The 57671-nt window shown below is 46.3% G+C and carries 40 protein-coding genes and 3 pseudogenes (2 of these 43 cut by a window edge); 19 read left to right on the forward strand and 24 right to left on the reverse strand.

Annotated elements, in window-relative coordinates; genetic code table 11:
* The 3 genes from tuaE to IEX81_RS11810 form a co-directional block, all read right to left on the reverse strand.
* Window positions 1-1020, reverse strand: partial view of a teichuronic acid biosynthesis protein TuaE gene (gene tuaE / locus IEX81_RS11800; RefSeq protein WP_188803561.1) — the 5' portion only. Its footprint begins 471 nt before the window's first position; only the first 1020 of its 1491 coding nucleotides appear in the window; it begins with the start codon at window positions 1018-1020; the stop codon falls past the left edge of the window.
* Between the two features lie 177 nt (window positions 1021-1197).
* Complete coding sequence (locus IEX81_RS11805; RefSeq protein WP_188803563.1) at window positions 1198-2133, reverse strand: NAD-dependent epimerase/dehydratase family protein; 936 nt, start codon at window positions 2131-2133, stop codon at window positions 1198-1200.
* A gap of 192 nt (window positions 2134-2325) precedes the next feature.
* Window positions 2326-2943, reverse strand: coding sequence for a sugar transferase (locus IEX81_RS11810; RefSeq protein WP_373292375.1), 618 nt, complete (start codon window positions 2941-2943; stop codon window positions 2326-2328).
* Between the two features lie 333 nt (window positions 2944-3276).
* On the opposite strand from IEX81_RS11810, the gene IEX81_RS11815 reads away from it, so the two are divergent.
* Together IEX81_RS11815 and IEX81_RS11820 are read left to right on the forward strand one after the other, a co-directional pair.
* Window positions 3277-4695, forward strand: coding sequence for a lipopolysaccharide biosynthesis protein (locus IEX81_RS11815; protein WP_188803567.1), 1419 nt, complete (start codon window positions 3277-3279; stop codon window positions 4693-4695).
* A gap of 86 nt (window positions 4696-4781) precedes the next feature.
* Window positions 4782-5975: a glycosyltransferase family 4 protein gene (locus tag IEX81_RS11820; RefSeq protein WP_188803569.1), complete on the forward strand. Its 1194-nt coding sequence runs from the start codon at window positions 4782-4784 to the stop codon at window positions 5973-5975.
* A gap of 14 nt (window positions 5976-5989) precedes the next feature.
* Here IEX81_RS11820 and IEX81_RS11825 read toward each other — a convergent pair whose 3' ends face one another.
* The 4 genes from IEX81_RS11825 to IEX81_RS11840 form a co-directional block, all read right to left on the reverse strand.
* The gene (locus tag IEX81_RS11825) at window positions 5990-7228 is read right to left on the reverse strand and encodes a glycosyltransferase (protein ID WP_188803571.1); all 1239 of its coding nucleotides are present in this window, start codon (window positions 7226-7228) and stop codon (window positions 5990-5992) included.
* Window positions 7229-7355: 127 nt separating this feature from the next.
* Window positions 7356-7628, reverse strand: coding sequence for a hypothetical protein (locus tag IEX81_RS11830; protein WP_188803573.1), 273 nt, complete (start codon window positions 7626-7628; stop codon window positions 7356-7358).
* A 101-nt stretch (window positions 7629-7729) separates the two neighbouring features.
* Window positions 7730-9133: a sensor histidine kinase gene (locus IEX81_RS11835; RefSeq protein ID WP_188803575.1), complete on the reverse strand. Its 1404-nt coding sequence runs from the start codon at window positions 9131-9133 to the stop codon at window positions 7730-7732.
* Window positions 9130-9828 carry a response regulator transcription factor gene (locus tag IEX81_RS11840; RefSeq protein ID WP_188803645.1) on the reverse strand — a complete coding sequence of 233 codons (699 nt, stop codon included), beginning with the start codon at window positions 9826-9828 and terminating at the stop codon, window positions 9130-9132. Before IEX81_RS11840 ends, IEX81_RS11835 begins: the two co-directional genes overlap by 4 nt.
* A gap of 860 nt (window positions 9829-10688) precedes the next feature.
* Here IEX81_RS11840 and IEX81_RS11845 point away from each other — a divergent pair.
* The 8 genes and pseudogenes from IEX81_RS11845 (at window position 10689) to IEX81_RS16880 (ending at window position 21154) form a co-directional block, all read left to right on the forward strand.
* Window positions 10689-11876, forward strand: coding sequence for a serine hydrolase domain-containing protein (locus tag IEX81_RS11845; RefSeq protein ID WP_188803577.1), 1188 nt, complete (start codon window positions 10689-10691; stop codon window positions 11874-11876).
* Between the two features lie 47 nt (window positions 11877-11923).
* A complete protein-coding gene (locus IEX81_RS11850) occupies window positions 11924-12070 on the forward strand; it encodes a teichoic acid D-Ala incorporation-associated protein DltX (protein WP_188803579.1) in 147 nt (48 codons plus the stop codon).
* A gap of 14 nt (window positions 12071-12084) precedes the next feature.
* Window positions 12085-13599, forward strand: a complete 1515-nt coding sequence (gene dltA / locus IEX81_RS11855) for a D-alanine--poly(phosphoribitol) ligase subunit DltA (protein WP_188803582.1) — start codon at window positions 12085-12087, stop codon at window positions 13597-13599.
* Window positions 13596-14765: a D-alanyl-lipoteichoic acid biosynthesis protein DltB gene (gene dltB, locus IEX81_RS11860; RefSeq protein WP_188803584.1), complete on the forward strand. Its 1170-nt coding sequence runs from the start codon at window positions 13596-13598 to the stop codon at window positions 14763-14765. Before dltA ends, dltB begins: the two co-directional genes overlap by 4 nt.
* A gap of 27 nt (window positions 14766-14792) precedes the next feature.
* The gene (gene dltC / locus IEX81_RS11865) at window positions 14793-15044 is read left to right on the forward strand and encodes a D-alanine--poly(phosphoribitol) ligase subunit DltC (RefSeq protein ID WP_188803586.1); all 252 of its coding nucleotides are present in this window, start codon (window positions 14793-14795) and stop codon (window positions 15042-15044) included.
* Window positions 15041-16231, forward strand: a complete 1191-nt coding sequence (dltD, locus tag IEX81_RS11870; RefSeq protein WP_188803588.1) for a D-alanyl-lipoteichoic acid biosynthesis protein DltD — start codon at window positions 15041-15043, stop codon at window positions 16229-16231. The genes dltC and dltD overlap by 4 nt, the downstream gene beginning before the upstream one ends.
* 207 nt (window positions 16232-16438) lie before the next feature.
* Window positions 16439-19927 (forward strand): annotated as a pseudogene (locus IEX81_RS11875) (CDP-glycerol glycerophosphotransferase family protein); the annotation flags it as partial.
* A gap of 75 nt (window positions 19928-20002) precedes the next feature.
* Complete coding sequence (locus tag IEX81_RS16880; RefSeq protein WP_373292377.1) at window positions 20003-21154, forward strand: CDP-glycerol glycerophosphotransferase family protein; 1152 nt, start codon at window positions 20003-20005, stop codon at window positions 21152-21154.
* A gap of 43 nt (window positions 21155-21197) precedes the next feature.
* On the opposite strand, the gene IEX81_RS11880 is transcribed toward IEX81_RS16880, so the two are convergent.
* The 7 genes from IEX81_RS11880 to IEX81_RS11910 form a co-directional block, all read right to left on the reverse strand.
* Window positions 21198-21377, reverse strand: coding sequence for a hypothetical protein (locus IEX81_RS11880; protein ID WP_188803593.1), 180 nt, complete (start codon window positions 21375-21377; stop codon window positions 21198-21200).
* A gap of 262 nt (window positions 21378-21639) precedes the next feature.
* On the reverse strand, window positions 21640-22458 hold the full coding sequence (locus IEX81_RS11885) for a metallophosphoesterase family protein (RefSeq protein ID WP_188803594.1): 819 nt from the start codon (window positions 22456-22458) through the stop codon (window positions 21640-21642).
* 83 nt (window positions 22459-22541) lie between these two features.
* Complete coding sequence (locus tag IEX81_RS11890; RefSeq protein ID WP_188803597.1) at window positions 22542-23633, reverse strand: ABC transporter ATP-binding protein; 1092 nt, start codon at window positions 23631-23633, stop codon at window positions 22542-22544.
* Between the two features lie 17 nt (window positions 23634-23650).
* Entirely contained in the window at window positions 23651-24481 is an 831-nt protein-coding gene (locus tag IEX81_RS11895; RefSeq protein ID WP_188803599.1) for a carbohydrate ABC transporter permease, read from the reverse strand.
* Window positions 24468-25367, reverse strand: coding sequence for a carbohydrate ABC transporter permease (locus IEX81_RS11900; RefSeq protein WP_229727592.1), 900 nt, complete (start codon window positions 25365-25367; stop codon window positions 24468-24470). The genes IEX81_RS11895 and IEX81_RS11900 overlap by 14 nt, the downstream gene beginning before the upstream one ends.
* A gap of 98 nt (window positions 25368-25465) precedes the next feature.
* Window positions 25466-26782 carry an ABC transporter substrate-binding protein gene (locus IEX81_RS11905; protein WP_229727593.1) on the reverse strand — a complete coding sequence of 439 codons (1317 nt, stop codon included), beginning with the start codon at window positions 26780-26782 and terminating at the stop codon, window positions 25466-25468.
* A gap of 150 nt (window positions 26783-26932) precedes the next feature.
* Window positions 26933-27565: a Crp/Fnr family transcriptional regulator gene (locus tag IEX81_RS11910; protein WP_188803603.1), complete on the reverse strand. Its 633-nt coding sequence runs from the start codon at window positions 27563-27565 to the stop codon at window positions 26933-26935.
* A gap of 607 nt (window positions 27566-28172) precedes the next feature.
* On the opposite strand from IEX81_RS11910, the gene IEX81_RS11915 reads away from it, so the two are divergent.
* The 3 genes from IEX81_RS11915 (at window position 28173) to IEX81_RS11925 (ending at window position 32511) form a co-directional block, all read left to right on the forward strand.
* The gene (locus tag IEX81_RS11915) at window positions 28173-29174 is read left to right on the forward strand and encodes a glycoside hydrolase domain-containing protein (protein ID WP_188803605.1); all 1002 of its coding nucleotides are present in this window, start codon (window positions 28173-28175) and stop codon (window positions 29172-29174) included.
* 338 nt (window positions 29175-29512) lie between these two features.
* Window positions 29513-31087 carry a glycosyltransferase family 2 protein gene (locus tag IEX81_RS11920; RefSeq protein ID WP_188803607.1) on the forward strand — a complete coding sequence of 525 codons (1575 nt, stop codon included), beginning with the start codon at window positions 29513-29515 and terminating at the stop codon, window positions 31085-31087.
* A gap of 413 nt (window positions 31088-31500) precedes the next feature.
* Window positions 31501-32511: an LCP family protein gene (locus IEX81_RS11925; protein ID WP_188803609.1), complete on the forward strand. Its 1011-nt coding sequence runs from the start codon at window positions 31501-31503 to the stop codon at window positions 32509-32511.
* Window positions 32512-33364: 853 nt separating this feature from the next.
* On the opposite strand, the gene IEX81_RS11930 is transcribed toward IEX81_RS11925, so the two are convergent.
* The 7 genes and pseudogenes from IEX81_RS11930 to IEX81_RS11960 form a co-directional block, all read right to left on the reverse strand.
* Window positions 33365-34792 carry an APC family permease gene (locus IEX81_RS11930; protein WP_188803611.1) on the reverse strand — a complete coding sequence of 476 codons (1428 nt, stop codon included), beginning with the start codon at window positions 34790-34792 and terminating at the stop codon, window positions 33365-33367.
* A gap of 124 nt (window positions 34793-34916) precedes the next feature.
* Window positions 34917-36239, reverse strand: a complete 1323-nt coding sequence (gene gabT, locus IEX81_RS11935) for a 4-aminobutyrate--2-oxoglutarate transaminase (RefSeq protein ID WP_188803613.1) — start codon at window positions 36237-36239, stop codon at window positions 34917-34919.
* A 105-nt stretch (window positions 36240-36344) separates the two neighbouring features.
* Window positions 36345-37817, reverse strand: coding sequence for an aldehyde dehydrogenase family protein (locus IEX81_RS11940; RefSeq protein ID WP_188803649.1), 1473 nt, complete (start codon window positions 37815-37817; stop codon window positions 36345-36347).
* Between the two features lie 185 nt (window positions 37818-38002).
* Window positions 38003-39367, reverse strand: a complete 1365-nt coding sequence (locus IEX81_RS11945; protein ID WP_188803615.1) for a putrescine aminotransferase — start codon at window positions 39365-39367, stop codon at window positions 38003-38005.
* A gap of 466 nt (window positions 39368-39833) precedes the next feature.
* The gene (locus tag IEX81_RS11950) at window positions 39834-41918 is read right to left on the reverse strand and encodes a sigma 54-interacting transcriptional regulator (RefSeq protein WP_188803617.1); all 2085 of its coding nucleotides are present in this window, start codon (window positions 41916-41918) and stop codon (window positions 39834-39836) included.
* Between the two features lie 246 nt (window positions 41919-42164).
* Window positions 42165-43352: a branched-chain amino acid ABC transporter substrate-binding protein gene (locus IEX81_RS11955; RefSeq protein ID WP_188803619.1), complete on the reverse strand. Its 1188-nt coding sequence runs from the start codon at window positions 43350-43352 to the stop codon at window positions 42165-42167.
* Between the two features lie 289 nt (window positions 43353-43641).
* A pseudogene (locus IEX81_RS11960) lies at window positions 43642-44810 on the reverse strand (NAD(P)/FAD-dependent oxidoreductase).
* A gap of 415 nt (window positions 44811-45225) precedes the next feature.
* Between IEX81_RS11960 and IEX81_RS11965 the strand changes: the two are divergent.
* The gene (locus IEX81_RS11965; protein ID WP_188803621.1) at window positions 45226-46419 is read left to right on the forward strand and encodes a sugar diacid recognition domain-containing protein; all 1194 of its coding nucleotides are present in this window, start codon (window positions 45226-45228) and stop codon (window positions 46417-46419) included.
* 309 nt (window positions 46420-46728) lie between these two features.
* Here IEX81_RS11965 and IEX81_RS11970 read toward each other — a convergent pair whose 3' ends face one another.
* Window positions 46729-48216: an aldehyde dehydrogenase family protein gene (locus tag IEX81_RS11970; RefSeq protein WP_188803651.1), complete on the reverse strand. Its 1488-nt coding sequence runs from the start codon at window positions 48214-48216 to the stop codon at window positions 46729-46731.
* Window positions 48217-49132: 916 nt separating this feature from the next.
* On the opposite strand from IEX81_RS11970, the gene IEX81_RS11975 reads away from it, so the two are divergent.
* Complete coding sequence (locus IEX81_RS11975) at window positions 49133-50107, forward strand: ornithine cyclodeaminase family protein (protein WP_188803622.1); 975 nt, start codon at window positions 49133-49135, stop codon at window positions 50105-50107.
* 192 nt (window positions 50108-50299) lie between these two features.
* Here the strand turns inward: IEX81_RS11975 and IEX81_RS11980 are convergent.
* Together IEX81_RS11980 and IEX81_RS11985 are read right to left on the reverse strand one after the other, a co-directional pair.
* Window positions 50300-51330: pseudogene (locus IEX81_RS11980) on the reverse strand (C40 family peptidase).
* A 55-nt stretch (window positions 51331-51385) separates the two neighbouring features.
* Complete coding sequence (locus tag IEX81_RS11985; protein ID WP_229727596.1) at window positions 51386-53317, reverse strand: N-acetylmuramoyl-L-alanine amidase; 1932 nt, start codon at window positions 53315-53317, stop codon at window positions 51386-51388.
* A gap of 644 nt (window positions 53318-53961) precedes the next feature.
* Between IEX81_RS11985 and IEX81_RS11990 the strand changes: the two genes are divergently transcribed.
* The 4 genes from IEX81_RS11990 to IEX81_RS12005 all read left to right on the forward strand — a co-directional run.
* Window positions 53962-54708: a sensor histidine kinase gene (locus tag IEX81_RS11990; RefSeq protein ID WP_188803626.1), complete on the forward strand. Its 747-nt coding sequence runs from the start codon at window positions 53962-53964 to the stop codon at window positions 54706-54708.
* Window positions 54705-55418 (forward strand): response regulator transcription factor, encoded by a 714-nt coding sequence (locus IEX81_RS11995; protein WP_188803629.1) that lies wholly within the window; start codon window positions 54705-54707, stop codon window positions 55416-55418. The genes IEX81_RS11990 and IEX81_RS11995 overlap by 4 nt, the downstream gene beginning before the upstream one ends.
* The gene (locus IEX81_RS12000) at window positions 55411-56790 is read left to right on the forward strand and encodes a hypothetical protein (protein WP_188803631.1); all 1380 of its coding nucleotides are present in this window, start codon (window positions 55411-55413) and stop codon (window positions 56788-56790) included. Before IEX81_RS11995 ends, IEX81_RS12000 begins: the two co-directional genes overlap by 8 nt.
* An 88-nt stretch (window positions 56791-56878) precedes the next feature.
* Window positions 56879-57671 carry the 5' portion of an acetamidase/formamidase family protein gene (locus IEX81_RS12005; protein ID WP_188803633.1) on the forward strand. 110 nt of this gene lie beyond the right edge of the window, so the window shows 793 of its 903 coding nt (coding positions 1-793); it begins with the start codon at window positions 56879-56881; its stop codon lies off the right edge, out of view.

A 57671-nucleotide genomic window follows, 5' to 3' on the forward strand; every position in this document is an offset into this window, starting at 1 on the left:
TGACGACAGCGTTTCATTGACTGAATAACTCGCCGTACTAAAAAACAGCCCGGCCGACTTCGCGATCAGACTTTTTGAAAAAACGATCAGGCCAATCAGGATCGCCGCCGAGCCTGTGACGGCAGCGGCTTTCTTCGCCCATGAAGGAAGAAGGAGAAACAGATAAAAGGCTCCGCCGACCGCAAGCCCGATGATACCCGCCCTTGATTGCGTGACCACAATAATGAAAAGCGAAAGTCCCGCGAGCAGCAGCGCAGCAGTCTGCCGCATTGAGTTCAGGCTGTTTCTGGCCGCGGACAGATAAAAGAAGAAAGAAATACTTAAAAAAGTAGCGAAGTCGTTCTGATTGGTAAACACGGCGGTTGGATAAGCAGTTTTATAGAAAGGGGCTCCATAGAGCGTCGATGTTGGCATCTGAATATGGCCGAAATAATTGATCAGTCCGAGGGCAAGAAGACCCGCTGTCATGACCATCCAAATGGTATAAAAGACGAGCAGCCTGCTGATTCGTGTGAACGTAAAAACCGCAAGGAAGACAAACGTCATACCGACGCCCATAAGAAAGAGATACTTGATTCCGTCAAGAACAGATTTTGACCAAATTAATGAAGCCCCTCCATAAGCCATCCAGAAAAGCAGAAAGAGCAGAATCCCCTTTACCCGGATTTGCTTCCAGTCGGCAGACAAGCCACTGTGCTTCACTACGTAAGTTAAAAAAACAACCAGTGCCACAAGAAGCAAGAGCCGATACACAAACAATGAAAAGAAACCGAAATGGATACTCAAAAACGACTGATTAAAGAATGTCGTGATCAGCAGCAAGTACATGACACTTTGAAGCAATTGTTCGTTTCCGACGGATGATTTGAGATAGAGACTTGAAATGATAAAGGCCCAAATCCATATAAAGAAAAAGAAGAGCTGCATTGGTTCTGATCCAAGCGAACCAATGAAAATAATGCCCGCTAACAGGATAGCCAGTATACCTGTTACCTGTTTCACTGCACGGTTGCTGTCCATTCAGTTTTGCTCCCTGTTTCATTACGTTTTTAAGATGAATAAATAAGCGCAGTGAGCGTTCCGGATAACGCCCTTAAGGCACCGCGTGAAAAAACAATCCGCAAGCATCGGAAGATTCGGCAAAGCTATTTTTAAACGTCCGATCGTTTTCAGAGTCGTGCGGTTGCTATTTTTCATTTATTTGATGAGTTTGGCCGCACGGTTTGAGAAATGAAGCGTTTCCTGCAACCCTGTGAAAAGATCGGTCACAGGTTCCCAGCCAAGAAGTTTTTTCGCCTCGTTGTTCGAAAGCGTACTTTCCCGAATATCACCGGGACGCGCCTCTCTGTAAATCGCGTTCATGTTTGAATCAGAAATGCTCCTCAGCATTCGGAACAATTGATTAATTGTGACCGATGCACCGGAAGAGACATTGACACATATATTTTTTTCAGTCTGGAGACCTTTCACGACAGCCGACGCAATGTCCCTGACAAAAATAAAGTCCCTCGTCTGCTTTCCGTCGCCAAAAATAAAAGGAGGCATATCCCGGCTCAGGCGATCTGAGAAAATCGACACGACTCCGCCTTCCCCTTTGGCATCCTGTCTTGGACCGTAGACGTTGCTGAATCGCAGTATGGTGTAAGGCAGTCCGAATAACTTATAGAATGTCTTCAGGTAGTGCTCAACAGTCAGTTTCGTCAAGCCATAAGGAGACTCGGGGTGGGTCGGGTGTCCGGGTGTCACCGGCAGCGAAAGCGGGTTTCCATAGACCGCCGCGGAGGAGGCAAAGACGATTTTCCCGACCGATGACCGGACAGCAGCACGCATCACATGAAGAGAGCCTCTTACGTTGACTTGTTCATCGAACAGAGGATCGCGCACGGATTGTGCGACACTGATCTGGGCCGCGAGATGTATGATCGAGTCCGGATGAAGAGAGAGAATCAAATCCCCCACATGGGGGTCCGTCACATCGAAGTCATATACATCGACAGGCAAGCCGGCAATATTTTTGCGGTGGCCCGTAGAAAAGTTGTCGATAACCGCAACTTTGTAATCATGGCGGAGCAGTTCCTCGACAACATGCGATCCAATAAATCCAGCTCCCCCTGTCACAACCACTCTTTTCATGAGAAACCCTCCTAAGTCCTTGATGTTTTTTCTTCAGTCGCGGAAGGAGCCTACCCTTGCACGCATCACATGAAAAAAATGATACCCGTGCCGATTACCTGCACGCGCAGCCTGACGGAAATTATGCCTCTGGGCGGCCTCTCATACATACATGTCCATTTTCTATTCGTTCCATACTTCGGCGCGTATTTTTTAACGGGCACCTTCGCCCGTAATCAGGACTTTGATCGTTTTTAATAGGATTCTGAATTCAAGAGCGGGTGACATATTGTGAATGTATTTCAGATCATAACGGAGTTTTTCTCTCGGCGAGATATTGTAGCCGCCATTTACCTGCGCAAGCCCTGTCAATCCCGGTTTAACCGCCAGGCGGCGCGCAAATCCACGGATTTCGCGATTGAATTGCGCCGTAAACACCGGTCTTTCCGGTCTCGGGCCGATGATGGACATGTCCCCTTTCAGTACGGTCAGGAGCTGAGGCAACTCGTCAATTCTTGTTCTCCGAATCACGGCCCCCACCCTTGTCACACGTGGGTCGTGTTCCGCCGCCCATTGTGCCCCATTTTTTTCCGCATCTTTTCGCATGGAACGAAGTTTGATAAGGTTGAAACATTTCCCGTCCTTCCCCACTCTTTGCTGAACGTAAAATGGAGATCCGGGTGTTTCAAGCATAATTAAAACCGAAAAAACACAAATTACGGGCGCTGCAAAAATTAATCCAACCGTTGCTGTCACGAGATCAAATCCTCTTTTTATATAGAGGTAAGATTTGATTGGCCTTGGCAGTGATACCCGAAGAGAACTGTCAATTGAATAGTCACTGTAAAGATTAATTTCTTTTTCAGCATTCACAACAAAACCACCTCGCCGAACCCTTCATGATTTGGGATGCCAGCCTACATTTGAATTATAGTTATATTATGTGTTGCGGATATCAAGTTTAAATGAAGATAACGTAAAAATTGTTGAGAATAGTGAGAATATCTTGATATGAAAACTTTAAAGCGGTATGTTTGTGCTGATATCGAACATCGCTTTACAGCATTCCTGAACGCTCCTGGTTATAAGAACCGGATCGTCCCGGCATACTGAGAATGAATTTTACGGAAGGAAGCAATAGACTTAATTCTATTGTTCAATAGGATGAGAGCTTTTATACAAAAATTTATCGGGTTTTCGGTCGGTCCTCTGGTCGGCGCCTTTCTTTCATTTATTACAATTCCTGTGACCACATATTTTATCAGTCCGGATGAATACGGCAAAGCGAGCATGTTCATGCTTTTCCAGATAATCTTCGCCACCTTCTTATTTCTTGGAGTCGATCAGGCTTACACAAGGGAATACCATGCTGCCGAAAATAAGCTGAACTTGTTTCAGAATGCTCTCTTGCTGCCGCTGATTTTAGCGCTTTTCACTCTGCTCCTGACTCTCGCTCTGCCGGCTGAGGTATCCAGGCTGTTATTCGGCAGTACGGGTGACTTGATCCCGGCCGTTTTATTCGGCGTCATGATCATTTTTATGGTGATCGAACGGTTTATCCTGCTTTCCATCCGGATGCAGGAAAAAGCGCTGGAGTATTCTCTGCTCAACATTTTTGTCAAATTCGCCGTTCTTGTGCTGACCTTGTTTTTTGTTTTTTTTATCAGGCGCGACTTTCTGGCGGTTGTTTACTCCGCCGTTTTCGGCCAGATTCTCGGCGATATGTATTTGCTGCTGCGATACAGAAGCCTTTTTAACCTGAAACATTTTTCACTGGATACCGGCTTGTTAAAAGGGATGATTGCGTTCGGACTGCCGATCGTCGTCGCCACTTCGCTGTCCAGCCTGCTGAATTCGCTGGACCGGCTGTCCTTGCGCACATGGAGCAATTTTTATCAGATCGGTATTTTTACCGCCACGTTGAAAATTGCCGCCGCCTTGTCCATTGTCCAGACCAGTTTCACAAGTTTCTGGGTGCCGACGGCTTATCGCTGGTACGCTGAAGGAAAAAACATCCGGTATTTTAAAATCGTCAGCGATTCGATTCTGCTTGGCATGTCCGTGCTTGCCGCCGGCATTTTAATTTTCAAAGATCTGATCGTTCTGCTGTTATCCCCAGGATATGCGGACTCCCGTTATATCATTGGTTTCCTGTGCCTGCAGCCGATTATCTATACGGTCAGCGAAACGACATGCCTGGGCATCGTCTTTTCGAAAAAAAGTTATTTAAGCATATGGGTCGGCCTCATCGCCCTCGTTCCTAATATCCTTATCAATGTCCTTCTCGTTCCAAAATTCGGAGCAACCGGAGCCGCAATGGCCACGTCCATTTCCTACGTCTTCTTTTTCGTGGCGCGAACCGTCTTCTCGGGAGCGAATGGAATGAGGTTCCCTGTCTTGAAGCACCATGCCGTCTTCCTTATCCTGATCGCCGGCGCTTTTCTGAACCTCCTCCGCATCAGAGGAATGTTTGTCGTTAATATCGCCTTGCTGGTCGTCATTATAGGCATTCAGTACACAACAATGAAACAAATATGGATCCTTTTCAGGGAACGAAGCGCCCTAGAACTGGAAAAGTCCTGATGTCAGGCCGCCGGAAAATACCCACTTCCACTCGGCCACCGGCGAGCGGACTGCACGGAAATTTATTTGCCAAGCGAGGATCAAAGATGAAAGCAGCCATTCTATGTACAGAAAAGAAACCGGTTCCTGCGGTTCACGGCGGAGCCGTAGAAACGCTGGTCGATTTGCTTTTAGAAAACAACGAGGTCCTCAGGCTGGCCGATCTGGATGTCTATTCTATAGCCGACGATGCAGCCGCCCGGAGGAGCAGCCGGTTTAAAAACACGAGCTTTCATTTCATCAACAGCCGTTCAGCTTTTAATTCATCCTTTAATTTGCTGAACCGGATTTTTCATAAATGCCGTCTCCATCTCTATCTGAATGTCTATCTTAACCGCGCTGTTAAAGAATTAAAGAAACATAACTACGACTGGATTATTGTCGAAAACAGGCCACTGTATATCCGGGTATTAAGAAAGCATCTGGGTGAAAACGCCCGTATCGCGCTTCATCTGCACAATGATTTTCTCAGCAAAGAAAACTATTACGCAAAAAGCGTGATCCGCAGCAGCGACAAGGTTCTGGCGGTCAGCGGCTATATCAATAAACGGGTGAAAGAGGCCGCCGCATCCGAACGGGATCAAAAGAAAGCTGCCATGCTCTGCAACCGGATCGATGTCCGGATGTTCAGGGTAAATCAGGAATCCCTTCAGGAAAATATTCTGAGAAAAAAATTCCACCTTGCACCGGATACTAAGATCATCCTGTATTTTGGCAGAATCAGGAAACAAAAGGGCGTTCTGGAGCTCATCCTAGCGTATGAAAAAGCGCTGAAAAAAGATTCGTCACTTCGCCTGATCCTGATCGGTGAGAGTGACAAAGAAGATTATATGAAGAAAATAGAGGACGCAATGCGCAGGCTGCCGCCGGATTGCGTTCAAGTCATCGGCTATGTGAATCACGGGGAACTGCCCGGGTATCTCGCCGGAGCGGATCTGATCGCACTGCCGTCCGTCTGGCGGGAACCGTTCGGTCTTACTGTTGTTGAATCCATGGCGATGGCTAAGCCTGTGATTTCAACGGATTCAGGGGCTATTCCCGAGCTGCTGGGGGACGGCTGCGGTCTCCTGATCGGGAATGGTTCCCGGCTGATCGATCATCTGTCGGATGCTCTCGTCATGTTAGCCGCAGATCCGGAGCTGAGAGAGAAACTGGGGTTAAATGCCCGAAAAAAGGCAGTGGCATCGTATAACTCGGAAAGTTACTTGTCCGATCTGATCGAGAAACTGGAAACACCCTGACTCGTATTCTAAGATCAAATTCCGGAAAGCTGCTTCTCAAAGATACGGATCAAACGGGCGTTCAGCCGTTCAATATTGAACTGACCGACCACCGTCAGCCGCGCATGTTCCGCTGCTTCGATCTGCTTTTCCGGCGACGACAGGATCTCTCTGACCGTCTTTGCAAGGCCCGCTGCATCTTTTTCTTCAACGAGAAAACCATTGATCCGGTCGTGAATCAGCTCCGGTATTCCGCTATGGCGGGTTGACACGACAATCTTCCCCATCGCCATCGCTTCCATCAGCTGGACCGGGATTCCTTCCATGTCACCGTCACCAGCCGTCACACTCGGCACAAGAACGATCTGTGCCCCTTTCATAACACGGATCAGTTCATCCTGCGTTTTCCACCCCAAAAGATGAACATGATCTGATAATTGCTGTTCAGCAATGATCCGGCGCAGCCTATCTTCAAGAGGTCCGCCGCCGATAATCGAGTAACGGACCGGAAATCCCTGCCTGATCAGACTGCCAACCGCCTGAATCCCGTACTCAAGCCCTTTTTTTTCAACAAAACGCGCTGCTGATATAATGCTGAGTTGTTCGGCGGGCCGAATGGGGGAATATTCGAATTTTTTAACATCAATCCCCATGTGATGAACCAGGATCCTTTCCGGTCTTGCTCCAAGTTCGATGCACCTTTCAGCCCAGAAACGGCTGATCGGCAGCAAGGTGCAATCCGAACGGAACAGCTCCCCGTAAGCGTTCTTTCCTTTCTGCTTCACGAACCGCAGCATATCGTAACCGTGAAAGGCGGCAAACAGTTTTCCCTTGAGCAGTCCGAGCGCGATGCATTTCTGTGCCAGAATCCCGTTCGGTCCGAAATGCGCCAATATGATTTCCCTGTCCGACAAATTAATCCGATTCAGTGTTCGAATCAGGAGAATCAGGTTGGGATAACGAATCAGATCACGGAAAGAAGCTCTGCCACCAATATAATTTTTTCGGAAGAAGCGGGCGGCCGTATGAACACACAGGCCGATCAGGAAATCGATCCCTTTGTTCAGTCTGCGGTCGCTCCCGCCCATGCCATAGTATACCACCCGATCCATCAGGCGATAACGAGTGACATCGTCATGCAACCTGCCGCCGGTCTCCCCCTTTTTTGCAAGAATCTTCACATCATGTCCCGCGTCAATCAAACCTGTAATCTGATTAAGGATAAAAGTTTGGGAAAGTTTGGGAAATTCCCCGACAAAAAATAAAATATTCATGGCACACTTCCTCAGTTCATCCAGCCTTGGTCTCTTGAAAAAACGTTCGTTCTTTTCCGGGGTGCACTGTGATTTATAGTTGCCAATAACAGCAGTTATGATAATTGCGCCTCTCTACAAAGAGGTTTCACTGTTCTTTGTCTTTTTCGTCCCTCGTCACACGACGAATGTAATATATCAGATCTCTCGTGTCTCCGGAAAAATTTTTTTCACGAAAAAAGGCGCGCATATCATTTTCCGGAAGTTCATCGTAGTCGACCAGCTCAAGATTATGCCTGAGCGAGTAGGATCGGATCGCGTTCAGAATAGTCGTGGCTTCAATAATATTTTTGGGAAGCGTGATATCGACAGGCAGTGTTCGCTTTCCGTCGTATTCTACAAACAAGGCGTATCGATGCATGCGGAACTCCTCCTTTTAACCGGATTATCGGCCTATTATGACAGTTTTGCCCGATGAAAGGCGGATTATGTCATCCGGACACTTCCGCCGATCAGACCGTATTATATTTTTTTCTCTGCCGCTTCTCCGGCTTCCGGCTGTTTCAGGAACCGGACAATAAACTCACTTCCGGAAGGATCCATATCCTGGACCCATATTTTGCCGTTCTCAATTTCGACAAGCTGTCTGACAATGGCCAGTCCCAGTCCTGATCCGCCGTTTTCACTTGATCTTGCCTTGTCCAGCCGATAAAAACGGTTAAAGATTTTTTCCTTTTCGTCATCGGGAATCCGGCTTCCTGAATTCTGCACACGAATGTAGGCATAATTCCGGTCGCTGTTGATGATTATTTTGATCCACCCGCCGGCGGGCGTATACTTGCGCGCATTACCGAGAAGGGAAACGATTACTTGATGCACGTAATCTTCGTTGGCCAGCGCATAAACGTTATCAGCAATATCGACGGATAATGTCTGATCGACTTCAGGCGCATAATCGGCGATCACATTGCCCGCGATCATCGACAGGTTGACTGGAAACAGCGTCTTTGCTTTCCGGTCCAGCCGTGCAATCATTAAAAGCTGATCGATTAATCTCTGCATGCGCCTGGATTCATGATCGACGAAATGAATCGACTGGCGGATAACTTCCGGATGGTTTGTTCCATGGCGCTGAATCAATCCGACGTGGCCGCGGATAGCGGCAAGAGGTGTCCGCAATTCATGCGAGGCGTCGGAGACAAAACGCTTCTCCCGCTCGATCTGCTGCTCCAGCTGGTCCATCAGCTGATTAAACGAAACCGCCAGATCCCGGACTTCTTTCGGATGGGCGGGCGGCGGAACACGCTGCTCCAGATTTTTTGTCCGGGTAACGCGGTTGATGAACATCGTCACATCCATCAGCGGCCTGCTCAGTCTCCGCGAGATATGGTAAATAGCGATCGAACCGAACAGAATACCAATGGCCGTACAGATGATCAGAACCTTTACCATCGTTTTTATAAAATGGCGAATGCTGATCATCTGAACAAACATGTCAAAGGTGTAGCCACCGTGCAAAGCCGAATGATGGTAAATGGGAATCAGCCTGTTATTAATAAAAATCGATGAAATCAGTGAAAGCCTGATCAGGTACTTATTATTATCGACAATCCCTTCACTGCCTTTAGAGTAAATGATCTTTCCGTCCGGAGTCTTAATGCGCACATAAAATTCGGGGTGCTGAGTGTAGAGCAAACCAATCGCTTCATTCCAGTCCGGATTTTTCTTTTGCGATGTTGCGATCAGCTGATGCTCAACATAGCCGACTTCCTGCCGTGTCCCCTGATACAGCTGATAGCTGACTACCATCAGGACGGACGTACCGATAAACAGCACCGTCATTAAGAGAATCAGAATGAACCAGAAATTCATCTGGAACAGCATCGTATTATTCTTCTTTTTAAGTGCCCTTATCCAGGCCTTCATCCTTCCACCCTCAGCGTATAACCGATGCCGCGGATTGTCTGAATCAGCTTAACCTGCTGGTCCTGATCGATCTTATGGCGCAAATAACGAATATAGACATCGACGATATTGGTCTGTCCCATGTAGTCAAACCCCCAGACCTGAGAGAGAAGTTCATCGCGCGTCATCGCTTTACCCTCGTTTTTCATTAGAACCGCAAGCAGGTCAAACTCACGCTGGGTCAGATTGAACGTCTGGCCGCCGCGTTTCACCGTCCTCTTTTCAATATCCAGAGTCAGATCCTGTATCCTGTAGACATGATGCTCCGAAGCGCTCGTATAGCTGTTTCGGCGGCGAATGGCAACGCGCACCCTCGCCAGAAGTTCCTCGATCTCAAATGGTTTGGTAATATAGTCGTCCGCACCGCCGTCAAGGCCGGCGACCTTGTCTCCGACATAGTCCCGCGCTGTCATTATGATAATCGGAACGAGACTTTTTTTCCGGATACGGCGGCACACTTCGAGTCCGTTCAGTTTCGGCAGCATCCAGTCAAGCAGCACGAGGTCCCATTTTTCTTCATCCTTGAAAAACATGTCCAATGCCTGTTCCCCGTCGAAAGCTTCTTCAACTTGATAGTTCTCAAAGCCCAGTTCGGTCGAAACGAACGAGACAACACTTTTTTCATCATCAACAAGCAGAATGTGTATTTTTTCCATCATTTAACGTTTCTCTTTTCACCGTTTGTGTAAGCTTGGCCGGCCACCCGTTTTAAATATTATATAGATAAATCCTTGCGGAGTAATCAGGCACACATGAGAATTTGGTGAGAAAATTTCATCAATAGCCCTTCCTGAATAATTTTAAATCCGTTTAACGGGAGAAAATTTGTATTTGAAAGGGTAGGGCTCATCACTGGATCGGACCGTTTCAATTGATTTTTCCTCTTTTGAGGTATCAAATGGCGCGGGTGGAAATATCCTGTATGAAAGAACTTAGACAAAAAGAACGTCGCTTTTTAAACTGAGGAAACAAGCCTTTTGGACAAGGGCCGGTTTCCATCAGGGCATGGACCGCACAAGAGCTTTTTCCGGCCCCCACCGCGGGAACAATCAGAACGAAATAATGTGTACGGATTATTTCAATTTTGTAATAAACGGATTCAATAGACATTGGAATAAACCGAACGTTATCGGATAATAGAAAGAGTACTGATGATACACGTGCTAAAGCCCGTCTCAAAAAGACTATGGTTTGACGAACGTCACAACTCTACTTGGGAGTGATACATCTCCCCTCGTTATTTTAAATTAGTTTCATTAAAATTTCATTAAAAATTCATCCTGAATTTGTTATTATACGACATAATAAGTATAGTAATGAGGGTGGTCCCCATTAGTATCATCATGTCCGTAGTGATTCTCCGAAACTGACGCTACGGAGATCAGGGGTAGAAGTCTTGGCGCCTTTCATCAGGGACCGGTTCATTCCGAACGGGAAGGAACAGAATGCGGGAAAATATCCCGTTTTTCTCCCCTACCCTTTTCCAAAATTTAAACTTTGAAAGGACATCGGAATTATGAAAAAAAAGACTCATTTTTGGATGAGCCTTGTTTTCAGCTTGTCACTGCTTTTCTGCACGATCGCAGCCGGTGTGATCTTCCTGCTGCAAAACGGGCACAAACATGCCGTTGTTTCTTCCCGCGGGATCGTTGGCGCGGCGACAGCGAAAGCACGCACAATTCAGCAGGATACTGATCTTGATACAAAAAATGCGGCTTTAGTCAAACAAATCAACCTGAAAAAATCAGAAATCGATCAATATTTAAGCCACTCCGGTTTTTCCGGAACCGCGGTGGTGGTCAGCCATGGATACGTTGTGCTGAACAAGGGCTACGGGTACAGCAATCTCCTGGTCCACAGACCGAACCAGCCCGAAACGGAATACTATATCGGCTCAATCACTAAGTCGGTTACGGCGGTCGCTTTCATGCAGATGAAAGAACGCGGACTGATTTCTTTTGACACACCCGTTTCACAATTTTATCCGGATTTCCCTCACGGCAGATCCATTTCTATGCTGGATCTCCTGTGCCATGTGTCGGGACTGCGCACGGCGCCCGAAACCTTAAAATCCTTAACCCGAGATGAACTGGTCCAGAAAATAGCCAACTATAACATCCGCCTCTCTTCCCTGCCGGGAACCAGCTGGGCCTACATGGATGCTAATTACGCTATGGTCGCCGCTATTCTTGACAAGATCAGCCAGAGCACGTACGGTGAGACCTTGCATCAGTACATTCAGCAAAATATTTTCGACAGAGCGGGTCTGCAGCAGTCAGGGTTCGGAGACAGCATGGCTCAGTCTTCGCACCCATCCACCGGCTACGGAAATCTTAACGAACCGAGAATGGTGCCTTCCTTCTCCCAGTTGTTAGGGTGCGGCGATGTGTATATGTCTGCCTGGGATTTGTATCAGTTCGATCGTGCACTCGCTGACGGAACGCTCGTATCGGCCGCAAGTTATAATACCATTTTCACCAACCATTTCGGCGGGGTCCATTACAGCCTCGGCTGGTACATCAACCGGGGCGGGTGGGGGAAAGATACCTACTCCAGCCACGGTGTTCTCGGAGGATGGAACAGCGGCAATGCTTTTTCCATGGATCGTCAGAATTACGTCGTGCTGCTCGCGAACTCATCGCGGTCGTCGGGCATAATCGCTCCCGCCAACGAGACCATTTTCAATATACTCGCCGGAGGGTAATCCCGGAGCAATCAAATCACGGCGCGTGTGAAAAGGGGGGAATGATGTTGGATCGTCTGAAACAGTGGTATCATCATCCGGTCGTTCAGTGGGCTGCTCTGACCTGTTACTACACGGCTATTCTGCTTGGATTGATTTTGATATACGGTTTTACAGCAGCACATACCGGAACTTTTATTTATAACGAATTCTGAGGAGTGACTCCGTTATGAGCATTTTGACATTGATTGAAAGGTGGGCCGACGCTTCGCCGGATCGGATCTGTTACGTATGGAGGGACAACCGCCTGACGTATGGACAACTGAAAAAGAGATCCGACGCGGTCTCTCATTGGATCGACAGAGCCAGCGAACGCAATGCGGCACCCGTTTTGGTTCACGGACACATGCACCCGAACATGCTGATTCTCTTTCTGGCATGTCTTAAATCTGGTCATGCCTATATTCCGATTGACCTCTCCATACCTTCCGAGCGGATTTCGATGATTGCCGAAGATTCCGGTGCCCGGCTCATTTTCAGTGAACAGACCGCCCTGCTGCCGGCCCTTTCTCAGAAAATCATCGGTCCGGATCAACTGAGCAGCATTCTTGAGGTTGATCATGCGCTTGAAGCAGCAGGAGCCTGTGAGGCAAAGGCAGACGACATCTTTTATATGATCTACACGTCAGGAAGTACAGGCCGGCCCAAGGGCGTCCAGATCCCGCATGAGTCGCTTTCAAGCTTTGTCTCATGGGTAAACAGCGATTTCGGTCTGGGCGACCGTCAGATTTTCCTGAATCAGGCTCCCTATTCATTCGACCTTTCCATCATGTCTCTCTATCCGTGCATGACAACGGGCGGAACCTTATGGACGGTGGACAAAGACATGATCGCGAGGCCTGCCGATTTACTGGATTCACTGGCAGCGTCTGGTGTCAATGTCTGGACATCAACGCCGTCCTTTGCGGAAATGTGCCTGATGATGCCTTCTTTTTCAGAAAAAACACTGCCTGCCCTGCATACTTTTCTTTTCTGCGGCGAGACGCTTCCTGTGTATGTGGCCAAAAGCCTGCATGAGCGCTTTCCAAGGGCAAGAATCATCAATACTTACGGACCGACGGAAGCAACGGTTGCCGTAAGCAGTGTGCAAATCGGCGAGGACTTGATCGCGGACGGACAGCCCTTCCCGGTCGGCCGATGCAAACCGGACTGCCGGATTTTGATACTTGACCCGGACGGAGAGCCGGTTCCCGAAGGCGAGAAAGGTGAAATTGTGATCTGCGGGCCAAGCGTTGGAAAGGGCTATCTAAACGAACCGGAAAAAACGAAGGCGGCTTTCAGCGAGATCAACGGTCAGCGCGCCTACCATACCAAGGATCTCGGCTTGATAAAAGAAGGATTGCTCTACTATCACGGCCGTATGGACAGCCAGATTAAGCTTCACGGATTCAGAATGGAGCTGGGAGAAATTGAGCACGTGCTTTCCTCATGCCGTTATGTAAAACAGGCAGTAGTTATTCCCGTACAGAAAGGGGAAGGTTACGACCACCTGATCGGTATTGTCGTTCCCGAAGACCATCCCTTTGAAAAAAGCTACCAGCTTTCCTCCGCCATCCGGAAAGAGCTGAGCCTGTATCTTCCCGGTTATATGCTGCCAAGAAAATTTATCTATCAATCTTCTTTTCCGATGACGGCAAATGGAAAAATTGATCGAAAAGTTCTGCTGAAAGAGGCCGCCCAATGATTTCTTTTATTCCTTACGCTTCATTTCGCTTTTTTATCGTTACGGGCATTCTTCTTCTTCCGGTCATCATTGCGGGACTCAGCGGAAAACGGATAACCCTATATAACGATCTTGTCGCGATCGTCATGGTCTTTCTGATTTTTTACGGCCAACCGGCGCAGTTTGTCTCAATTATCGCTTTTATTATCTGGCAGGCCGTGGTCGTGAAAAGTTATTTCGAACTAAAAAAAAGAAACAATCGTTCCGTCTATTTTTATACCGCAGTTATTCTGGCGATCATTCCGCTGTTTTTTGTTAAACTTTCGGCGGATGTTCCTGTGCTCGGTTTTCTCGGCTTTCTTGGTATCTCTTACGTTTCGTTCCGGTCGGTCGAAGTTATTATGGATTTGCGCGATGGCCTGATCAACGAGATCCCTCTGAACCATTTTCTCAGGTTTACGCTTTTCTTCCCGACGATTTCGTCGGGTCCGATCGACCGTTATCGCCGGTTTGAATCGGATCTGAAACAAGTCCCGTCGGGGAAAGAATACAAAGAACTCCTTTACCTGGGTATCAATAAAATTTTCCAGGGGTTTCTCTATAAATACATTATCGCCTATCTTGTGCATCAATACTGGATGAGTTCGCCGGCACTGGCATCGAATAGTTTTTTCAGTATCTGGATGTATATGTACGCATACAGCATGTACCTGTTCTTTGATTTTGCCGGATACAGTCAGTTTGCCATCGGATTCAGCTATATAATGGGCATCCGGACTCCGGAGAATTTCAACAAACCGTTTCTCAGCCGCAATATCAAAGATTTCTGGAATCGGTGGCACATGTCACTGTCCTTCTGGTTCCGAGATTTCATCTACATGCGTTTCGTGTACCTGATGATCAAGAAAAAGTGGATAAAAGACCGTTATCTGATTTCCGACATCGGTCTCGCGCTCAACTTCCTGGTCATGGGATTCTGGCACGGTTTCCTGCTGCAATATATCATCTATGGCATCTATCATGCCGTCGCCTTTATCTCATTTAACCGATTTGAGCATTTCAATAAGAAGCACCACATCTGGCCGAAAAACAATAAATGGATCCACGCATTGTCTGTGCTGATCACGTTTCACGTCATCTGTTTCAGCTTCCTGATTTTTTCCGGAAGGCTCAATTTCCTTTGGTAATCAAAACATAACGGGAGAGTGTTTGATATGGTTGAAATAACAGAAGCTTTTAAGAATGAAGTTCTGGATGTTCTGGCGGAAATCTGTGAATCCGATGAAGTGAAAGACGAACCGGATATCCGGCTTTTTGAAGAAGGACTAATGGATTCATTTGCTACGATCTCTCTGCTTGTTGAGGTGGAAAACCGGCTGAATATCAAGGTTCCGGTTTCAGATTTTGATCGCAGTCAATGGGCGACACCGAATATGATCATCGAGAGGCTGGCTGAGAGAAAATGAAGGCGCCGCGATTCGGCCCGATGATACTGGCCGTTATTCTTGTCTGCGCGCTGGTGTTCACCCCACCGAGTGTGAAAAGCCTGACCATCAGCCCGAATGACGTGTATAATGCGTCCTCGACCCTTGATCCGACTATTTTTCAAGGCATTCTCATGCAGCAGAAAATGCTGAAGGACAAACAATACTTGCCGATATACGGTTCATCTGAGCTGCACAGACTTGATATCTATCATCCGACAAATTATTTCAAGATGAATCCAGACGGCTTTACGCCTTTTCTAATCGGCAGGGCAGGTATGTACTCGCTCGTCCATTTTTTGAATTTGGCTGCCAGCGCCGACTCGCTTAAGAACCGGAAGATCGTTATCATTCTGTCTCCGGAATGGTTTTCAAAGAAAGGGCTTAGTGACAGTTACTTCGCCGGCAACTTTTCAGAGGAACAGATGTATCAGTTTATTTTCAGCAACAACATCGATCCGAAACTGAAACAGAAAGCGGCTAGACGGTTCCTGCAGTTTGGATTTATCCGGCAGAACGGCGCCATTGCAAAATTGCTTGAGGGTATCGCCTACCCGAACAAAACATCCGGATTGTCAACGTTTGTCGATTCGCTTCAGGGACATATGAATAGCCAGATGCTGACGCTGTACGACGCGATCAGGATGCATATGGTAAAACCTAATTACTACCCAAGCCAGTATCAGAGTCCTGATCCAAAATTAAAAGGGAAAAACTGGAGCCAGCTGAAGCTCATGGCCAAAAAGGACGTTGAATCCTACACCAATTCCAACCGGTTTCACATAGACAACGCCCTCTATTTGAAAAGCATTAAGAACAAGCTGACGCATTTTAAAAACTACAGTGCCGGCCAGAGTTTCAATAAATCACCGGAATATGGAGATCTGCAGCTCGTTCTCGATCTGCTGAAAGAAAAACACGCCAAGGCGCTGTTCGTTTCCGTTCCCTTTAACGGACTTTGGTATAACTACGCTGGCGTATCAAAGCAGAAACGTGAAGTCTGCTACCGGAACATTGCCCGTGAGATCCGTGGCAACGGATTCCAGCTCGCCGATTTCACGCGTTTTGACACCAAACCTTATTTTCTTGAGGATACGATGCATATTGGTCCGGAAGGCTGGGTCTATATCGATCAGGCTATTAAAGCCTTTTATGATCAAAAAACATGACTTGAGACACCATAACTGGCCGGCTTGAACTGAAATTAAATGTTTATAGCCAAGGTTTTCCTACAGGCCATTGCAAAATACGGTCCCATTTTTTATGAGTGGGATCCTTTTTCTGTACAGACACCATAGCAGCGTCGTATTAAAAAAAATGAAACAGGTAAAATAGATTCGGATGAAAAGAATGCTCTACCGTTAGGAGAATTCGGAATGGTTTATAAAGTCAGTGTGATTGTTCCCGGATATAATGTATCCTCATACATCAGACAATGTTTGGACTCGCTGGTTCGCCAGAGTCTGCAAAATATACAGGTCATCATGATCAACGACGGTTCCACCGACACGGAAACCGGCCGGATTATGGATGAGTATGCCGCGGCTCACAAACATTTTGAAGTCATTCATCAAAAGAACATGGGGCTGGGTGCGGCGAGAAACAGAGGCGTAAGAGCCGCAAGCGGAGAATACATTGCGTTTGTCGACAGCGACGATTATGTTGACGGTCAGGCCTATGAAAAAATGTATGCAATGGCGGAACAGACGCATTCCGATATTGTCTGCGGCGGTGTCAATCGATTTAAGTCAAACGCTAATCGGAAATCGTTTCTTCACCAAATAGCGATTACCGACACACGCAAAAAGACTCACATTACGGAGTGTCCGGAATTGCTTTATGACACGACCGTTTGGAACAAGCTTTATAAGAAATCCTTTTGGGACGGCTGCGGGCTCTCCTTCCCTGAACATATGCTTTACGAAGATATTCCCGTGACCATCCCGGCACACTTTCTGGCCAAATCCGTCGATATAATCGAAGATACCGTTTATTACTGGCGGATCAGAGAGGGAAAAGACCGGTCCATTACGCAAAAAAGGGATGACATTCATAATTTTGAGGATCGGCTCAAAGCTTTGCACAAGCTCGATACATTTTTAGAAGAGCGCAGAATTCCTCAGAAAATAATTGAAACCAATCATTTGAAATATCTGACGGTTGATTTTTACAATTACTTGAATGATTTAAAATTCGTCGACTCTCTGTACATCAGCAAATTTCAAAAGCTTGTATCCCGTGAACTTTCAAAAATCGATCCGGAACTGTTCGGGCGGATTCCCGCAAAAATAGCACTCGCTTACCGGCTGCTGCTGCAAAACAAAATGGAGGACGTTTTGAAAGTCATTCAAGTGGACAGAAAACACGACCTTAATTTCAAACCTTATCGGAGACAGGGACACTGGTATAAGAAATTCACTGTTACCGACTTTACGCAGAAGCATCCGGTTTGTATCGATCGATCATTAAACGCGGTCTCACGCATTCATCGGATCCTTTGGAACAGGAACGGAGAACTCGAGATATCCGGACACGCCTATATTGAAGGCATTGATTCGAAAAAAAAGTCAAGTGTCCGGATGGCCGCCCGTCTCGTCAATATCGGCAATGGCCGGGAGATTGCCCTTCCCGTGCAGTTGTTCAGGAACCGGTCCATTACGAGAAAATGGGGCACGGCTAAGGTTATAAGACTTAATCCGCTTTCAAGAGTCTATAATTATGACTGGTCTTATTTTTCAATCAAGGCAAAGGGCAGCCAGGCACTGAAAATGCTTAATGAAGGCCGCTGGACTGTTTTTCTGGACGTGATGGTCCGGGGCCTGAAGAAAACGGTGCGCCTTGGCGCCCCTCTCAGAGGAAGCAATCTGGCCAATTATCGCCTGATCAACGATACCGCTTTTAACGTAAAATACAATGGCAGCTGGCAGCTCGCTATTGATGTTTACCGGCCAGACGTTGTGATCGACCATGCGGCTGCCCGCGAGGACCGGATAATAATCGGCGCACGGATAAACAGGGCCATTTCAGACTTGTGCCTCTCCTCCTATAATCGGAGAACCGGAAAACAATCAACATTTACACTGAAAAGCACGGATTCAGGAGAGAACCGGCTTCTTCTGACGGTTCCCGGAGATATTCCCGGCAGTACGGATTTTAAAGAGACAGGCTGGAGCATCGGTTACCGCCTTCCCGGTGAATGTATGCCGCGTCCCGCAGACGGGCAACTGGCCAATAAAGTCACCATCGTCCAGATCCGGCAACGTGATATCTGGGTTGAAAATGTGAACGGCCGAGTTTCGATTTTTGCTTCGGCATACCGCCATCCGGTTCTCAGCGATCTGAAATTTACGGACGGCTCGATGATGCTCCGATTGACTTTGCCGCGCCAATGCGTTCCGGAATGGGACACTATTAAAAAGCGGCAGATTTTGTTCGAATCGGCAAATAACGACGCTCCTCCTGTTTCCTTTGACCTGGATTCCATCCGCTCTCCTTACTCGGTGGAAGATGACTCGATTAAGCTGGATTGTTTTGATGAAAACGGGGATTTCAGATGGTATACATCCGGAAAATGGAACGTTTTTATTGTCGAAACCGGTAAAGGCCCTTCTGGCAAACCACGCGTGCGGAAGGTCCCGGTGATCCTGTCCGGACCATTATCCAAAGCGTCCGGTGTATGTTACGCTTATCAGAAGATCCGCTTCCGCTCCTTGAGCGACAGGCACCGTTCCCTCAGCTTTCGGACCGAGATTCACCGCGGCTTTGCGGACCGCACGCCAAGACGCAGAAAAATCATCCAGTGGTATTTGTACCCTTTGATGCGGCTGCTGCCGATCAAGAAAAATACCGTCATTTTCGAAAGCTTCTGGGGGAAGGCCTTCAACGATAATCCAAGGGCCATCTACGAATACATGGAACGAACATACGGCGAAAAATATCATTACATCTGGTTTATGGACAACGAGTATGTGCCGGCGGGCGGCCGTGCGAAAACTGTGCGAAAATACAGCCTGCCCTATTTTTACTATCTCGCGAGAGGAAAATATTTTGTCGCCAATGCGACCTTCCCTGACTTTTACATCAAACGTCACGGTCAGATCGAGATGCAGACGCTGCACGGAACATTCATGAAAACGATGGGCCTTGACGAAACCGTCACGTTCAATACGAAAGACAAACAGGACCGCCTGCTGAGACGGACCGGCCGCTGGGATTATCTGATCTCACCCAGTCCATATATGACATCAGTTTCAAAAAAGGCCTATTTGTTCAATCGCCGGATCATCGAGTGCGGATTTCCGAGAAACGATTCACTCTACCAGAGAAACAACAGTGACGCCATTAAAAAGAAGCTGCATTTGCCATTGGATAAAAAGATCGTGATGTATGCCCCTACTTTCCGGAACACCAAAACATTCGATCTGCATCTTGATCTTGCAAAGCTTCAGAAACGGCTCGCCCCGGACTATATTTTTTTACTGCGCCTGCACTACTTTGTGGCCGGCCGTATCGATACCGAGCCATATCACGGGTTTGTTTTTGATGTGTCCTCCTATCCGGAAATACAGGATCTTTACATGATTTCGGATCTGATGATTACCGATTACTCTTCCGTCATGTTTGACTACGCGCATCTAAAACGGCCGATGCTGTTCTTTGCCTATGATCTGGATGAGTACCGAAATAAAATGCGCGGAATCTATCTGGATTACGAAGAAACGGTCCCCGGCCCGATTGTGTCCACAACGGAAGACGTGATCAATGAGATTCTTGAGCTGCCCGGTTCGACACAATACCGGCAAAAATACGACGCGTTTCATGCCAAATTCTGCACTTTTGGACGGGGGGATTCTGCGGGACGGGCAGTCGAGTGCTTGCTTAATCCCGATGTTGAATTACAGCCTGGCGAACACTACTATAGAAATCTTTGGAAACGCAAGATGCATCAATTATACCCGGTTGTATTCCGGCGCGCCGGCAAACTGCCGCGAAAAAAGACGGTGTTTTTCGAAAGCTTTTTCGGGCAGCAATTTTCGGACAACCCAAGAGCGATTTATGAATACATGAAAGAAAACCTTCCGGACTATCGTCTCGTCTGGAACGTGAAAAAAGGCTATGAAGAGGTATTCAGAAAAGAAAAAGTGCCGTACGTCATCAAATATTCTTACAAGGGGCTCTGGCAGTGGGCCCGGGCAAAATACTGGGTAACGAACAGCCGGTGGCCGCTCTGGCTGCCGAAGCCAAAGAATACGGTTTATGTGCAGACCTGGCACGGCACGCCTCTTAAAACCCTCGGAGCGGACATGGAACTCATGACGATGCCGGGAATGACCCTTGAGAGATATCGCAAAGAGTTTACCGAGGAGACAAGAAAATGGGACTACTGCGTCGCACCAAACGACTATTCATCAAAAATATTCCAAAGAGCCTTTGAGCTGCAGGGAAAGATGATCCATTCGGGTTATCCGAGAAACGACCTGCTCTATCAGAAAAACAGCGCCTCGGAGATTATGAAAATCAAGAAAAAACTAGGCATCCCCCCGGATAAAAAAGTGATTTTGTACGCGCCGACCTGGCGCGACAACGAGTACGCCAAAATCGATCACTACACATTTGATGTGAAAATGGACCTCGCTTTGATGAAGGAGAAATTCGGCGAAAGCGCCGTCCTGCTCATGCGCATGCACTACCTGATTGCTGAAAAAATGGACCTGGGCGGGCATGAAGGCTTCGCTAAAGATGTTTCCGGCTATGAAGATATCCGCGAACTATTGCTGATAGCCGACTGCCTGATCACCGACTATTCATCGGTTTTCTTTGATTACGCAAACTTAAAACGCCCGATTGTCTTTTTCGCATATGACCTGGATGACTACGCTAATGAGATCCGCGGTTTCTATTTCAACTTCGAGAAAGAAGCGCCCGGACCGATCGTCAAGGACATGGAGCATCTGCTGCCTGCAGTATATGACGCCCTGAACAATCCGTCTCCCGATCCTTATCCTGACTTCTATAACAAATTCTGCGGATGGGAAGACGGGCATTCGTCTGAAAGAGTGGTCAGGACATTTTTGAAGAAAAACCTAGAATAGACGTTTCAGCGGATCATCTGCGAAAAAACTTTTCTTTTCAAAATTAGTTATCCTGTCCCATTTTTTTCTTGAGCAGCAACTGATTTTTTCTGTGAAAGTCTTTCATGATTGACGGGAATTTATAGCCGTCAATCAGATGATCAATGGCGCTCTGATCGTTTTCTTTAATCAGTTTTCGCATGGAATACAGGTAAGTCAATGAGTCGGATTGTCTTTTTTTCATTTCTTTTTTGTCTGTCGCACAATTCCCGTGGCCCGGTATCAAAAGTAATAAAAAATACAGAAGATATTTCAAGAGACGGCGGATGGAAAAACTGCACAAAATGATTAGTCCGTAAAAATTAACAGTCAACTCAATCAAGTGTTAAAAAAAATCCCAACAGAGTTTTTCTCTCAAGGGATTCTTTTTATAAATTTTTTCTACTGCGAACCAAACATCTTCTAGTAAATAGAAAACAAAATTCAACCGTTTACTGATCAGGCATTCAGGATTCATCGACCGGCAATTCATATTTCACTTCCCGATTCCCAGGTAACGACAATTGCTGAACCATAACTTGCCGGTCACTTACCCTGACGATGCTGTACGTACTGTCGTCCATGAATTTATGAAGCCGCGGATTGGAACAATCGATTCCGTAAGAAGCTGAGCTTATGACCGAATTCAAAATACCTGAAGTTTCATAAGTCGCATTAAAATGAATATGTCCGCTCAGAATCGCGAGCACATCTTTTCCTGTCATTGCATCAAGCAGTTCATTCGTATTTTGAAGAATGCTGTAAGCCATAAAATCTAAAGGCGCAGAAAATAATGGGTGATGAATAACGATCAGCGTGCCTTGCGGCTGCGGTATCTCCAGTTCATTTTTCAGCCAGTCCAGCTGTGCTGAAGAGACGACACCCTCTTCGTGTTCGCCATTTTTACTATCGAGAACGATCAGTCTCAAACCACTGACGTTTGCCGTATAGTAATATTCGCCATTTTTGTCCTCTTCGTTTTTGTACCCTTTCCAGAACGCCTCTCTGTTATCATGATTGCCGAGGCAAACAAAAAAGGGAACGCCGAGTTCCTGTTCTTTCTTGTTAATGATTCTCCTTAAGTTTCGATAGTCCTCCTCGTCCCCTTCATGAATCAGATCGCCGCTGATGATAAAAAAATCCGGGTGCAGGTCCTGTTTCTTGATATCTTCGAAAAGGGCCATAAATTTAGCTGATCTGTCGATGCCCATTCCGTAAATATTTTTATTTGAAGACGGATTCATATGAATGTCAGATAGATGGATGAATGTGGTTGTCTTTTCCATGGTTTTCTTCCCTATTTTATAATTTTGGCAAAAAAATTTTTTAATCATGTTTTTAACGAGACAGCAGACTCTCTGAAACGTTGTTATTCATCGGGATAGCCAATTGTCCGGGTTGTCGTTCTATCGAATAAATACATTTTTTTCTGGTCGATGGAAAAGAAAATTTCCTCTCCCTCTTTCCAATCACGGTGATCACTGATCGCTGTGATTTCTGCGCCTTCAAAAGTAAAAATGACGCCCAATTGGTTCCCGTATTCCTCAATACGGCTGACGGTGCCATTCAAACTGTTCTCTTTCTCCGTTCTTGATATTTGTACATGCTCGGGACGTATTCCTAAAATCAAATCAGGCTGCTTTGCTTGATGAATCAGCCTGACCCATCCCTCTGCCGCCGGGATCGATGCCTCCTTAAAAATCAAGAATCCGTCTTTAAACTGCACGCCCAGAATGTTCGTTGAAGGCGTTCCGATAAACTTGGCTACAAATACGTTTGAAGGGCGATTGTACGTATTGTACGGAGTATCCAGCATTTGCAGTGTGCCTTTATCCATCAAAGCGATCCGGTCCCCCAGAGTCATGGCTTCTATCTGATCATGAGTCACATAAATGAAAGTCTGATGATAAAGCTGGTGAATTTTCAATAATTCTTTTCGGGCGCCGATTCTCATTTGCGCGTCCAGATTGGAGAGCGGTTCATCCAATAAGAAAATGTCACTTTGCTTCGCGATGGAACGCGCGAGAGCGACACGCTGCCTCTGGCCGCCGGATAAATCCCTTGGATAGCGCTGCTCCAGTCCATCCAGGTGTAAAATGGAAATGACCTTCTTCAGTCTGCGCTGGATTTCCTCATGGTTGATTTTATTGACTCTCAGTCCGTAGGAAATATTCTTTGCGACAGTCATATGAGGATAAAGCGCGTAGTCCTGAAAAACCATGGAAACATTACGTTTCCCCGCGGCAATGTCATTCATTCTCTTGTTGTCTACATACAAGTTGCCGGAACTAATCGTTTCCAGACCGGCGATCATGCGCAGCGTGGTCGATTTGCCGCAACCCGACGGCCCGAGCAGTACTAGTCGTTCGCCTTTCCTTACCGACAGATTCAAATCTTTAATGACCGGGCTGTTCCCGTAGTTTTTACATATATTGTTCAGCCTGATGTACGGTTGTTCCATCGAATCTGATCCCCTTGTCATTTAATGCCGGATTGGCTGAATGTATTGAGAATGTACTTTTGAAAGAACAGATACAAAATAAGCGGAATAATCATCGTAACCATCGATATCGCCATTGCCAGAGGAAAACTGGTTCCCCCTTCTGAGCTGATAAACATTTGGAGCACGAGCGGAAGCGTGAAATTGATTCTGTCCTTCAGGATCAGCGTCGGCCAAACATACTCATTCCACGAATTGATAAAGAACATAATCCCGCTTGAAACAATAGCAGGTTTAGTCAGGGGAAAGACAATATCCCTGAGTATGCCCAGCGTACCGACGTTATCCAACTTTGAAACTTCAATGAGCGATTTCGGAATGGTCTTCATCGTTTGCGTGATTATGAATATGCCTGTGGCATCACAGAGTTGGGGCAAGATCACACCATAAATATTATTCAATAAACCAATCTTTGAGATGATCAGATAGTTCGGAATCATCATAACGGTAAAGGGAACAAATATCGTTGCCACAAACAGGAAGTAGAGCAGTTTTTCCCCCCTGAACTTAAAAAAGGTAAAAGCGTATGCCGCAAAATAACTGGTTGCCAGTTTAAAAAGCGTGACGATCGTAGCAGTAATAAAGGTGTTCAAGATAATTTGGAACAAAGGAAGAGTGGTAAAAATCGTCACGTAATTACTGAAAGTCGGATTCCCCGGAATCAGACTCAGCATATTGTTATAAGATTCACTCAGACTCTTGAACGAGTTTGAAATGGCGAATAACAATGGAAACAGCATCATTATCGAGAAGAGAAGCAGAAGGATGTGCCAAAAAAGACGGCCATTAATGAATTTATTTACTGGCATAGTACACCCTCTTCTCCACAAATTTAAATTCCAGAAATAACAAGAGAACGAACAATAATAGCGTCATCGTTGACAGAGCGGCCGACTGGCCCGTTTTGTAAAGCACAAACGCGTCCTGATAAGAGTGGTAAATCAAATTTGAACTGGCGTAATTCGGACCGCCCTGAGTGATGACACTGACCGGTGTAAACACATATTGCAGCCCCTGGACAATCGTCATAATAAAAACATAGATACCTGTCGCGCTGCTCATCGGCAAGACAATCTGAAAAAAGATTTTGTGAAGCGGGATATTATCCAGCCTGGCAGCTTCAATCACACCGCGCGGAACATTAGAAACACCGGCTAATAGTACAATGAAATTGTATCCGAATACTTTCCATGAAGTGATCAGACTCAGGACGACAATTACTAATCCATTTGTGTTGCTCCAAAACGGCAGAGAGATACCCAGCATTTTGAAGAGAACAGCAACCGGTCCCGATACAGGATTTAAGATCCAGACATACAGCATCGAGCCGACAACAAGCGAAATGATGCTGGGCAGGAAGATAACTTTTTTATAGAAATTTTTTCCTTTCGTGATGACATACTCAAGAATAAAAGAGAGCACGTAAGGAAGAAAACAGTTCAGCATCAGCAAGATCACAATGTAGGCAAAGGTGTTGATCAGGATTTTATAAGTGTTCGGATCCTGAAAGAGCGCCACGTAGTTTCCAAACCCGACAAACTCTTTATCCGGAGAAATTAAATTCCAATTTAAGAAACTGAGATAGATGGTGTAAATTCCGGGCCATATAAGGAATAGAGAAAAAATCACCAGTGAAGGCACGATAAACAGATAGGCGATGATCTGATTTTTATGAATCAATAATGCTTTTCCCAAAAAGTCACCTTCTTACCAGAATAATCATAGATGAAGTGCACAGCTTTTTATTAAACAAAACCTGTGCACGACCATAGATCACTGATTTAGTTTTTCATCTATTTCTGTAACTGGTTGATTTGCTGCTGAGCATCTTTCAGTGCACTGGCAACAGACGCCTGACCGCCCAGAATTTTATCCCGTGTGTCGATCATCGTCTGTTCCGCCTGCAAACCTGAATTTCCAGGGAACGAAGTCCACGGAACCGCCTTTCCCATTTGAACGAGTGCGGAATTGATCATCGGATTTTTGGCCACAAAATCTTTTAACCCGTCTTTTGCAGTCGCAACATCTTTGCGAGGCGGAACATAGCCTGTAGCTTCCGTCCATGTTGCCATAGATTTGACACCGTAAAGAAACTTTTCAAATTCCCATGCGGCTTTCTGCTGCGCTTCGGTCTGGGCCGTGATCGCAAGGAACGATCCTCCTGCCGGAACTTTCGGCTGCTTTCCTACAAACGGTGGAGACGGAATCGATGAAACATTGAATTTCGCGCCTTTTTCAATATTGCTCATCTGAGCTACCGTTGTATACAGCATGCCGACGTTACCATTAATAAAGGCGGTGACTCCCTGGTCCCACGGAACATGCAAGGCCGATTTATCTTTCAGGACCATATCGGCGTATAACTGATAGGCCTGTACGCCTTCTGGAGAATCGAAAGCGGCCTTCCCATGATCAATGATTTTCGCGCCATTGCTCAGCATCAATGCCTGCTGAGCCCAAGTGTCCCCGGGTTCCTGCATATAAAAACCGTATTTTTGTGTTTTGTCTTTTATTGTTTTGGCGAACTGCTGAACGTCCTGCCAGGTTTTCGGTCCGTCCTGGCTTAACCCGGCTTGCTTCAAAATATCTTTATTTAAATATAAAATGGGTGTGCTCAGTGAATAGGGAATGCCGGCCTGTTTCCCTTTACTTGTTTTCGCAAGATCCAGCACATTGGGCAAAAAGTTGTCTTTCAAGAAACTTTTGCTCGTAGGGTCATACTTTTGGATCGCTTCATTCGGATCGAGATAACTGAAATTATTTGAGAAGTAATCCAGATAGGCCCAACCTATCTGAACGAGCGCCGGCGTTTTTCCCGCCGCTTTTTCAGCCTGCAGATTCTGCATCAATCCTTTATACATATCAGGATTAAACTTAGCAACAACTTTTACATCCTTGCTTTGAGCATTGAATTCTTTCACCAGCTCGTCCACGGCCTGTCCGCCCTGTGTCTGAGCATTGACGTGCCAATATTCGATGACGGTTTTCTGACCGCTTGAAGCGGTGTTCGCACCTGATCCATTACTTGAAGCACAGCCTGAAAGAGCGAAAATCAGAGCGCCGATAATCAGCAAACAGAGCAAACCAGACATTTTTGATTTTGCTTTCATCATTAACTCTCCTTATTTTTTTATGAATGCCATTCAAGCAAAAATGGTGACCTTTGCCTTTGCTGCCAAATTGAATGATTGTAAAGAGATTGATCAGAATGCACGGCCAAAAATGATTTGCGGAACACTACTCCGCTCAATTTCCTCCCTTTATATGTATTCAATCAGGTGATCGGGCCGAATAACGGTCAGGCTGTCCCGGGTGTAGCAGATAATGCCGCGTGCGCGCCATTCATTAAATATCTCGGAAATGGACTGCCTGCTGCACCCGACAATATTCGATAGCTCTTCATGGGTCAGCAGGTGCCGCGCTGACCATCGGCCTTCCGGATCCTCCCTGCACAGCTGATTAATCAGCCAGGCAAGCCTTGCAGAAACGGATTTAGAAACGAGCTGTTCCACCATGTGTTCCTGCTGCATCAGCCGGCTTGTCAAGGTCCGCAGGACTTCCCCGCCTATTACCGGATCGGACTGAATGCTTTCCTGAATAATCAACGAAGAAAGAGTCCAGATCCTGCTGTTGCGTAAACATTGAGCAAAGCAAGGATGATTTTCTCCGAGAACAATTTCAGCCATGCCGAAATATTCACCGGTTTTCCTGATGAAGAATGTCACATCCTGACCTGTGCTGGTCAGCTGACAAATTTTCAGCAAACCATCCTCAATGAGATAAGCAACTGTGGCAGAATCTCCCTTGCTGAAAACCATCGCGTTCTTTTTAAACTCATGCAGCGTCCCAAAGTCCTTAAATAATCCAAGTAATGCGCTCTTCTCGTTAACCATGGTGGAAATGCCTCCCGGTTTTATGGATTCTGAGTTAAGAAAAACAGCACCAGATTCGAAAGATCTTCTTTTCAGAGAGAGGCAAACTTGGATTTTGGAGATCCCGATCCCAATGAAAAGTATAGCGCCCGGTTTTTCTCAACTCTGTCGTTTACACGACAATTTACAGAATATTTATGTTTCTATTACATTAAGACAACCATTTTTACACCAACCAACAAACTATTGACTTGATCCGTGTTCAAGAGATGGCCGCGACTTTCCCTTTCCTGATATAGTCGAGCTGGGTTCATCCCACTAACTATTTTAAAGTTGCTGGTTATACGGTAAATTAACGGGATATCAATTTTTTGTAAATGGAAAAAACTGTCCGCTAATCCCTAAGATTTTACCCCTGGCCGTAAAGTGACCGAAGAAATAAAGTCCTGTTACAAGTCTTTGAATGATTCCGCTCACCGGCTAATATCCGATCTTTCTATCTATAAAGTGAATGCCGCAGCCGTTCCTCTCTCCGACACTTATTTTGACTCTCCTGCTCCAATCCTTCTCTACAAGAGCCCTCTTCATTTTCATGACCTCACATCAAAATTCAAAGGAGTGTTTATCTATGAAAGCAATTGATTGTGCCACAAAACTTAATGAAAGCATGGTTGAGAATTTGAAACGGGCCGGAGTCAAAGCTGCGGGCCGCTATCTTGGCGACGCCGGTTCATGGAAAGCCATGAGTCCTGCCGAAGCGAATATCATTCTCAAGGCCGGGCTTTCCATTTTCAGCATATGGGAAACCAACCCGACAAACCCGGCTTATTTTTCTGCACAGCAGGGGCAGAATGACGCCGCGGCGGCAAGCCGTTATGCGCGGTCAGTCGGCCAGCCGCAGGGGACTCCGATTTATTTCACCGTCGATTACGATGCCGGTACAGGTGATCTGGGACCCATTACTGCTTACTTTCGTGCCATCAAAGCCGCACAGACCGGATATGCTGTCGGTGCCTATGGATCTTTCCGGATTATCGAGGAACTCGGACGGTCAGGCATGGCGGACTGTTTCTATCAGACTTATGCGTGGTCAGCCGGTAAACTATCAGCGTACGCCCACCTATACCAATTTCAGAATGACCGGACCATCGCCGGTATTCGCGTTGATCTCGACAGCATAATCAAGACCGGAGGAACTTGGGGAAAAACCGGAACGCAGCCAGCAGTTGGCGGCAATGCTGCTCCGAACCGGCCAATTCCCCAAAAACCCGCTGACTATACCATCAAATCAGGGGATACATTGAGTGAAATCGGCGTCCGTTTCGGTCTGGATTATCACCAGATCAAAAAGTGGAACGGACTGACTTCTGATACGATCTACCCGGGACAGAAACTAAAGCTGTACCAGCCTTCCGGTTTAGCAAACGCAAACCCCATCCCCTATCCGGGCCGGCTGATCCGGCGAGGCAGTACGGGCAAAAATGTCGCCCTCATACAAAAAGCCGTCGGAGCGCTGGCAGACGGAATCTTCGGACCAAAAACGGAAGCAGCGGTTAAAACCTATCAGTTCAGCCATGGCCTGGTATCCGACGGCATCGTCGGACCAAAGACATGGAGCGCCCTGTTTTAATTCAGAAAAGATGGATCAATCGATTATGGTTTGAATGCTCGAATTTTTTCGCAATAGCATTTTATTAGTAAAAGAAGGAGTTTAGAAAGGCAGACGATCAAATCCTGCCCTGCCGGCTGACAATGGCTCATGGATTGATCAGGAATCTTGAAACTCCCGGAACGGCGCACATCTGCCGGTTCCGGGAGTTTCATGTGCCTCCGGAAAGCTGTCCGGAAAGCTGTCAGGAAATCGGAGCGTAATGCCCGTGATTAAGGAATGTTGCTCCGGCAACGAGCATAAGTTCTAAAATGCCAAAAACAAGGCATGGCGATGACAATACCGAGGAGGATGATGAATTGGAGAGCTCTTCAGTTGAAAGAAAAGCGCACTATTTTTTAATGAAAAGTGAAAATATCCGACACGTGTCTTATGATGACGTTGTGGATAGCAGCTGGTTTAAAAGTGACCTCGTGCCGCCAAGAATTGTGATCCTGCTCCCGGCCCACAATGAAGAAAACTCAATAGCCCATTGTCTTGAAGGAATTGCCGATCAGGAACTGCCTGAAGGCATTCAGTCCATTGATATCCTGCTCGGCCTCGATAATTGCACGGATCAGACTGAGGAACGGGCCGTTAAGGCGGCGGCGGAACTGAACCTGAACTTAATTGTTTACAAAACTGTCGCTAACAAAAAGAAAAAAGTCGGATGTCTCACTCAGCTTTATTCCCTGCTGCACGGCAATTCACTGAGAATCGACGGTAAGGAAGTGAGCAGGCGCCACTGGCGATATGTAAGCTCGATTGAGGCAATTATGTCTGTTGATGCCGATACACGTATGGACAAAAGGTGCATGATCGAATTGTGGGAGGGATTGAAATCGGAAAGCAATATCGGGGGCGTCATGGCGAAATACACGATGCTGTATCCAAAAAGTAAGCGAAAGATCTCGGTTAACGACCCCCATTATCAGGAAAAAATAGACAGTGGAGAGTACGGGGGTTTCATGGCCCGGTGGTGGATTGCCCGCCAGAAAATCGACATGGCTTCATGGACACTGCAGCTTTTCACGAAAGGGAAAGGCCGGACCTATGTGCTTGGCGGCCAGACATCTATGTTCAATCCGGATGCACTGGAAGCCGTGCGCAAAGAACAAGGCACCGTTTCCTTTCTGCGCGACGATACCCAGGTCGAAGATATGGCCCTGACGTGGATGATCGAGCGGTGCGGCTATAAAGCACTGGTCTCTCCGACCGCGCGCTGCTATGTAGACGGTATGAGAAATTATAAGTCTTATGTTGCACAAAGAGACAAATGGAAAGGAGGGCTTATCGAACTGCTCATGAACCAGGATCGCCTGAAAACACGGCATACCGCGCGTCTATGGCGCGAACAGATTAAAATGGGACTGGATCTTCTGACTCGGGTGCTTTTTGTCGTGATGGTTATCATGGCTGTCTATACACATCAATATCAATGGGCATGGATCTGGGCCATTCCTCCCCTTGTCGCTTCTGTTCTGAATACGGTACTGGCCCTGAAAACTTACCGGATCAGATTCATCGATGTCATCGGCTCGGCACTGCTGATCAGTCCGGAAATTTATTTATGGGTAAATCTTTTCATCTGGATCAGAGCCTGGATGAGACATTTCAGCGTCAAAGAGTTCGACGGCTGGGGCAATCAGTATCGCGCTGAAAAAGGGCTGACTCATTCCAAGCTTTCCTATGCGATCATGTTCATGATTTGCTTTATAGCTGGCGTGGTCTTCCTTGGCTATAAAATGCATACGTATTTCACGAGCCATTCGTTCGTCACCATGATCCATCCTTATTTTGTAGCCGGATTTGCCTTGCTCTCCGTATTGACCGTGTTTCAAACACTGGCTATGCTGCTCCAGCTTTGGCAGCTGAGAACGCCTTATAAAGCCTGACGCCCATCTTTTTATCAGGGCCGAATGAAAATGCTATTATTCTATTCCATCGTTAATTGGAAAGCCGGGCGATTGACCGGCTTTTTTTCTGTATTCTGTCAATCTTTAAACCGGAAGGTATTGCCTGCGCGACTTTAGACGGATATAATTACCATGAACTGCAAAACTATTTTTCAGAAACGACCTCTCATCTCCACACTATTGAGACGAATATTTACAACGTAACTGTCAGGTAGGTCTATTTTCCCGGTTTACAAAGACCGGTTCTGAAACTGAAAGACCGCATGAAGTACTTTTAATTGAGAGGCAGACTTGCTTTTCTGTTACCGGAAGAAACGCATTTTCCTCGGGCGAATTTGGATTTTATCTAATTATAAAAATACTCTCTCAAGAATGAGGCAAAGGAGCAGAACATGGCACACAGAATTTCAGACCAAGAATCCCGCACTATATATAGGAAGACAAAAAAACGCCATCGCGGCCTGCGTATTACGTTACTGGTGCTGGCTTTTCTGCTGGTTGCAGCGACCGCTTTCGGCGCTTATGAATATTACAAACTGAATCCGCAGCATCATTTCAGCAATCTGAAATCAATAGGCGGATCGTCAAACGTCAAGCTGAAAGCCGGAGTCTTCAATATGTTGCTGATCGGTACCGATGCCCGGAAAGGGGATCCCGCCGGTCACACGGACTCGATGGTGCTGATTCATGCCGATTTAAACAATCATACCTACGACATGCTTAGCATTCCGCGCGACACGCGCGTTTACATGCAGGGTTACGGCTACACCAAGCTGACAAGCGTTCAATTCGTTTCGCAGGTCAAGAACGGAACGCAGCAAGGCATTGTTGACGCTGTGAAAGCCGTGTCCAACCTGACAGGCGTTCCGATTAACTACTACGCGGAAACAAACTTCTGGGGTCTTCAGTACATGGTCGATGCGATCGGCGGAATCAATATGACGCTTCCGTTTAACGTGACTCTGACTCATCCATGGTATGCCGAAGATCAGGGAATGAGCTTTACGGCTGGCACCCATGCTTTGAACGGAAAAATGGTGACGGAAATTGTTCATGAACGTTATTCTCTGCCGGGAACTGATTACGGCCGTCAGCAGCTTCAGGAAGCTGCATTAATCGGAATTGCCCAGAAGGTGATGCAGCCGGCAAATATCACAAAGCTTCCCGCGCTTGCCGGTTCACTTTCCAAGTTTCTCGTCGCTACCAATATGAGTCAGGAGGATATGATCAGTTTCGGCCTGAGCGCCAAAAGTAATTTCCATCCGCAACAGCAGATTCATTACCGCCAGGTCAAAGGCACAGATGCGGTCATGTATGACGACGTTCTTCAGGCCAACAATGACCAAGTTATCCTTGATCCAGTCGAATTAAAAAATGTCGTCAAGACTTATTTTGCAAATTAAAACGCAAATGACTAAATAAACAAGAAGTAAAGGACGCACCCGATAATTTTACCGGGTGCGGCTTTTTTAATCAGGCTATTTTCCGATAACGGATTTAGTTTTGCAAAAAGCTCAGAACAGCTTCCCATAATTGCTTTAACCACAGTTACCGCTTGATCTGTAACTTCTCCTGCAGGATTTACTCTGCTCGGATACCCGCGTCTTTTGCAAAATAACATTATATGATTCCATCTCGCTCTCCTAAATCGGCAAAATGCCGTCCTGAATTTTTGACAACGAATCAACAACTGAGGATTATCGTCCTGCTCCAGCGAAAATGAGCAGTCTGTGCCCTCAAAAGTCCGAAATAGGTTCTGATTATTCGCACTTATCGATTTCAGGTCGTTTACTGTTGATTCTTTGTGCGTTACTGATGATTTTCTTTCACTTACTGATGATTTTCAATCAATTACTGTTGATTCTCTGCATTTTACTGTCGACTGTTCGGCCGTGTACTTCTGTGAACACACAGAAACGAGCTTTTTGAGTTCATTTTTTTTCATAGTTTGGTGAAAAAATAAGTTCCGATTGTCGAGAGGATGGTTAAACGAGTCCAATAGGCGCCGAATGAACAAAAATCCGCCCCATTTTTCTCCGGTTGCTAATAAGAAATTGAGCATGAGCCGGTGGTTCAATCGGTTACCACCAACGCTCAAAAATCCCATTCGCGATGAATGGGATCTGTTGGCTGTTTAATGACCTTTGACTATTTCGTGTAGGAACATATGGATCGCTTCTCTAAAGGATACCTTTTTCGGTGATTAATGTGCAAGATTTGATCGTTTTAAAAATCATTTAAAGTCCTTCAGCATCTCTAGAATTTTGTCGGTGCCGCTCCGACGGCTGTTTCCAGATGACTGGCCTCACGTCCTGATGAATAGAAAAAGCTCTTGAGTTTAAACCGATAGTAAATGAGCGGGATCACACCGACGAACAGTGCTCCAAGACCAATAAGATCTGTCTGCCAGCCCAATTGCGGAATATCATAAATGGCAATGGCCCACAGAAACAGTGAAGAAAGGACAGGCCAAAGTCCGCGCATGACAAGTGTCTTGAAATCGTGGGTTAGTTCGTGCCGGTAATACCATGCACAGGCAAACCCGGTCAGGCCATAGTAGAATGCGATCTGCAAACCAATAGCTGTAATCGCGTCGGTCATTACCGCATTGACACCGGAACTGAAACTGGAAACGACAAAAAGCAGCAGGGATACGATACCCATGACAATTCCGGCGAGCCAGGGCGTATGAAAGCGCGGATGGAGATGCCCGAGCTTGATACCAAGTACATTGTCGCGTCCCATCGAAAATAAGGTGCGGCTCGCTTGCAGCAGCGAGGTTTCGAGTGTTGCAACGGTGCTGATCATCACCGCCAGTATGGCAATATTACCCCACGGCCGTGGGAAGATCATATTCCCGATTGTCGGCAGCAGATTGGTCCCGGCACTCGCGATCTGTTTTGAAGTCAGTCCCATCTGGAAAACAATTTGCAGCAATTCAAACAGGACAAAGATACCGATCATGCCGAATACACCGCCGTACCCCGGGGTTTTATTTCTGTCCTGCGTTTCCTCTGTAAGATTTGCCGTGACGTCCCAGCCCCAATAATAGAAAATCGCAACAAGCGAGCCGGACATGAATGTATTGAGATTGAATCCGCTCGGTGAAAACCATGACCATGAAAAAGGATTAACGGGATACAGGCCAAATTTGATGAAGGCACCGATGGCAATCACAATCAGAATTACTACTTCGATAATCGTCATAAATTTCTGGAATTTTGTTGTAATCTGAATGCCAATCATAATTAAAATGTTCATTGAGAGAAACCACAAAGCCCCGGCAATGGTAACGGCAACCACATTGTTGCTTAGCGAAGGGGCGATCAGATCGAGCGTTGCCGTCCCGACCGGAAGCGAGCCCGCAACCATAAACAAACAGGTCGCAACGATCAGCGCCCAGCCGCTCATAAAACCGAGTGCCGGATGAATCGCCCGCCCCACCCATGCATAACTCGCGCCGGCGTCCGACCGCCAGCGATTCAGGTACATGAAGGCAAAGGCGATACCGAACATAACGACTGCCGCATACAGGATCGAACCGGGCCCCATCACCCCAACCGCGGCGACCAGGGTTGCCGTACTTGCCGAAATCGTGTATGCCGGAGCGGTACCCGCGATGCCCATAATGATGGAATCAAACTTCGTCAATTCGTTTTTCTTTAGTTCGTGAGTTTCAGACATTTAACATATCCCCTCATTTTTATTATTTTGATTATTTTGATAAAATATTTTGTAAGGATGGGCAGGTAAACCTGCCGCACTAACCTTAACTCCGGATCAGAATACAACCGAAGCTTGGGTTTCTTTACTTCACCGTATCCAGCCCGTTTTCGATAATATCAAGACCTTTTTCCAATTGTTCATCCGTAATGGTCAGTGGTGCCAGAAACCGGATGCAGTTGCCTTTAAGACCGGCATTCAATAAAAGGAGGCCGTGTTCGTTAGCATATTTAACGACAGCGCCCGTTCGTTTTTTATCCGGTATTCTGGATAATTTATCCTCTACAAGCTCGATGGCAGCCATCGCGCCCAGTCTTCTCACATCTCCGACAAAGCTGTACGTTTCTTTCCAGACAAGTCCCCGTTTCTCGATCCGGGCTCCAATGATCTCGGCGCGTTCGTTCAGTCTTTCTTCCTTGATGATGTCGATCACGGCTAATGCGGCGGCACAGGCAAGCGGACTGCCGCAATATGTTCCGCCAAGAGAACCGGGCAGGCTGCACGCATCCATGATTTCTGCCTTTCCAATGACGCCGCTCAGCGGCATGCCGGCGGCAAGCGATTTGGAAACCGTCATCAGATCGGGCACGATACCAAAGTTTTCAATTGCGAACGTCTTCCCCGTTCTGGCAAATCCCGCCTGAATCTCGTCAGCTACAAAAACAATTCCGTATTTCGTACAGAAATCGCGTACGTAATTCACAAAACGTTTGGAAGGAATGACAAAACCGCCTTCGCCCTGAACAGGCTCCATCACGACACACGCCACCGATTCAGCAGCCACCGTATCATGAAAGAAGTCTTCAAAACGGGCGATGACCTGCTCATCGTACGCCTCGTCCGTCATGCCTTCAGGTTTACGATAGTAATAGGGGTACGGCGCCTTATAAGTTTCAGAGGCGAACGGGCCGAAACCGAACTTATAAGGCTTCACCTTTGCCGTCATGCCCATGGTCAGATTTGTCCGGCCATGGAAGGCGCGCTCAAACGTCACGACTGCCTGGCGTCCGGTATAGCTTCGGGCAATTTTCACGGCATTTTCAACGGCTTCCGCACCGGAATTCAGAAGGATGGCTTTTTTCTCAAAGCTGCCAGGCGCGATTTCGCACAGTTTTTCACACAATGCGATATAAGAAGGATACATGATCACATTAAAACCCGGGTGAATATAAGTATCCAATTGCTTTTTTACGGCTTCCACAACTTTCGGGTGGCAGTGCCCGACATTCTGCACACCGATTGCTCCGGCGAAGTCGATATACTGACGGCCGTCGATATCCGTGACAATAGCGCCCTTTGCCTTCGCTGCAATATGGCGGTTTCCGTTGCCTACCCCCTTTGCCACAAAACGGTCACGCTTATCCTGCCATTCTTTTGTCGTCGTTTCCTCCAGAACATTTTTGCTCATCGTTTAACGATCATCCTTTTCCGAGTTTTAGACGGTCAGCTTAATCGCTGATCGCACAAGGCACATTATTGTTTCAATTCTGAAAATATCATTTAAAAAGTTACCTTAATCTGAAAACCAGCCAATGGGTTCCACATTAAGGTTAAAATTAATCTGCTTTGTCTCTAAAAATTCGTCCAGGCCATAAGTCCCTAAACTCGAACCGATGCCGCTTTGCTTGTAGCCGTGCCACGGCGCTTCGTTATACGTTCCATGATAAGTATTAACCCAAGTGATACCGGCGCGTACTTTTTTAATCACGCGCATCGCCTTGGCCGCATCCCGGGTAAAGACCCCGCCGGCCAGCCCGTATTTCGTATCGTTCGCCAGTTTTACGGCTTCCGCTTCATCTTTGAATGTTTGAAAAACGGCGACCGGGCCGAAGATTTCTTCCTGAACGATGCGCATGTCAGGCTTCGTTTGGATAAAAGCGGTCGGAGCGACAAAAAATCCTTTGCCATAATCGCGGTCCGTCAGGCGATAACCGCCGCAGGCAATTTCAGCGCCCTCCGCTTTGCCGATCTCGATATATCGGAGCACTTTGTCCAGTTGTTCCTGGCTGACAAGCGGGCCCATTTCCGTTTGCGGATCATCGCCAGGTCCCACTTTAATTTTATTGGCCCGTTCCACAAAGCGGGCGATGAACGCGTCTTTAATGCTTTTCTCTACCAGGATACGTGATCCGGCCGAACAAATCTGCCCGGCACCGGCATAGATGCCAAACAAGGCAAAGTCCACGGCGTTTTCAAGATCTGTGTCGGCGAAGATAATGTTGGGTGATTTCCCGCCCAGTTCAAGCGATATTTTTTTCATGTTGCCGCTCGCGGCTTTCATGATATGACGGCCCGTATCCGTTCCGCCGGTGAAAGAAATCATGTCCACATCATCACTGACGGCAATTTCGTTTCCAACCGTTTCACCCGCGCCCATCACCATATTGGCCACACCCCTGGGCAGACCTATTTCCTCAAAAATCTCAAACAGCTTTGTCGGGGTAACCGGTGTCAGTTCCGATGGCTTGTAAACGATTGTGTTCCCGGCAGCGAGTGCCGGAGCAATCTTCCAGACACTCATCAGCAGCGGATAATTCCAGGGGACAATCAGTCCGCAGACCCCAATGGGTTCACGAATCACCATGGCTTGCATATTATCCGGGACATTGTAGGTCTCGCCATGAGGAGCCAGAATTAATCCGGCGTAATAACGAAAGCATGCAGCGGCGTCGCTCACATCATAGCCGGCTTCCCTAAGGGGTTTGCCATTATCCATCGTTTCAAGCGCCGTCAGTTCGTCATGCCGCTCATCGATCTTGTCGGCCACCCGAAGTAAATAACCGGCACGCTCTTCAGCGCTCAGACTCGGCCAATTTCCTTGATCAAAAGCCTTGCGCGCCGCCTGAATAGCAACCCGCGTATCAGATACGGTACCTTCCGCCGCCTCCGCAATCACTTCACCATTAGCGGGGTTGATAATTTCCCGCTTTTGATTTTCTGAGCCTTTCCGCCACTCGCCGTCAATATACATGCTGAGTTCCATGATCTTCTGACTGGTTTTCGTAGCCACCTGATTTCCCCCTTTGTGAAAAAATGAAAATCATCTGCTTCGGATGGACGGCTTCACTTCGACCTTTGTTGTACAAGGACGCTGAATGGACGCCCTCTTTCTGCCCCGTTTAACCGTATAGGCCGTTCCCTTGGGAAAGATAACAATGAACAGCCTTAATCTTATTTCAATGCGTCGGCAACGGTCTGCACCACCTGATCAATATCTTCCTTCTTGATCGTCAATGGCGGTTCAATACGGATGGTTTTTGCATTTACCAGTGTTCCGGCCACAAGCACGCCTTTATCAAATAATTTCTTGGAAAATTCATACCCGATCTTGTCTTCCTGGAATTCAATGCCGATCATCAGACCTTTGCCGCGGATTTCCATCACCTTGTCTTCGTGGCCTTTCGCCGCTTCCTTCAGGCCCTGAAGCATATAGGCACCCATCTTTGCAGCCCGCTCCGGAAGATGTTCCTCAATAAGTACATTAATCGTCGCAATAGCCGCCGCGCAGGCAAGCGGATTTCCGCCAAAAGTTGTCGTGTGAATGAACGGATTCGGGAAGAAGTTTTTAAAAACCTTTTCACTGGCAACGACGGCGCCTGCCGGGACAATGCCGCCTCCGAAAGCCTTAGCAAGACAGAGAATATCCGGAACCACACCGTAGTGTTCACAGCAGAACATTTTGCCTGTACGGCCCATGCCAGTCTGCACTTCATCCAGAATGAGCAAGGCGCCATATTTATCGCACAACGCTCTGACCTTCGGCAAATAATCGTCCGGCGGAACAATGACTCCGCCTTCGCCCTGAATCGGTTCGAGCAGGACCGCGGCGACATCTTCTCCTGTCAGAGCGCAAGCTTCCATCGTCTTTTCCATCATGTCGATATCACCGTATTGAACGTGGCGAAAACCTGAAACGAGCGGGAAAAACGGTTGGCGAAAAACGCCTTTAGCCGTCGCGGTCAGCGAACCGAGGCTCTTGCCGTGAAAGGCGCGCGTGGCCGCTATGATCGTCGACCGGTCGCTGTAAAGCTTCGCCAGTTTCAGCGCACCCTCGACACTTTCCGTTCCGCTGTTTGTAAAGAAGGAATATTTCAGGTCACCCGGGGTAATCTGGGCGACGAGCTTGGCTAGGAAAGCGCGCAGAGGATCAAGCAGATCTTGGCTATGAAGCGCCTGGCGGTTCATTTGATTTTCTACGGCCTGAACGACTTTAGGATTTCGGTGGCCGACATTGTAGATGCCGAATCCGCCAAGGCAGTCGATGTATTTTTTTCCGTTCACATCTTTGAAACTGTCCCCTTCATCGGACCACTCAACGGCAGCAAACTGTTTGTCTTTTGTTACCGATTTCCGATAGTCTAAAAATCCCGGATTCACGTAATCACGGAAATTATCTACCGTCTCCTGAGTAATCCATGAAGCATCCTCTTCCGTGATCGCATCATTCTCTTTATTGATCAGACTGAGAACTTTTTTGGCATAATTGTTTGCTTCCGCGTATTTTTCGTTTAATTGCTCTTTTATGTCGATACCCACAATAACACTCCCATTTCAAAATTTTCCCAGGCTCTTCTCTACTGAACGTCAATTTTCAATCGTTTTAGTCCTTAGCCTCCCCCTTTTCACTGCTTTAAATGGTTAAACCATTCAGACACACATGAGATTCAATCGTTTTAGCATCCAAAGTTTTATAAGCAATTTTCGTGCCAATTTTTCAAAACATAGAATTTATGTCAGAATTTATGACAATAATTGAGAAGAGAAGTGACCTGCCGTAAGAAACAAATAAATTTGAGGTCAGATTTTAAACCAATGGAGACACTGTCATTTTTTTATGAAATTGACTGTTTATTTATGCAGTAATGCATAGTCTATGATATTTTTCATAAAAACAGGTTCATAAACTTTGAGCTTACAAAACCTAAGTATGGAAAAAAGCGGGAATCCACGCTTATGCCCCGTGATATCCCGCCTTTTTCAGCGATCCGCAATTCATTTCAAATCAACGCTTTTCGCTGAGAATTTTATTATATTTCCTGCTGACCGAAGATTGGCTGATACCCAGTACCTCCGCTGCGCGTGTCGTTGTCTTGAACTTCTTCATCGCCATCATGACCAGTTCTTCCTCAAGTCTTTCCTTCGCCTGCTTTATCGGAATGATCCGGTTGATAAAGGAACGTGAATCCGTGATCCGCTGATCGAACTTGATTAATTTGCTCACCAGGTCGGCATGAATCGTTTCATTTTCGGAAACGACGATCATCCGCTCCACGACATTCTGCAGCTCCCTGATATTTCCCGGCCAATGATAAAGCTCGAGAAGATTTAAAGCATCCGGCATAAAAACATAATCTTTCTTGTATCTCCGGTTGAACTGTTTAAGAAAATGCACGGCCAGAACCGCAATGTCCTCAGGACGTTCACGCAGGGGCGGCACCTGAATCGGAATGACGTTCAGGCGATAATACAAATCTTCGCGAAAATTACCGGCCTTAATCATTTCTTTCAAGTTTCGGTTGGTTGCCGCCACGATCTGAACATCGACCGGAATCGCCCGCGTGCTCCCGAGCGGAATGACTTCGCTTTCCTGAAGAACCCTCAGCAGCTTGACTTGCAGCTGAAGCGGAAGCTCGCCTATTTCATCAAGAAACAGCACGCCGCCGTCTGCCTGCTCAAAATAACCTTTCTTTCCGGAAACGCTTGCGCCGGTAAACGCCCCTTTGACATACCCGAACAATTCGCTTTCCAGAAGATTTTCCGGAATCGCCCCGCAATTCAGCTTTAAAAAAGGCTTGCCGCTTCGATTGCCCATTTGATGAATCGCCTGCGCCACAACCTCTTTCCCGACACCCGATTCTCCGCTGATCAATACGGTCGATGAAAACTCGGCGACCTTTTTGACACGAATCATCAGTTCCTCCATTTTGGCGCTTCTGAAAACCATCTGCTGTAAAAAAAGATCTTTCTTTTTAAAGCCGTCCAGCTCCTTTTTATATTCATTGAGCTGTGACTTGAGTTCCGCCGTCTCCGTGATATCCCGCAAGGCAACGATGATTCTCTGGATTCTCCCCGAATCGTCAAAAACCGGCGTGCCAAGTGCCAGCACCTTCTTCCCGCCCGATGTTTCCTGAACAACCGAATATTTTTTCTTGTTCTCCATAACATGCTGAATCACGGGCGGATGAAACATCCCTCTCTCTTCAAGATGAAGCAAATTCTTCCCGATCAATTTTTTAAAATTAATATTCCAATAATCGGCAGACAGGGTTTCACTGCAGCGAATGAGCGTGCCTTCCTCGTTCAAAACCAGAATTTCATCGTACATACTGGATAAAACGGCATTCAGATCCGCGTTCAAATTTTTGACATATTCCATTTCCATCGCCATTTTTTCAACCATCGGCAAATCCTGAACAACAATAACGATGCCGTTTATTTCGCGGTCGGAATCAAGAATGGGGCTGTAATCGGCGAGAAGGCCCACCTGCCCTCTCACGACAATCTGGTTCAGGATCGTCTCTCCGGTTTTGAAGACGCGATCAATATCTTTCCGACTGAAAATACTGTCCGCAGGTTCATGAGCAACTTCTGAGGAACTGCGTTTTGTCATCCTTAGTGCCGCTTCATTAAAATTGACAATCCTTCGATGATGATCGATCACAAAAATGCCCATAGGTATCGAAGTTAAAATAGTCTTTAACAGATCAGTATTCTGACTTTCATCCTTAAATAAGGCCACAAGCAGGTCTTCTCTTTTCATGTAACCAATCAGGCGGTCATCTCCATCCTTCACCAGGGTCACCGCTTCGCCAATCACCCGATAAAGATCCGGAATCGAAAATTCCTGACCGAGAAAACACGCCGTTTCAAGCGGATGTGTATGTTTTCTGATCTGTTCAACAGTCATGGGATGCCTGCTTTTCGATTGAATCTCCTTGACAGAAACATAGCCGATTAATCCGCTTTCATCCTTGATGAACAGATAGTCGTTGATTGAATAACCCGAAAGCTGTTCGGGATGTTTATCGATTTGGTCCAAAGAGGCCATCACGATGGGCCGGATTTTATCGTTTGGAATCGGAAGCATAAATCCATCCCCCTTCTAGAAATAATTTTAACACATCAAGTGATAAATCATGACATGAGGGGCGGACCTTGTTCGAGATTTCATCGATTCACTCCGGCACCTTTCACTTCAAAGGAGAATTATGTTCATTTTTGGAATCAAATTTACCTGAATTCATTATTCATTTTTGAATAATTTTCAAAAGAAAAAAGTATGTTTCCATCCCAATTTTTCTTAATACGGCCGCTTCAGGCACTAATCTGTCATTCAATGGCTCATTTCAGCAACCTGAACCGGCGGATAAGAAACTTTATCAAAATTAAAGATATAGACTTTCGCAAATATGTTGTCGCCCTTGTTATCAAACTTGACCTTAGACGCAACGCCGTTAAAATTCTTTGTGGACCGAACCGTTTGGACAACTTGTGGACGCGTCGGAAGCTTTCCGCCATTTTTGTCTATCGCATTCAGAATGCCTTCAAGCAGGACGGCGGCGCTATCGTATCCATAAGCAGAGAAGGATTCAATAGTCTTCTGGAATTCGTTTTTATACCTTTGGGCAAAATTCTTCCCCTTTGCCGTTTTCGTGACATCGCTGGCAGTGGATGTGATATAAACATTTTTAACTGCATTACCGGCAATTTGTACGGTTTCAGATGAAGCAAGGCCGTCATCGCTTAAGATCGGCATATTGAGTCCTTGTGTGCGCGCCTGCATGATAATCTGCCCGCCTTCAGTATAAAGCCCGCCAAAGTAGAGAAGATCCGGTTTCTTTGACACGGCCTGGCTGATGACACCGCTGAAATCTTTCTCGCCAACCGTGATTCCTTCATAGCCGACGATCTCGGCGCCAAGTTCCTGCGCGCGTTTTCTGAACTGTTCAGCAAGACCTGAACCATATGCCGTTTTGTCCTGAATGACAAAAATCTTTTTGGCTTTCAGCGTTCTCACCGCAAAATCCGCGCCCGCAGGACCTTGAAAATCATCGCGTGCAACAACCCGGTTGACTGTTTTCAGCCCTCTGTCGGTTACAGCCGTGGCCGTTGCAGCAGGTGAAACCATGGCCAGATTATTTTTTTCATAGATTTCGCTGGACGGAATAGCGACGCCCGAGTTGTAGTGGCCGACCACACCGAGCACCTGCGGATCGGCCGCCATAAGTTGAGCATTGGCCACACCTTTTTTAGGATCTGCCTGATCATCATAAGGGGCCAGCTGAAGGTCAAACCCTTTTGCGGCAAATTTCTTTTTATAATCATTAACAGCAAGCTGAGCACCATTTTTAATAGCTTCGCCCGCTGTCGCGCTGCTGCCGGATAAAGGTGTCTGGCTTGCAATCTTAATCACGGTTTTGCCTGCGGAATCGGCTGCGGAAGTCGTTGACGAGCAACCGGTGATCATGCCGACTCCCAAAACAGCAACGAAGAACAGTGGAACCAATCTGCCCATTTTCATGAAAAATCCTCCTCAGGTGAACAAATTCCGGATATAATTTTTTATCCGTTGAAATCTGAACCATTTTTGTTCATAATCACAGGATTCATTTGACCGTATATTTTTTCAATTATCAAAATTTAATTTCCGAACTTGCACGATAATCGTTTCCCGGTACTTAATTTTGAACAGATGCTTGTTTCTTTAGTCCCTCAATGAGTCTGAGTGCCCTGTCAAACAGATCGCCTGCAAAACCATAGTTTGCGATGTCAAAAATAGATGCTTCCGGGTCTTTATTATTTCTTCATTATTAATAAATCGCGTCTTCAATCACTAATTGATGTTCCGCGAACCGTTCCGGTCTTAGCGGCGAAAGATCAATCGTTTCGTATTTTCCCTTTCTGATTAACTCGGACATGCCTTTTCCTACACCCGGAGCCTGCTGCATACCGTGCCCACTGAACCCGAAAGCAACATAGTAACCTTCAATTTTCGGATATTGTCCAATAATGGCGTTGTGATCTTCCGTATTGTAATCATAGATTCCAGCCCAGCCTCTGACTATTTTCACTCTTTCAAAATTGGGAATCCGATGAGCAAGAGGCGGCCATACATTTTCAATAAAATCTTCCCGTCTCCAGCTGAAATCGAAGTCCGAACGGATCGGTTCTGAATAGCCCGCAATCATCTGCTCGCCTTCATGCCGAAAATATACGCCGGTCGGATCCATCGTTAACGGCAAGTAGTTCTTCAGCTTTTTTTCACAGTCGAATTGAAAGATTTGTCTTGGCGACGGAACAATAGAAAACTTGATGCCGGCTTTTTCGCTCAGCTGAGCGCCCCAGGCTCCTCCGCAATTCACGACGACAGGCGCCGTGCAGGTCTCCCCGTTTTTCAAACGCACGCCCTTCATTTGTTGACCTTCGATAAGTAAATCAGACACTTCCTCGTAAATGTATTCCGCCCCCAAATGCTTGGCATATTTGATGTAGCCTTGCATGACGGAGTAGGCATCCAGATAGCCGCTTTCCGAGCAGTATAAACCACCTGCCAGATCGCTGATCGTTAATTCCGGAATGAGTCCCCGCAGGTCTTCGATATCCAGTAATTGGGAATCGACCCCGTTCCGGTGCTGAAGCATCATGTTTTTTTCAAATTGAGGCATCATTTTTTCCGTAGCTAGAAATAAATATCCTCGCTGTTTAAAACCAATATCAGGTTTCTCGCCGTCCACTTCCATGTCTTCAGCGAAATGTTTGTAAACATTTAAGCTGAATCGGCTGAGCTGCACATTAATTTCCGTCGTGTACAGTTGTCGAAAACCTCCCGCACATCTCGGCGTCGATGAATATTTGTAGCCTTTGTCTTTTTTTCAAAAACGACCACTTTTCCGGTAAAACCGTCATGTAACAGGTTAAAGGCGATACTTGATCCGTTAATCCCCCCGCCAATAATGATTACATCAGCTTGATTCTCCACCCTGTTTCCCACCTTTATTTTCAGGTTTGCGAAGGTCTAAAATGAACCTCCTCTGACATGCTGCCAGAAAATCATATCTTCAGTTCCAGCGTGAATTAAAAAACTTTGCAGCGCATCAAGTATTACTCTTAATCTACTCTGATCTTCTTTATAAAAAAATATGAAAAGCAGACAAAAAACAAATAGTTCAATTAATTAAAATTGTATAATTTTGTGACCAAAGTCACTGTTTTTCATTTTCCACCTTGAGTTAAAATACAATTAAATTGTGATTATTCAAATAATAATAGGTGTACAGTGCTAATCATCAGTTGATCCTTTTCATCAAGAACTGCAACAAGAGTCATTGCCCGTGGCATTCTGTTGTCGGTCGCTTTTTGAAAAAAGTCATAAACTATGAGGAAGGGATCTGCTTATGTTTTTAGCGAACATTGCTCCTACCATCGTTTCCAACATGACCCAAATGATCGATTATCCGATTAGCATCACTGATGATAAAGGCTATATCGTCGGATCAACTGACGATAAACGGCTGAAAACCTTTCACAAGCCCTCTTTGGATGTGATAACCGTCAATGACACGCTTTCTTTTTATGACGATCAGGTAATTCATATGGATAATGTACTCCCCGGTGTCGCCACCCCTATTTTATTAAACAAAAACCCGATAGGTGTCCTCGGTATCATCGGCAAGCCTGAAGAAGTCGGACAGTTGATCCTGCCGATAAAAAATTATGTCGAACTCTTTTGTCTCGACTCCTTTGAAAAAGAAATAAGCAGGCTCGGAGATCAGTCGGTGATTACATTAGTAAAATATCTTTTCAGCCCAAACCCTTCCATTAATTTTGATCGAATCATTCAATTGGGAGACTTAATGGGTTACAACCTTGAGTCCAATCGAATCGTTGTTTTATACCATATTAACAAAGTTACAGAAGACTTAAACAACGGATTGGCTGACAGAAGTAAGGGCTTATTCCGGGACGGACTTAATAATATCTCCGGCGATCTGAAGTGTTATTGCAAGGACAGCAGCCAGGATATCCTGGCAATATTAAATCCGCATCAATTTGTTGTATTAATGGCTGTTTCTGAAAAAGAGAATGAATCCAGGCTTTTGTGCCGAATCAGAATGAAAACAGACAGCTTGAAGCAGTACCTCCAAAAAAAGTACCAGTTGAGCGCGTCGGTTGCCGTAGGGAGCATACAGGATATGCAGCACATTGCGCTGTCCTATCAGGACGCACTCGAAGCAATAAAAGTCGGCGAGCGTTCTCACTTGCCATCAGGCTTTTATTATTATAACGATCTGACCATTAACATTGAGTCATTAGTTACAAACCTTACATCTTCTAAAAAGGAACGGCTGCGTGCCGTTATTCAAGATTTATATTCGGACAGTCACTTCGATGTACTTGCTCAAACATTCATAGCCTACTGTCAGTGCAACATGAATCTTAGTGAAACATCAAGAAAACTGTTCCTGCACAGAAATTCTCTGGTTTACCGGCTGAACAAGATTTCCAGACTGACTTCTTTGGATGTTTCTAATTTTGAGCATTGTTTTTTTCTTTATTTTGCAGTCAAAAATGTACTCAATGAAAAATAAGCATTGATCAAGATGAACAGACTTGCTCATTGCTGAACGAAATGACTCTGTTAAACTTTTCTGTTGTTTTCCGCTCCATGTGCTCGCTTTCCGCGGGCGATCCCGCGCACCTGCCGTTCGATTGCATAGGAGCAAAATCAACATTGAGCTATAGCAGAGCTTAACGAATACAGAAAAAGATCCCGCATTTTCCGGGATTTTTTTCTGCACAGCTTTAAATAGTTTTCGCAAAAGTTGTTGCAACAGGCAGCGCAGCATATAAGAGAAATAATCCCTCAATTATGTGCCTCATTCGGGAATCAGACAAAATCATTTTGTATTTGTATCAATCTGGGCCCGCTGCAGTGTGTTGCTGAAATCTACATAAACAGCACGCCATTCCGTATAGACATCGAGTGCCGCCACTCCTGAATCGCGGTGGCCATTGCCGGTTTCCTTCGTTCCGCCGAACGGCAAATGAATTTCAGCGCCTGTCGTTCCTGCATTAATATACACAATTCCGGTATCCAGATCTCGGATCGCCCGAAACACACGATTCACATCACTTGTAAAAATCGAACTGGAGAGTCCGAAAGAGACGTTATTATTAACTTCTATCGCCGACTCCAGATCTTTTACACCGATGATGGACAAGACAGGCCCGAAAATTTCTTCCTTGGCGATCGTCATGTCTGGCATCACATCGGTAAAAATTGTCGGTTCATAATAAAAGCCCTTGCCATTTCCGACTTTTTCAGCCGTTTTCCCGCCGCAGAGCAGTCTGGCCCCCTCATCAATTCCTACACGAACATATTTGTTGATTTTTTCCAGCACCGCTTTGTTGATGACCGGACCGATATCCGTTGCCTCATCATGTCCATCGCCCAATTTTAATTGGCGTACAGCAGCAATCAGCTTGTCTTCCAACCTTTGTTTAATGGCTTCATGCACAATAACCCGGCTGGCAGCCGTGCAGCGCTGGCCGGATGTGCCAAAGCCGCTCCAGATGATGCTCTCCACAGCCAGATCAAGGTTCGCATCATCCATAACTATAATGGCATTTTTTCCGCCCATTTCAAGTGATGTCCGTTTTAATAAGGCGCCGGCGCGTTCATTAATCTTTTTGCCCACAGCATTCGATCCTGTAAAGCCGATCAAGTCGATACCCGGATGTTCAACCATTGCTGCCCCGGCTTCGGGTCCCGAACCCTGCACGAGATTGATCAATCCTTTCGGCAGACCTGCTTTTTCATAAATCCGAACAAAAGCCTCGGCAACAATTGGCGTGTCCGGTGACGGTTTCCAGACCAGTGCGTTGCCTGTTACAAGAGCAGGCAGCGATTTCCATGAGGCAATCGCTATCGGAAAATTCCAGGGAGTAATCAGCCCGACAATACCAATAGGAACACGGATACTCATGGCAAATTTGTTTCTGAGTTCCGAAGGCATCGTTTCACCAAACATGCGGCGTCCTTCTCCTGCCATGTAGTGAGCCATATCAATAGCTTCCTGAACCTCTCCCCTCGCCTCTTCGATTACCTTCCCCATTTCCGAAGTAATCGTCTGAGCGAGCCGCTCCTTGTTTTCTTTCAGCAGGCGGCCAACCGTAAACAAGAGTTCTGCCCGTTCAGGAGCCGGAACAAGCCGCCATTCCTTCTGCGCTTTTCTGGCCGCAGCAACCGCCTGATCGACATCGGCACTCGATGACTGCGCGACCATTCCCAAAACGGCGCCGTTTGCGGGATTGATAACCGGTATATATCTTCCCGTTGACGGTTCCTGCCACTTACCGTCTATATAATTCATAAACTTCTGCATTTTGATCTGGTCAGTCGTTTCGTTTTTTTCAATAGAAATACTCATTGTTTATTCCTCCTTTATTGAACAACTGCACAATAACCCTTCTTCTTGCGCGCCATGGAAGAATCTGCCGGAATATCCGGATCACCAAGCCCAAGCTCCATCCTGTTCTGACGGAGTATCGCCCTGAAAGAAGTGCTAATCGCCCATGGGCGGCGAACTATCTCCCCATTTTGCTCTTGATTCGCCCTATTCGAGCGGAGTATCGTCCCGTCAGGAGTCAATCGCCCTGAAAGAAGCGCTAATCGCTCTAAAGCAGCGAACTATCTCCCCATTTTACTCTTGATTCGCCCTATTCGAGCGGAGTATCGCCCACCGAAAGGAGTTTATCGCCCTGAAAGAAGCGCTAATCGCCCTAAAGCAGCGAACTATCTCCCCATTTTGCTCTTGATTCGCCCTCTTCAGGCGGAGTATCGCCCCGTCAGGAGTCAATCGCCCTGAAAGAAGCGCTAATCGTCCTAAAGCAGCGAACTATCGCCCCATTTTGCTCTTGATTCGCCCTATTCGAGCGGAGTATCGCCCCTGCCTAGAATTAATCCTGTCCCTTCTCTTTTTCTAAAACTAAAAATACATTAATCTTCAAGAACCCTATCACGGCAAGATTATGCACCTCTTTTCAAAAAGATCTCCGGCTATGTTTTCACTTTAGTGCCTTCAAGTATCCTAAACCACGGTTAATTTACACAAAAATTCCGTATATTTTTTTAACAGATTCGTTCGATTGAACATGAATGATTTTTCCCGTCACTTGTTGTTCATTTATGACAAAGAACCAGCCTGAAGCCGAATTTTTTAGTCTATTCTTAATATTAATTAAAATAAATAAATTCCGGTAAAATAGAGTTATTTAAGCGATTAAAGGGGATGAAGTTGATTGCTCATTTTATCTAAAGAAGAAATGTCACGTTTAATAACGATGCCTGATGCAATGGATGCTATAGAATGCGCTTATAGGGCTTATCACACCAAACAATTTCTTATGCCAAGACGTACTCAGATCACCAAGAATAACCAAGACACGTTATTGTTCATGCCCTGCTTTTCAACAAATCGTTTCGGCACAAAAATCGTGACTGTATTTCCTAATAATACCCAAAAATCCGTGCCGTCTACCCAGGGTCTCATGCTGCTTAATGATTCGGAAACCGGAACTCCGCTGGCGATCATGGACGGCACCTTTCTGACCGCTTTCCGAACGGGTGCGGTCGGAGGAGTCGCCGTCCGGCATTTAACTAATCAAAAGAAGATACATCTCGGGCTGATCGGCACAGGCGTTCAAGGGAAGTACTTGCTGCTCGCCGCCTGCACGGCGGCAGATATCGCTCATATTTATTTATACAACAGAACCCCTTCCAAGATTCCTCAGTTTATTCAGGAAGTCAAAACATTAATAAACAACGATCACGTGATTTTCCATGTTGCGGGCGATGCAGAGGCTCTGGTTCGTTCGTCTGATGTTATTATCACGGCGACAACAGCTTATCAGCCGGTTATTTCTGAAAACGTATCCGTCCTCATGAATAAACTCTTTATCGGAATCGGTTCCTATCAACCGAATATGCGCGAGTTTCCTAAAGTACTCTATCCTCTTTTGGACCGTATCTATATTGATACATCAGATGCCCTGGCTGAATCAGGGGATCTGATCACCCCCTTAGAGAACGGGTGGATAACCAAAGATCGGATTGTTCCGTTTTCGGACGTAGTCGCGCATCAGGAACATCCTTCAGATTTAAACAATATGACCCTATTATTTAAATCTGTAGGCATGTCCTTATTTGATCTATTCGTTGCCGATCGTATCTATAAAAAAGCGAAACAGGCCGGCATCGGTCAGACAATCGGCTAAGCCGGATGAATAAACAATTTGGATTATTATGTTGCTACGAAAAAAAATGATCGAGTTGGAGATTGTTTGTGCACTATGGAACAGGTGATGATCAAATGGCACTCTCTCCTTTCCGCCGAAAAAAGAAAAGCTGGTTCCCAACTTAGGAAAACAGCTTCCAATCTCTCAAACAAGTATCTGTCTTATTCCGTTTTATATAGGCCGCTTTTCATCAGTAACAAATCGCCGTGCGCCAGCGAAGTCACCCTGCGTATTCACTGGGAAATATTGACCGAGCTTGATGAATCCGGTGACTGGATCATCAGACCGTTACCAATGTACATGGTACAGTGATAGGCGAATCCCTTGCCATGATTAGTTGCATAAAACAACAAGTCGCCAGGCTGCAGGTCTTCTGCAGCAACGGGGGTTCCATTTGCCGCATGCAGCTGCGGATCGGCATCACGGGGAATGGTGATGCCGTGTGCTTTATAAATAGTGTACGTGAATCCGGAACAATCGAAGCCGAAACCGCTCATACCGGCCCACAGATAAGGAAGGCCAAGGAATTGTTCTGCAGATTGAACCAGTTGTTGTCCTGTCGGTATTGGAATATCGCTCTCAAACCTGTACTTCTGTGCATCCTTTTTTAGAACCCATGCGGTGTTCCCGTCTGGTTTCAATACTTTGTAAAAACTGGATGTTTCAGCTTCAAAGGGCAGATGTGTATTGTAGCTGATCTCAATATCTTTCTTTTTCGTCGATGGAGAATGATAGAGATAGGTTGTTGGCGATGTGACAATGACAAACGGCTTAGTCTCTTTTTTCGTAAATTGATTATTGTCGGTTAGCTGAGACGCTGGCATCCATCCCGGGTAACCCAGTGCATTGCGAGGTGTCGGCTGATCGTTGACAGCGACCTTCACCCAGTCGCCCTGTTTTTCCAGAATCGTGACTTTTTCACCTAATAGTGCCTGAGTCTCGAGCATATTATCTCCCGACAGCTGGAGCTTTTGGGCAAGTGTTAGTGCGGCTGTCCATTTTCTCGGATCGGCCGGATTTGTCGATGAAGGATAATCAACAGGTCTTAAAATATTCGATGACGTCCAGAGTGTAGCGACAGAGACATCAACATAAGCCGTTGAACCCGGGTCAGCGGGAACCGGTTCTTTTGCTTCCGCACTTGTGCTGAATCCTATTGTAGTGATCAATAGAATCATAAAAATCAGAGAAAGACGTCTCATTTATGGGTTCCTCCTGATCCTGAAGGGCTTTAACAAAGTCATTTATCCTTTATTTTTACTCGCTCACAACGTCCACATCGCTTTTCTTCACAAAGGCAATGCGGTGGTTAAAGTTGATCTGATAAAATTCTTCATTGCCTTTGACAACGTGGTAGGTGCCCGGAGCGTTGAAAATCTGGGCATAGTAATAATCCGAACCGAACGGACCGGTCCCGACATACTTCTGGCCTGCCGGTATGGAGGAAAGAGGCGTCCGGTTTACCGCAGGAATATTCAACTGTGCAAAGGCGTCTGTCTCGGGATAAGCAGAGCCATACACCGGAATAGCTGACTTTCCTTGTTTCGGAGTCATCAGCATGCCGCTTCCGGCTGACGCATTTTGACCATTAGGGTTATAGAACCAGGCTTTCTGGCCGTCGTAATCAATAGCCGTCCAGTCTCCCTGCACATCCGCTTGATAGAAGGATTGTCCGGCAACCGCTTTGTCGCTCCAGTCATTGATCGCCGTTGTACCCGTTCCTGTCGGATGGATGATCGGATCTTGCAGGAGCGGCGCATTGAAGCTTGGTTCTGAGTAAAGGTAAACGAAATCGGATGGATGGGGATTAAGCGGTTGGCCGTTATACGTTACAGCCGGCTGATTTTTATTGAAATTCGGGTTGATCGTCACAATCTGTTTTTTTGCGCCCAGTCCCTTCGACTGTTTTTGCGACGTGAACGGAGCGCCCAGCAGATCGAAGTAGTGGGACCAATCCCAATATATGGCCGGATCCCAGTGCATGCCTCTCTGATAGGATGGATTGAGCCCCGGAACATTGTCATGTCCGAGAATATGCTGTCTGTCCAGCGGAATATTGTATCTCTTTGCCAGATATTTGACGAGCTTTGCAGAGGCGCGGAACATCGGTTCACTGTACCACGTTGATCCTTCTACAGCGAAACCTTCATGTTCGATGCCGACCGAGTGGCTGTTGATATACCAGTTTCCGGCTTGCCAGGCGACATTCTTTGGTGGCAGCATTTCCGTAATCTGGCCGTCGGAAGAACGGATCACGTAGTTCGCACTGGTGTAGGTCTGCCGGAGAAAAGTATTAATTGTGCCATCGTAGCTGACTTCCGAGTCATGAATGATGATGTAGCGAATATCCAGACCGTCGTATGGCCGGTTAGCCAGATCATAATTGCCGTAATCGCCCGGATCCGATGAAAATTGTTTGTACAGCGCCGGAACGTATTGCATATCTACACCACCCGGTCCATCCGGATTTGCTGCGGCCGTCTTCTGTAAATGAAGAGAATCCGCCGTTTTTTTATTTGGAGTGATTTGAACTGAGACAAGCTGAACATTTTGTCCCTCAGGTGTAGACCTTTTCATGCCCTGATTGATTGTTGCGTACACTTGATCCGCAAAGTCTTCCGCGGAGACCTGTGCAGAAGAGCCGCTGTATTTGGTGACCGCGCCGTACCAGTCGGACGGATTTTCCGAAAGTTTTCCGGTTGTTTGTCTCTCATATTCGGCGAGCAGTGCCGCACCGCCCCGTATGTTCTGCACCGGGTCTGTTTTTAACAGATCCGGACGCGTCCCGATCAGCGCGGAAGCCTGATCCAGGGTATGCAGGGCCGGGTCAACGGATGTTGAAGCTGAGGAAACCGTGAGACTGCCGTCTCCTTTCGCGTTCAGGTCAGGCAACGAATTCACTTGTGTCAGGTGCATGACGCCATAGCCTCCTGAAGTGCTCGGCTGTCCATTATGCTGCTCCCATCTTGTTTCATTGTATGAAACGGACATCAGGATGCTGAGTGGAACATGAAATTCCTGAGCGGCGGATTTAAATGCCGCCTCCATGCTATTGCTGCCCGCAGCTGCCCTGTCCGCCGTATCGGCATCTGCCCGTGCAGGCACACTGACGCCGGCAAACAAACAGACGATCAGCAGAAAAGAAGTCATCGCATACTTGCCCAAAAACTTGGAATGATGGCCTTTCATTTTCAATAGAATCCCTCCCACTTTATATTTTTAAAGCAAAATCCCATTGTAGTGGCTTTGCGTGTTACCTGTGAACTTTTTAATATTTTTGAACTATCCAGATGCAAAAAAGGTCGAAAAACGCCGCATAACAAACAAAATCCAGCCCGATGATAACTGGGCTGGATTTTGTCTAGGTTCATGTAGACAAAGCGGCTTCTGCTCTATATGCATTTGAACAGGCAAAGCATTGTTCTCTTAATAACGCGACATGATTCAGTAACCGTTTTACTTTTCATTAACTTCTGTTTTTCTCCCTTTAGTTGGTTCAGGTGATTCAAGGGACTGACAATGGGGAATTGCAGATACTTGAACCGTGAACGCATCTAATAGGGAACAAAGAAAGTATATTATCCGCCTTAATGATTGTCAATATTTTAAATATTACATTTATTTTACAAAAATCGATTTTTTCTAATAAACAGGTCTTTTGAGTCATTACTTGCCTCTCGCTTGCCTGCTCCCCGTGCGAAATTGTTCTACTTACCCGGATCATCCGTCATCTCAGGTACAAGTCCAACTGCGATAAATTCTATTTTCCCAAAGTACCCGCTTATTATATAATAATATTTAAAACCGTAAAGGGCAGGGGGGAGACTGCAGTTATGCTGTTCTATTTATTTGAGAGTCTTGTTTTCTGCAGCGTGGTGTTCAGCATCCTCTCCTTCTTTCTGCTCATTTCGCTGCCGATTGTCGAAAAGGAAATTAACTTTTTGGAGCTGGAAAACACGAAGGTCCGCTTGCAGAACCGGCTTCAGGAAAGTGAATTGCTTCAGCTCAGCAGGCAGATTCAGCCGCATTTTATGTTTAATACGTTAAACGTCATATTGTCGCTTGCCCGGCTGAAACGGCAGGAGAATTTGATTGAAGGCATTGAACGTTTTTCGATGTACCTTCGTTATAAATACACGGATAAAACGGATCTGATCCCGTTTTCTGTCGAACTGGATCAGATTAAGAATTACATTTATATTCAAAAACTTCGCTTTGGAAGAAAGCTGAGCGTAGACATTCAGGTAAATGATACGGAGCTGACAGCAGGAATTCCCCCGTACACGCTGCAAATTTTGGTGGAAAATGCTTTTAAGCACGCTTTCGGCAAGAACACAGGCGATAAGAGACTGTCAATCTCTCTGGAGCGGACGGGCAATTGGGTGGAGCTGCGTGTGGCAGACAACGGATCAGAACCCCTTAACCTGCAACCCGATCATGGCATCGGTCTGGAAAATATACGAAGAAGGCTGCGGCTGCTTTTCGATTTGTATACGGAAGTAAGTATAATAAAGAATGCGGCCCGGGAAACGGTGGTAAAAGTCGTCTGGCCGTACACCATTGTGGAGGATGAACCATGAATGTATTAATGGTCGATGATGAATATCTGGAACTTGAACAGCTGCTTCAGCTGATCTACAATCGCTATCCTCATTGGAATCTGTTCACTGCCGAAGACAGCCTTGAGGCGCTCGAGATTGCCAAAGATCGTGATATTCAGCTTGCTATGATCGATATTCACCTCTCCGGCGAATCCGGTCTCGACCTGGCCGAAAAATTACAGGCTCAATCCAAAAAGCCGGGTATTGTGATTATTACTGCCTATCAGAATTTTGACTATGCAAGAAGAGCAATCAAATTAAACGCGATTGACTATATCGTCAAGCCGGTCATTCGGAAGGAACTTTATGATGTGCTCGATAAATTTGAAATCCGGGACGGCGCATCTCCTCTGACACCTATGATGCAAAAGGCGCTGCGGTTTATACGTGAACACTATGAAGACAATATCCATCTTCAGGATGTTGCCGATTTTGTCCACGTTTCACCGAATTATCTGAGCAAAAAGTTCAACGATGAAGTGAGACTTTCTTACAAAGATTATCTTGTTCAGGTCAGAATCAATCAGGCGAAACTGCTGATGACACAGCATCCGGAGTATACGATTCAATTTATTTCAAATGCCGTCGGTTTCTCGAGCCAGAATTATTTCACTAATTCTTTTAAAAAACATGAAAAAAAGACACCGACACAGTTCAGGCATGGAAAGACTGAGCCGCAGGATGAATGAGAATGGTCTGATTATCCCTTATCTGCTGCTGTTAATTTCCGCCCTCCCCTTTTTGAGCCGCGAAGTGTCGATTTCCGCATACATACAGGGCAATAAAAAACTCGGACTTCATGAAGGTACGCCGCTGCTGCTCTCGCATCTGCTAAAGGGATCCATGATCTTTTTTCTTTTTCAGTTCATCTCGAACAGCAGTTTGATATGGGGGATACTCTTCACCCTTTTTATTTTCCCGTTCACGATTCTTTATGAAAAGTGGATCCGCACGGCCATCAGGAGGCATCTGAATAATCCCAATCATACGCCGCTTACTTTTTTCAGGGAACGCTCAGCCGGGTGTTATTCTTTCCATTTTATCTTACTGATTATGGCGCTCATTTCTTTGTTTGCGTTCCTTTCTGAAATCACATGGATGACTCTGCTTACAGCAAACCTGTTCCAAGTCTCCGAAAGATGGGTATTCCTCTCTCTTTTATTCCTCGTCTATGTTTATGCGGTTGCCGGCGGTTTTTCAGCAATCAGAAAAGTGAGCCGGCTGCTCAATGTTTTCACTTTTTTCATCGTTGTCTGCCTGCTTCTTTACGCCTACCTCACAAACGGTATTTTTTCGATCTACCACCGCTGGACGATGCAGCAGGCCCGGTTTGATCCGGATCTTTTCTCCGGTTTCGGAACTCAGAGTTTATGGTTATTTGTCATGATTAGTGTTTACTTTGGATACCTCCTGACCAATTTATCCTTATGGCATATCAGTTTTTCAATGAAAGAAAACAGAATCCGGACCATTTACAGGTGCGCCGTGTTTTGCTTTGCCAGCCTGATCGTAACGCTGATGATGATTGCCGTGTTTGCCCGGACGACAGACCATGGACATCTTTCAACTCTGATCAGCGTCTTGAATGCTCTATCTCACTTCGCCCCGTTTTTCGCTTATTTCCTGATCGCCTCGCTGCTTTCCATTGGCCTGATCAGTGCGATTGTCAGCCTGAAATCGATCATGGACGCTTTTCTCTTGATCCATCAAGATAGGCAAAACGAGAATCACCGTTTTTTTAAAAAAGTTTACGCCGGCTCTCTCCTGCTTCTTATTGTGCTCTTTGCTGTGGTCCGGCCTTCTATGGGTCTTCTCTTTACAAGCATTAAACTCTTCTCGCTACTCTGTATCGCTTCGATCCCATCTTTTTCCCAAGTGATGCTCTCCAGGAAAAAAATAAGCGGATTCGGGCTGCTCCCCGTCCTCTCAGGCTTCCTTACAGGTTTATACTTATTTTCAACGCCCTGGCCAATTCTTATTGATCTGTGCTGGAGCCTGATGATCAGCGCGAGTCTGCAATTTTTCATCTGGATATGTCAGGTTTCCTTACAAAGAGAATAGATTTTTATAAAAAACAGATATTTAATTATAACTTTCTGATTTCTTATAATTTTATACTAGAAGTATTAAGAGAGGAGGAGGTTATTTAATGGCAACCACGATTCAGCGAGGAAAACCGATCTATGCGTTCAGCAAAGATAACGCGCCTGTCGCCTTCGTCAGTCCCGGTGACGAGATCGTCATTGAAACGTACGACTGCTTTGAGGATCAGATCGTTTCCGAAGAGACAAGTTATGAATCGATCGACTGGAACAGAATTAATCCGGCAACGGGACCTATTTATGTTAAAGGGGCCGAACCCGGGAAAACACTGGCTGTACACATTGAAAAAATCAGTATCAAAAACAGCGGTGTGCTGTCCACAGGAAAAGATCTGGGAACAATGGGGCACAGGCTTGGCGGTCTGCAATTCAAAATCGCTCCAATTGAAAGGGGCAGTATTCTTTTCAACGACAGGATCAAGATCCCTTTTAACAAAATGATCGGTGTCATCGGAGTCGCTCCGAAAGAAGGAGCCATTAACTGCGGGACCCCAGGCGAACATGGCGGAAACATGGATACGACTTTAATTACCGAGGGGACCACGCTCTACTTCCCGATTTTTCATGAGGGGGCGCTGTTCGGCCTCGGTGACATGCACGCCGCGATGGGTGACGGCGAGATCGGTGTGTCCGGAGTAGAAGTCGGCGGATCGGCGACCGTCCGCTTCGAAGTGAGGGACGACCTGAACATCCGTTATCCCATGCTGTCTAATAAACAAGGTATCGCAATGATTGTATCGAAGAGCACATTGGATGAGGCCGCAAAAACCAGTGTTGAAGAGATGATCGATTTTCTCATGCCCTATACCGACTTAAGTTTAGGCGACCTGACCATGCTGA

This window comes from Sporolactobacillus putidus, from assembly GCF_014647035.1.
Classification (GTDB): Bacteria; Bacillota; Bacilli; order Bacillales; family Sporolactobacillaceae; genus Sporolactobacillus; species Sporolactobacillus putidus.

What these genes read in the sequence shown, in the direction of transcription:
- IEX81_RS11985 (WP_229727596.1), bottom strand. Translation starts at nt 53,317, where the DNA reads ATGAAAGGCCATCATTCCAAGTTTTTGGGCAAGTATGCGATGACTTCT.
- IEX81_RS11880 (WP_188803593.1), bottom strand. Translation starts at nt 21,377, where the DNA reads ATGAAAAAAAGACAATCCGACTCATTGACTTACCTGTATTCCATGCGA.
- dltC (WP_188803586.1), top strand. Translation starts at nt 14,793, where the DNA reads ATGGTTGAAATAACAGAAGCTTTTAAGAATGAAGTTCTGGATGTTCTG.
- dltB (WP_188803584.1), top strand. Translation starts at nt 13,596, where the DNA reads ATGATTTCTTTTATTCCTTACGCTTCATTTCGCTTTTTTATCGTTACG.
- IEX81_RS11995 (WP_188803629.1), top strand. Translation starts at nt 54,705, where the DNA reads ATGAATGTATTAATGGTCGATGATGAATATCTGGAACTTGAACAGCTG.
- IEX81_RS11970 (WP_188803651.1), bottom strand. Translation starts at nt 48,216, where the DNA reads ATGCAGAAGTTTATGAATTATATAGACGGTAAGTGGCAGGAACCGTCA.
- IEX81_RS11950 (WP_188803617.1), bottom strand. Translation starts at nt 41,918, where the DNA reads ATGCTTCCGATTCCAAACGATAAAATCCGGCCCATCGTGATGGCCTCT.
- IEX81_RS11825 (WP_188803571.1), bottom strand. Translation starts at nt 7,228, where the DNA reads ATGAATATTTTATTTTTTGTCGGGGAATTTCCCAAACTTTCCCAAACT.
- dltD (WP_188803588.1), top strand. Translation starts at nt 15,041, where the DNA reads ATGAAGGCGCCGCGATTCGGCCCGATGATACTGGCCGTTATTCTTGTC.
- IEX81_RS11925 (WP_188803609.1), top strand. Translation starts at nt 31,501, where the DNA reads ATGGCACACAGAATTTCAGACCAAGAATCCCGCACTATATATAGGAAG.
- IEX81_RS11910 (WP_188803603.1), bottom strand. Translation starts at nt 27,565, where the DNA reads ATGGTTAACGAGAAGAGCGCATTACTTGGATTATTTAAGGACTTTGGG.
- IEX81_RS11930 (WP_188803611.1), bottom strand. Translation starts at nt 34,792, where the DNA reads ATGTCTGAAACTCACGAACTAAAGAAAAACGAATTGACGAAGTTTGAT.
- IEX81_RS11890 (WP_188803597.1), bottom strand. Translation starts at nt 23,633, where the DNA reads ATGGAACAACCGTACATCAGGCTGAACAATATATGTAAAAACTACGGG.
- IEX81_RS16880 (WP_373292377.1), top strand. Translation starts at nt 20,003, where the DNA reads ATGCATCAATTATACCCGGTTGTATTCCGGCGCGCCGGCAAACTGCCG.
- dltA (WP_188803582.1), top strand. Translation starts at nt 12,085, where the DNA reads ATGAGCATTTTGACATTGATTGAAAGGTGGGCCGACGCTTCGCCGGAT.
- IEX81_RS11885 (WP_188803594.1), bottom strand. Translation starts at nt 22,458, where the DNA reads ATGGAAAAGACAACCACATTCATCCATCTATCTGACATTCATATGAAT.
- IEX81_RS11895 (WP_188803599.1), bottom strand. Translation starts at nt 24,481, where the DNA reads ATGCCAGTAAATAAATTCATTAATGGCCGTCTTTTTTGGCACATCCTT.
- IEX81_RS11840 (WP_188803645.1), bottom strand. Translation starts at nt 9,828, where the DNA reads ATGGAAAAAATACACATTCTGCTTGTTGATGATGAAAAAAGTGTTGTC.
- IEX81_RS11815 (WP_188803567.1), top strand. Translation starts at nt 3,277, where the DNA reads ATGAGAGCTTTTATACAAAAATTTATCGGGTTTTCGGTCGGTCCTCTG.
- IEX81_RS11955 (WP_188803619.1), bottom strand. Translation starts at nt 43,352, where the DNA reads ATGAAAATGGGCAGATTGGTTCCACTGTTCTTCGTTGCTGTTTTGGGA.
- IEX81_RS11990 (WP_188803626.1), top strand. Translation starts at nt 53,962, where the DNA reads ATGCTGTTCTATTTATTTGAGAGTCTTGTTTTCTGCAGCGTGGTGTTC.
- IEX81_RS11820 (WP_188803569.1), top strand. Translation starts at nt 4,782, where the DNA reads ATGAAAGCAGCCATTCTATGTACAGAAAAGAAACCGGTTCCTGCGGTT.
- IEX81_RS11965 (WP_188803621.1), top strand. Translation starts at nt 45,226, where the DNA reads ATGTTTTTAGCGAACATTGCTCCTACCATCGTTTCCAACATGACCCAA.
- IEX81_RS11830 (WP_188803573.1), bottom strand. Translation starts at nt 7,628, where the DNA reads ATGCATCGATACGCCTTGTTTGTAGAATACGACGGAAAGCGAACACTG.
- IEX81_RS11845 (WP_188803577.1), top strand. Translation starts at nt 10,689, where the DNA reads ATGAAAAAAAAGACTCATTTTTGGATGAGCCTTGTTTTCAGCTTGTCA.
- IEX81_RS11835 (WP_188803575.1), bottom strand. Translation starts at nt 9,133, where the DNA reads ATGAAGGCCTGGATAAGGGCACTTAAAAAGAAGAATAATACGATGCTG.
- IEX81_RS11905 (WP_229727593.1), bottom strand. Translation starts at nt 26,782, where the DNA reads ATGAAAGCAAAATCAAAAATGTCTGGTTTGCTCTGTTTGCTGATTATC.
- IEX81_RS11915 (WP_188803605.1), top strand. Translation starts at nt 28,173, where the DNA reads ATGAAAGCAATTGATTGTGCCACAAAACTTAATGAAAGCATGGTTGAG.
- IEX81_RS12000 (WP_188803631.1), top strand. Translation starts at nt 55,411, where the DNA reads ATGAATGAGAATGGTCTGATTATCCCTTATCTGCTGCTGTTAATTTCC.
- gabT (WP_188803613.1), bottom strand. Translation starts at nt 36,239, where the DNA reads ATGAGCAAAAATGTTCTGGAGGAAACGACGACAAAAGAATGGCAGGAT.
- IEX81_RS11805 (WP_188803563.1), bottom strand. Translation starts at nt 2,133, where the DNA reads ATGAAAAGAGTGGTTGTGACAGGGGGAGCTGGATTTATTGGATCGCAT.